The following is a 57671-nucleotide window of genomic DNA, read 5'->3' as shown; positions in this document are numbered from 1 at the left end:
GCCTGTTACTTGATCCGGCGCGGCGCTTTTTACCTCTGCCGGTGTTAAAACGGCAGATAGACATGATGGCAGCGGCCAAACTTAATGTTTTGCACCTGCATTTAACTGATGATCAGGGCTGGCGGTTTGAATCAAAACATTTCCCCAAACTACAACAAATTGGCGGCGCTGATGGCTTTTATACTCAGGCTGAACTGAAACAACTGGTGCGTTACGCGGCAGATCGCGGTATCCGGGTGGTGCCCGAAATTGACTTACCCGGCCATACCACTGCACTTGGTGCAGCCTACCCTGAGTTTATGAGCCAACCCGGCCCGGCAAGGCCAGAGCAGCACTGGGGGGTGCATCCGGCGGTGCTGGACCCGACAAACGAACAGCTTTATCCGTTTTTGCACCAGTTACTGGCTGAAGTTGCCGGCGTATTTCCCGATCCTTATTTGCATATTGGCGGCGATGAAGTACTAAGTGATCACTGGCTGGCTACGCCACATATTGTGGCCTTTATGCAACAACAGCAACTTGATGATGCACCTGCTCTGCAGGCCTATTTCAACCGCCGTTTGCAACAGATTTTACAGCAACTGGGCCGTAATATGATTGGCTGGGACGAAGTACTCGACAGCAATTTACCCAACTCAGTGCTGGTGCAATCCTGGCGTGGCACCGAATCTTTGTATCAGGCAGCCGCTGCCGGACATAAGGCAATCCTGTCAACCGGCTATTATCTTGACCAACCCCAGTTTGCCGGATATCACTACCGCAACGATCCGCTGTTGCAGGCAACAGCAACAGATTTGGCACGGCTACAGCAGTGGTCGGCCTGGCAGTTTAGCTTCGAGCGGCTGCGTGGCAATGCGATATCAGGCAGATTACTGCTGCTTAACTTTCAGGATGGCGCGGTAAAAGCAGCAATAGAATTTAGCGGGCGCAAAGCGGTAATGCTCAATGATATTGTCCTTAATGCAAATACCATCTCTTTTAATGTTGACAGCTGGATGGGGCCACTTCACGCGCAGTTTCAGCTGGGAACAACGCTTTCCGGACAGCTGACGGTTGGTAATGCCCCCTATCAGGTGAACGGCCAGGCACTGGCATTGCAGCAAAGTGCGGCAACCGCTTTGCCCTTTAACCTGCAACCGCCCTATATTAACGATACGATGCGCGCAAACATTCTGGGCGGCGAAATTACCTTATGGGGAGAGCTGGTTACAGCAGATAATATTGACATACGGCTCTGGCCAAACAGTTTTGCTGTTGCCGAACGCTTATGGTCAGACGCCACAGTACAAGATGAAAAAGCGCTGTACCGGCGTATGCAGCATATCGCACAGCAACTTAGCAGCGATGGCTACCTACTGCATACTGCACAACAAGATGCCGGTTTTACGGCTATTGCAGGTAAGTTTGCCGGTACGCTGACACTACTGAGTGAAGTGCTGGAACCAGCCCACTATTATCACCGGCTGCACCAGAAATCTGTTGCAAAACTCTATCATCAGCAGGCTCCGCTGGATCAATTAGCAGACTTTTTGCCAGCCGAAAACCCGCAGCTACGGCAGTTTTCTCAAATATCTGAGCATTGGTTAGTACACCGGCAGGCTGCAGATAACGACTGGCTGGTACAAAAATTACAACAATGGCAGGACGCAGCCGATACCCTTATAAAAGCAGCCGGGCAGCCTGCGCATCAGCGGCTAAAACCCTATATACCTGAGCTGCAGCAAGTCAGCGCGCTGTGTCAGTCGGGGCAATTGTTACTTAACAGTATCAGCTCAAAAACGCCGTTAGAGAATGCTGTGCGCCAGCAAATAGCCCGGCAACTGCAACAGGCTACTGCTATTTCACAGGAAATGATTATTGCCCTGCACCGCCCATTGCAGCAGTTGTTTGACTATGCACCGCATAGCCACGTTTGGGTAGCTGCTGACACCTTTAGTGCAGCGGTTGAAGGCCCGGCTGTAGACAGCACCGGTAACCTTTATGCAGTTAACTTTGGCCAAAGCTCTGCAACTGATGACGGTGCGAGTCCCGGAGGAAACATTGGCAGAGTAACGCCCGACGGACACGCCAGTTTATATTTAACTTTGCCACACGGCAGCACCGGCAACGGTATAGTATTTGGCCCGGCTGGTAGCTTATATAGCGGCGCCATGTTTATTGCTGATTACACCGGCCATAATATTCTGCGTTATGCACAGGATAAGCTTGAGGTATATGCGCATAATAAGGCCATGCACCAACCTAATGATCTGTCCATTATGCAAAGCGGCGTTATTTTTGCCAGCGATCCCGACTGGGCCAATAACACCGGGCAGCTGTGGCGTATAGACACTGATGGTTCCAGCTACTTACTCGACGGCAACATGGGCACAACCAACGGTATTGCTGTAAGCCCCGATCAGCAATTTTTATATGTTAATGAAAGTATCCAGCGCAGAGTGTGGCGTTTTCGCATTAATGCCGACAATTCGCTGGGCGATAAGCAACTGTTTGCCCAATTCAGTGATTTTGGCCTTGACGGCATGCGTTTTGACAGTAAAGGCAATTTATATATCGCCCGCTACGGTAAAGGCACAGTAGTGAAGCTGAATGGCGAAGGCCGTATCCGGCAGGAATACCGGCTGAACCATGCACTGCCGACTAATGTCAGCCTGAACCAGGATGACAGCACACTCTATGTCACGATACAACAGTGCGGCTGTATTGAGCGAATACAGCTATAAGCTTAGTCAAACGGCTGCTCGGTAATGGGCCAGAGTGGCCGGCTAAGCTTACGGTAGCCATTACGCTTAGGATCGCTGGGGTATGGTGCCCCGGCATCAACATACAAGATTTGTGCAGCCAGTGGCGCAAACCCCTGATAAAAGTGATTGGTTGATTTTATCAGCAATAGCCTGTACTGCCGGGGCACAACACCCAGGGCTTGGAATAAACTCGGATCAAACGACTGGCAACGGTTACTGTTTAAAATAACCTCAATACCGTCAAAGGCTATCAAGGCGCAATCGCCCATAGGCACACTGCTGTCAGCAAACTGCTGCTGAGCATTTGCCTTCAGCCGCACAACCTTAACCTCTTTGTCTATTGGAGCACCTGCTGTGGCACAACTTTTCCCACCAAAACGCAGTGTTATTATTGCCCCCTCTCCTGCGGCAAAGCACAGCTTCACCGCCATTGGATCCCAAATAGTACCCACCGCAACGCCGGTTAAGCCGCGGGCGATAATCTGCTGCAAGATCAGGGTACCGTCTCCGGCTACACCACCGCCCGGGTTATCCCAGACATCTGCCAGCACTGTAGTGCCTGTGTTGCATTGCCGGGCCAAATCCAGTGCTGCATTGATACTATGAAACTCTGGCAAGGTTTTACCACGCAATGAAAACAACTCCAGGCCAAGCTGGCGTGCCAGTTGCTGACCAAGCTGTGGCTGGTTATCAGTTATTACCAATAACCGTGAGCCCATATCAGGCACATCACCGGCCATAAAACCGTGGATCACTGATACAGACAACACGCCTGGCTGCTGCTCTGTCTGCCGTACCTTAGCGATAAAAGACCTCATCGGCTCATGGCTGGTAGGCAACACATCTATCATCCGGCAGTCAAAGCTGCTCATGCTGGGTGTTATTTGTCGCTGTACTGCGGCTACGGCAAGTTTTACCAGCTCACGCGCACATTGCATAAAATCAAGATGCGGAAACTCTTTGAATGCAATCAGTAAATTAGCGGCCTGCAAGCGCGCAGCCGTTAAATGACTGTGCGGATCCAGCGTAGCGCCGATAATTACGTCTGGCCCGGTAATAGCACGGACATGCTGCAGTAAATCGCCTTCACAGTCGTCATATCCCTGTGCCACCATTGCACCGTGTAAACCCAGCAACACTGCCTGCACCGGCATAGCCTCGCGCAGCTGTAGCAGTATTTCATCCCGCAGCAGCTCATATGACTGACGGTTGAGTAAACCGCCGGGCTCTGCCCAGGCACAACTGCCTTCTATTACTTCAGTACCGGCATGTGCCTGAGCATATTCACGGCAAGCGATTAACGGTGCACTGCACAGTGTAGGTGTGGCCGGATGCTGACCTGGTGCAGCGTAAAAACTCTGATAAAAGCTGTGCACATCGGTATACATGGGTGAGAAAGTATTGGTTTCAGTGGCCAGAGACGCCGTAAAAATACGCATAGTTCCTCGATAATTTATCGCCGCTCAGGCAGTGAGCCCTGCGGAAATGTTTCAGTTACAGCTTGATATTCTTCACGTTGCGCACTGATCAGTTTCAGTGCTTCTGTCCGGTTGATACGGCATGGTGGTGTCAGCAGGCTTACCGCTATTGCTGCCAGCATGGCACAGGCAACCGCCGGTAAACAGGGGTTACCCCAGTAAGCCAGCCACAGTGGCTGGCTGATCAACAGCAACGACGTGGTAACAGCTGCCAGCATAGCGGCTAAAGCCCCCTGCCAGTTAAGCCGCGGCCAGAACCGGCCCAGTATTGCTATCACAAACATGCCGGACATCAGCGTTGCAATCATATTGCTGATATAGCGGATCAGATCATCGGACAACAAAGCCAGTAGCAAAGCCACACCAGACACCAGCAGCACTGACAGGCGGGCATATAAAATGGCTTTATCCGGCGGCGGCATAGCGCCGCTGATTGCCTGATAAAAATCACGGATCAATACCGACACCGCCGCAATAGCATCAGAGCTGGCCGACGACAGCGTGGCTGACAGCCCGGCGAGCAACACCAGCATCGCCAGTGCGGCGGGTAATACCAGCACAGCTACAGTAGTAAAAGCAAACTGGTGGTTTTCAAGTTGTGGTGCCAGTGAAAAAGCAGCAATACCAATTACTGCCGGCAGGGCGGCAAACAGCAGATACAGTACACCGGAAAAAATAAAAGATCGCCGCACGGTGCCAATACTGCGGGCAGCATAAATACGCTGACGAAACGAAGGTGTTGCCAGCACCCCCACAATAACAACTGCTGAGAGTGAAATTGCCGGCAGCAGCGGCAGTTGCTGCATCATGCCCTGTTGCCTCGCCGTGGCAACAGCCGTACCCAGCGCCATAACACCACCTGCAGATTGCACAGCGGCATAGCTCATTAGCAAAAAGCCGGCAAATAAAATCAGTGCCATCAGGCTGTCAGTCCAGACTACCGCACGATAACCGCCGATCATCACATACAGGGTAAATGCCACGGCAATTAACAGCTTGCTGTAAAAAAGCTCCAAACCGGTAGCCCAGGACAAATACAGCGCGCCACCGATAATATGTGCGCCCATCCAGCCCAGTGACGCCAGAAAAATCATCACCGCACTGCAATGCTTAACCCAAAGGTTAGCCCCGGCGTAATAACTCAGCTCTTCGCTCATCGTCATAAAACGCATACGCCTGAGTGGCGCAAATAACCAGGCAGTTAATAAAATACCAATGGCTCCGCCGATACCGTACAACATACCGCCCCAACCATGCTGATAGGCATATCCTACCGCCCCCATACTGGTGCCTGTACCAATCATGGTGGCGACAGTAGTACCAAATGTCAGGCCGCCAGACACATTACGCCCGGCCAGCAAAAAGTCTTCACTGCTATGCTGTTTGCGTGATACCAGATAACTGATTGCTATCATCAGCAGCAGATACAGGCCAAACCCCAGCAAAAACAGGCTGCTGTTCATCTCAGGCTCTGTCGGCGCGATAGCATGTCAGATCCACTTCTACTTTGCAGTCAACCACCAAATCAGCCACTGCACAGATCCGTGCCGGTGGTGCCTCGCTGAACACCCGGCGAAATACCTGATTAAAACTGCTAAAATAGCGTGCATCGGTAAGGTACACCTTTACATGCACCACATCAGCCAGGCTGTAGCCCGCCTGTTGCATAATATCCAGGCAGTTTTGCAGGGCCAGCTCAGATTGCTCCACAATGCCACCTTCTACCACCTCGCCGTTACGCATTGGTGTCTGGCCAGATACATACAGCCAGCCTGCGGCTTCCACCGCTTTGGCAAAGGGTAATTTTTGCCCGCCAGTGCCGGTGCTTTCATCCACACCATAACGTTTTATAGTCATGACTGATTAATCTCCCAAAGGCTGACGATCATCACCGCCGCGATGGCTGTCGAGTGACAGTTTTACCCGGCGCAATTTGTCACGCGATTTACGTTTATTCAGCTTGGCTACTTCGGTTGCCAGCACATCGATAATGGCCAGCATGGCATAACGTGACGCTGAAGGTTTGTAGATAAAGTCGGTTTCCGGTGCCTGTAAACCCAGCACAATGTCGGCATTGGCGGCAAGTTGTGAACCCGGCTTGGTAATAGCAATGACTTTGGCGCCATACTGGCGGGCAATAGCCGCAGAATCGATAATTTCACCGGTGTTACCGGTTAACGAAATGGCCACCACAACGTCTTGCGGTTCAACGGCCGCAGCTACCATTCGTGTTAGTAAGCCATCCTGGTAACTGCATACCGGCATGCCAAAGCGAAACAAGCGGTATTGCAGCTCCTGCGAGCCAATAGATGAGCCGCCACCCATACCAATACAAAAGATCATCCGTGCATTTTGTAAATAGCTGACTGCCAACTTTATATCGGCTTCTACCAATAACTTGCGGCTTAAATCCAGCGTATTTTTAATCGCTTCATACACGCCCTGAATACCATCCAGATCGGGCGTTTCCTCCACAAAACGCTGCCCTACCGCTAAAGATTGCGCCAGCTTAACTTTAAGTTGACGCACATCTTTACAATCAACCGTGCGGGCAAAACGGGTAACTGTAGCCTGGCTAACACCAGCACTTTCAGATAGCCTGGCAATGCTCATTTCACTGGCTGCTTTCACATTATCCAGTATTACCTGAGCCACCCGCTGCTCAGATTCACTCATTTCAACAAAGCGCTCTGAGATACGCGACAGCACATCTATTTCATAACTCATCGTTTTATCCATTTGCTTATGGTGTTACTCAGTAACCTTTGCTAAAGTAACATTTAACCCACCCAGAAAGGTACTTTGTACCAAAGCAACATAAAAGTAAATATCAATATGGCTTTATTACAGTAATTTACCAACATTAAAGCGATATAAACATTAACAAGCCAAGAGCCTGATGTTATGAAGTACCAAAATATAAAGCAAAAATCTGCAAGTCCGCTGGCTAACAAACAGCAGTTAAACTTGCTGCAACAGGATATCTGCCTGCCTGCAGTTATTCTGAAACACAGTGCACTACAACATAACCTGCACTGGATGCAGAACTTTGCTGATGTCAGTGGTGTTTTACTGGCACCACACGGCAAAACCAGCATGACGCCCTGGCTGTTTCAACAGCAACTTGCTGCCGGTGCCTGGGGTATTACCGTAGCCACGCCCTATCAGGCGCAGGTAGCTGTACAGGCTGGTGCCAAACGGCTGATCCTGGCGAATCAACTGGTAGGTAAAGCGAATATGGCAGTGATTGCCACACTGCTTGCCAACGGTAATGAGATTTATGTCTGCATCGACAATATTGATAACGCCAGTGCTTTATCAGCCTTTTTCAGCGCAGAAGACTTATGTTTGCCGGTGCTGATAGAGCTGGGCGTACCTGGCGGACGTTGTGGTTGCCGCACTAACCAGCAGGCTGTTGAGCTGGCACAACAGCTGGCAACCTTACCCGGGCTTAGCCTTGCAGGTGTAGAGTTTTATGAAGGCGTAATTAAAAGTGCAGATACCGCACGCAGTGTGCGCCAGTTTGTACAACAGGCCGCTGCACTGGCCAAAGCGCTGTTCAGACAACAATTGCTGCAATACCCCACAGCGCTGATCAGCGGCGCTGGCTCGGCCTGGTATGACATAGTGGCGGCAGAACTAAAAAAAGCCACTTTACCCGACAGTATGCAGATAGTGCTGCGTCCTGGCTGCTATATCAGCCATGATCTTGGTATTTACCAGCAGGCACAACAGCAGGTTTTAGCCCGCAGTAATACTGCCTGCCGTTTAGGCGAAGACTTACAAAACGCCCTTGAGCTGGCAGCTTATGTGCAATCACTGCCGGAACCCGGGCTGGCGGTGCTGGGGTTTGGTAAACGCGATGCCGCCTTTGATGCCGGCCTGCCCCGGGCCATTGCTATCTACCGTAATGGCAAATTACTAAGCGATAAGCTTAGCCAGTGTGAAACCAGCAAAGTGATGGATCAGCATGCTTTCTGGCGTTACGACAATAGTATTGAGCCACAGATTGGTGACATGGTATTACTGGGGACTTCACACCCCTGCCTGACGTTTGATAAATGGCGCAGCCTGTGGCTGGCTGACGACAATTACAACCTGCTGCAAAGCCTGGAAACGTGTTTTTGATCTATAGACCTGTTGTTAATTAAGCAACATACCAGCGCTAAATACCGGCCCGGCCAGTTGTGCCGGGTTAAGCACACATAACTGCCTGGCCTGATCTTCACCAACCAGCTGACAACAATGTTGATAGGCCAGTTGTAGTTTAGGCGGGCGGCGTTTAACAGAGTGCGCATCGCTGGCAATAACATGGTAAAGCCCCTGCTTTAACCATTGCTGCGCTAAGGTTTTAACATCCAATCCCATATCACCGTCAAGTGCTGCTGCGGTCAGTTGGAACAAACAACCGGCTTTAATAAACGGCTTAATTTTATCCGGCACGGCCAAAAAATCGCGGTTTCGCTCCGGGTGTGCCAGCATTACGGTAATATCATGCCGCGCCAGCCATGCCAGCAGTTTATCGCTACCCGCCGGAATATGACTGTGCGGCAACTCCAGCAATAACACCTTATTACCCTGATAACGGCCAATAAAGGGCATTTGTTGCTGCTCTATCAATGGCAATATTTCTGCGCCGATACGCACCTCAGCAGCTGCAGCCAGTGTTATGGCAATACCTGCATCACTTACTGCCTGTTGCAGCGCTGTTATGGCTTCAGTTATTGAAGCAGCACTGTTGTTATAACGCCCGGCATGCAGGTGGGGTGTTGCCAGCATATGGCTGATACCCTGCTGCTGTGCCAGTTGCAGTAAAGCCAGCGCTTCGGCCAGATCTCTGGCGCCGTCATCAACGCCGGGCAATATATGGTTATGCAGATCAAACATCATCGTACCGCCTGCCGGTAACCGGTTTACACACCATAATTGGCATAATAAGGCTCGGCTTTGTTCATTTTCATCTGGTTAAGTACCACGCCATACACCCTGGCATGAGCCTGATGCAATTGCCCCAGAGTGTGTTGCACCAATGGAATGCGGGTGTGATCTGCTTTAACTACCAGCACTACGGCATCAGCGTGCGGTGCAACCAGCAGCGGATCACTAACCGCCTGTACCGGCGCCGTATCAATAATAATTTTGTCATAGCGCCCTTTTAGCTCAGCCAGTAAGCTTTGCAAACCATTACCTGCCAGCAGCTCCATCGGGTTTAACGGTATAGCGCCGGCAGGCATCACATCAACCCCTTCCTGCACGTCTTTAACAATACACTCGTCCAGAGTTGCGGTGCGGGACAATATGTTGGCTAACCCACTTTGGTACAGTGGCAAATTAAACCGTAAGCCCACCGAGGGTTTACGCAAATCGGCATCAATTAACAGCACCCGCTCCAGCGCCGCAAAAGCAAACGCCAGGTTGATACTCACTGTAGTTTTACCTTCCTGCGGCTGTGATGAGGTAATTTCGATAACCTGCAGTGGTTTATCCAGCGCCATCAATGATAAAGCTGTGCGGATATTACGCACCGATTCGCTGTAACGGCGCTGTTTCGGATCAAAATACGCCAGGCTGCGCTGTTGCTCATTTTTCTTTTTCTGGCCTTTAGGTAAATAACCCAGTGCGCATTGGGCCAGTGCCTGCTCTATATCAGCAGTATTTTTAACGGTGTCGTTAAGCATATCCTGCAGCAAGGCAATGATGGCACCAAGCAACAAGGTCGACATAAACGTCAGCATAACAATCAGTTTTTTATTCGGCTTAACCGGCTCTGACGGTAATACAGCACGGTCAGTAAAACGGGCTATCGGCGCATCAAAATCGCCGGTTACTTCGGTTTCTTTCTGCCGGGCAAAAAAGCTGTCAAATAGTAACTGATTGGTTTCTACTTCGCGCTGTAAACGGCGGTAATCTGATTCAACCGAGCCCAGACTGGAAAACGCTGTTTTAGTGCGGCTAAATTGCTGCTCCAGCGAGGCCAAGCGTCTTTCCGCACTTTGCGCTTCTTTTTCGATCCCCTCTATCAGGCGACTTATTTGCTGACGCAGGCTGTTGTTTACCGTTAGCAGTTCAGCTTGCACGGCAATCATTTTCGGGTGCTTAGGCCCGTAGACCTTGTTAAGCTCAGAATACTTACGCTCTACCGCCATAACCTCACGTTTAACATTTTGCACCGACGGATGTGAGGTAATTTCAGGTAAGCTTTCCAGCCCCGTTATATCGTGTTGGTCAAACTGACGCACCAGCGCTAAAAAACCTTCTGCTTTGGCTTTTTTCGAGCGAGCATCTGTCAGCTCTTCATTGAGCCGTTCCAGCTCACGGGCATCCAGCGCGGTTACGCCTTCTACATCAACCAGATTATGTTGTGCACGAAACGCTTCAAGCCGGGCTTCTGACTGTTCTAAACGCTCACGCAGCTCGCCAATGCGGCCACCCAGCCAACTACTGGCTTTTTGCGTGATACCTAATCTGGCATCAAGCTGGCTGGAAATATAAGCCTCACCAATAGCGTTGGCTACAGCCTGTGCCAGGCGGGGATCTGACGACTGATAACTCAGATTTACCAGTTGGGTTTTACGTACCGGGTTTACCTGAATGCCGCTGCTAAATTTGTCCAGCCTGCGCTTATGCGTTAAAGCGCTGCTTAGCTCAGTATCAACCGATGCCGGTGTCGGCGGGCTCAACAGTGATTTAACGTACGCTTTAGCTTTGCTGCTAAATGAAGGTTTGCCCTGCAGGGCCGGGTGCCCTGCCAGTGACAGCTCATCAAACACCCGCTCAGCAATAGAGCGTGATTTTAAAATTTCAAACTGCGTCAGGTAATATTCCTGCTGTGCGGAATTAAAGCCATACACTTCGTCAATTTTAATCGCTCTGGCTTGCTGCGCCTCAATCAGCAAGGTAGCAGTAGAGCGGTATACGGGTGTCATATTTTGCGCAATACTGGCAGCTAAAATGGCGCTACTAAAGGCCAGTATTAATATACGCCATTTAAAGCGGCCAATTACGCCAAACAGCTTGCTGACATCAACCAGTTGCTCGCCGGATGCCAGCGGTTTTTCATTTGAATATACAGCCATAATCAGAAAAATCTCTGTTCGATAGTAATAGTATCACCGGCCAGAATGCGGCTGCTGAGGCTGCCGCTTTCATTCTGGTTTTTGTCGCCTTCGCGCGAAATGCGGATTTTTTCCCGGGATGCGCGCTCTGTCATGCCACCGGCCAGCGCAATAGCCTGGTTTACCGTCATGCCCGGCTGATACGGGTAAGCTCCAGGCTGTTTTACTTCACCATGAATATAAAACGGCCGGTACTCCACCATGCCAACAAATACGTTAGGTTCAACCAGATAGTCGCCTTTAAGGCCCTGATAAATTAACGCTTCAACCTGTTTGATGCTTTTTCCGCTTAGTTGCAGCTTACCCAGAAACGGATAGTTTATTGTGCCACTGTCTGTCAGCCGGGTTTGCAGCTCCAGATCATCCTGCCCGTACACTTTAATCACGATAAGATCACCGGGACCCAGCACATACTGCTCTTGTGCACTTAACGGCCAGCCAATAAGCAAACAGAATAATACGGCGGCTATAACACGATTTGACATCTTGATCCTCATAACGCGAGCTGCACAGCAACAAAGACTTCGTTTTTATCAAATTCAATGTTTGCCTGCGAAGAATTGTTGCGATGTAGCCGGACACCGGCATTTAACAACAGTTGCGGTAACAGCGAGTATTTGCCACTTAGCTGGTAACTGGTCAGCCGGTCACGCCGGTCAAAGCCGGTATAGTCGTCATTTACTCTTTTCACACCAAGGCTGCTGCTGAACAACGGTTGCCATTGGTGATTCCAGAACAGGCTATAATGGGTTTCTTTAACAAAATCACCTTGTGTATCAGGCTCTTTTGATTGACGGCCGGTACTGAGATTAAAACGTGAATAACTCAGCGGTGCCCACTGTACTGCCGTCTCCCAGGCCAGGCCGGAGAAATCCTGCCGCTGCGGATTGTCAAACTGGCGGTTCTGGTAACCAAACCGCAACTCTGCTGAAGTGAGTTCGCTGGGTTGCCAGCGTGCGCCCAGGCGGTAATTCATGGTATCGCTATCCCGGCTGCCACTGATATCGGTATTGTCATAACGGGTGTGCAAGCGGCTGATTTCAGTGATCAGGCGGGTGTTAGCGCCGGTGTTGTAATACAGCTCGGTGCCCAGTTTGATACTATGGTAGGTGCGAAACTGTGTCAGGGCTTCGTAGTTGCGATAATCTTTATCGTAGTATGCCGAGAGTAAACGCAACCGGGTTCGGCTGCTTTTGGCACCATATTCATAGGCGCCTTGTACACTGAACAAGCGCAAGTCGGCAGGTTCAGTAAGGTTATTCCCCTGGCCTTCAGTAATACCGGTACCTCTGGCCTCGTGTGCGGCAGCGTAGCGGCCTTTAATATCAAACCGGTGCCGGTGCGACAACTCCACTAACGCTGCGGTGCTAAAGTCCCAATCCAGATAGCTGTCATCACTGCTGCTAAGATAACTGCCGGATGCCAGCTCCAGTGCCGCCTGATACTCGTTAGGGCCAGATAATAGCTGCGCAGTAAGCTTAGGCGTTAACAATGATATCCAGCTACTGCGCTCAGCTTCGGCAGCATTGGCAATGTTGTCATCGTGGCGCAGCTCAAAACGCAGCTCCGGAATAAAATCAATACCAGACTCAGTTCTGATGGCATTGCGTACCAGTTCCTGTGCAGATAAATCTATACTGCCAAACAACAACACCGCCAGCACCGACCGACACAAGATCACATTACAATACATCTATCTTCCTGCTAGTACGCATTTTTATCAACAAAGCCTTTAAACACCGTTTTAAATACGATCCGCACATCAAAAAACAGCGACCAGTTGCGGATATAATCCAGATCGTACTTTACCCGCATCTCCATTTTTTCCAGGGTATCGGTTTCACCGCGCCAGCCGTTGATCTGCGCCCAACCGGTAATGCCGGGGCGTACCTTGTGCCGCAGCATGTAATAAGCGACCTGCTTGCGATACTCTTCGTTATGCGCCACAGCATGAGGCCTGGGCCCGACAACCGACATTTCACCCAGCAGTACGTTGAAAAACTGTGGCAGCTCATCCAGCGACGTACGGCGCAAAAAGGCGCCTACCGCAGTAACACGGCTATCATTACGTTTGGCCTGGGTTACTGCGCCGCCATTTTCCATCACTTTCATCGAGCGGAATTTGTATACACCAATTCTTTTACCGTCCAGGCCGTAACGATCCTGACGAAACAACACCGGCCCTTTGGACGTAAGCTTGATGGCTACGGCAATCATCAGCAGCAACGGCGAAATAAGCAGCAACACAGTGCTGCTGAACAATATATCGAAACTGCGTTTGTAAAAGCTCTGAAAACCAAACATTGGTGATTCAAACACACTAATAGTGTCAATACTGCCCACATTACCAATACGGGCATGCATCAGATTTTTAAACAGGAAATCCGGTACTAGTAAGACATCTGCGGTGGTGTCACCTAAGCGGCTGATAATGTCTGCAATGCGTTTTTCCGCCATCATTGGTAAACAGATATAAATTTTTACCAGTTTACCGGTACGGGCCAGTTGTACAGCATCTTCCACATTGCCCAGCAACGACTCTGTTGGCAGACCGTCCAGACGTTCCGGCACACGATCATCAAAAAAGCCGATACAGTTAAAACCCAGCTCAAAGTGTTGCGTAATTTCGTTATGCAGAGCGACACCAGACGGCGTTAAACCAATAATCGCCACCTGCTGCAAACCCAAACCACGCTTGCGACGCCAGGTTTTTATCGCCCGGGCAGATACCCGCCACAACAATAGCACCATTAGTCCGCCCAGATACCAGCTCACCAATGCCAGACGCGAAAAACTCTCGGCTTCTTTTAACAAGAACAAACCGGCGACAATTAATAAGAATGACACCGTATGAATAGTGGCAACGTGCATTAGCATCTGGGAAAACCGGCCTGCCCGCCACGAGCGGTATAGCTGTACTGATTCGGCCAGATAGGAATATATTGCCAGCGAAACGCTAAGCAATATCAGATAATCTTTATCAAGTGGCACACCATACAGATGCATACTGGCGAGAAATACGCCGCACAAAATCATCAGATCAATAAAACGGTATACCACTGATGAGCCCGGTTGCTCATAACGTAAGATTGAATTAGTCATCTCTGGTGCTCCGCATTCGCTGTTGTACAAAGCTAAAGTAACCAAGGCGGTACAGCTGGCCATTTACTTTGCTATTGTTACTAAACTACTGCGTCTGTGTTGCCTGTTACAAACGAACATTTATAACCCGTTGAGTTAGAAAAATTCACCCGTAATTAATAGTTTATTAATAGATTGGTTCACTTTTGATTCAGCTAAAGCGTGCTACTACGTTAGCTTTTATCAACTGCTTTAGAACTCAGATCACAAAACAGCAGCACTGTCATGATCAGCGCAGCGCTAAGCATAATGGTTTTGCCTGATATGCCGGTACCCGAGCTCCAGGCAATAAAAGCATATAGCCAGGGAAACAGCAGTAACGGTGACAACCGCTGATATAACTGCTGCAGGCAGCAATACAAGGCATAGATTAATAACGCCGACAGCAGCGCACCGTAGGTAAGCAATAACGCAATCCAGCCAATTTCGATACCATAGCGCGAGCCAAACAACAGCACTTTACCCGATAAACTGCGATCAATATCGCCCAGTAGCAGGTTCAGCCAGGACGTATCCAGCATCAGTTCAATAGCAATCAACCGGGTAGATGCACTGCCCTGATCATCTTCCAGCCGGCTAAGCACAGGTTCAAGCAAGCCAATGCTGTATGCCAAATAAAACAGCAGCGGCAATAACAGCAATGACGACAACAAATACAACAGAGCCCGCTGTGTCAGCTGGCGCCGCTGCATACTCTGCAAAGCTTTAAGTGCCAGCAAAAGCACAATAACTATTACCGCTGCCAGAATAGAACCGCGCCCGCCAAATAGCGGCAAAGCCGTTAATAACAGCAAGGCCGCTGCACTTTCAGTTAAGTTCACTCTGGCATACAGCGCTCTGGCAACATAACACACCAGATAAAAGCCACTTAACATAGTGCTGATTAACGGATGACCAAACAAACCGGCGGAGCGGATTTGCCCCCACTCTGAGGTGTCAATCACTTCACCGCTGGCAGCGTCAGTTAACACCAAAGGCGCAATTAAACCGCCGCTGGCATATTCATACATGCCTACCAGTGCATTGGCTGACAACAACAGCAATAGCAGCGATTTCAGTTGCAGCAGCCGGCCCGGGTTAAGCGCCTTTAGCAGTGAGAGAAATAACGCTGCACTGACATAACTTACAATGGCCGACGATAATGGCCGCCCCAGCGCAACATCATGCAGCAATAAACACAATGCCGCGCCCAAAAGCAGAAAGTGGCTGCGCACAGTAAACAAATAATACAGTTGCGCTACCCCGCCCTGGTACAGCGTCCAACTGGCCAGCGATAACAACAGCAGATAGAACGACGGGTGAATTTTGTGCAGTGGATTACCACCCGGCGAATCATAAAAAATACCGGCCTGATATAACACATTGCCCGATAAACTAAACAGCGCCGCAATTGCAAGCAACAGCAGCATAAAACTCAGTGCCGGCATTTGCCTTTGCATAATCAACCGGCCCCAGCCTTGCGCTGGCGGATAAACCCGGCCACGTCAGTGCGAAACAACAACAACATCACGGTAATATAAGATAATGCCCCCACGCCAATTTTCAGCAGCAGTGCCGTTAGCGGTTGCGCCGCATCCACTTTTTGCACCAGCAGATACATCACGCCTACCGCCAGCAGCATTTTTACAATACTCAGGTAAGGCAACGTTACGCGTTTAGTAAGCAGCAGCCACAAGCCAATAACTGCTATACCCACTGCCAATGCCATTGCACTGGCCACAGCGCCGCCTTTAATACCAATAGTGCTAACCAAAAAGTAACTTAGCACTACAGCCATCATCGCCATCACCGCATCGTAGCCCATAATGGCACCGGTACGTTTACGGATAAAAAAGTAATGATTTAAATAACCGTTTTTTAGCGCCTCAATACCTCCGGCCAGTAATGCCCATGGCATAACCAATAAGGCGGCATCAACAAACCGCTGTTCAACCAACAGCGGAATAAGCACCGGCATTACTGCATACAAGCCCACTAAGCCGGGTAATAACACCAACAGCAACAACAACAGGTTTTGCTGGAGCTGCGCCACGGCTGCCGGCTCACCTTTTTCATGCACCAATTTAAATAATAACGGTAACGCTGCCGGCGTTACCATCATGGTGATCAAAGAGGCAATACGCAGGCCAAGCCCTACGCCAACAGCATACAAACCGGCTTGTTCCAGGCTCAGGCTGCTGGCAATAAAATAGCGCGGGTACTGCAGAATAAGCCAGGCAAACAGCGCCGAGCCTATCATCGGCAAACCATAATGCAGTGCCTGCAGTACAGTAGCGCGGCTAACTGACCAATGCCGCCAGCTTGCGCTGTTACGCCGGTATGCCAGCATGCTGGCCAGCATTTCGCCCAGCACGTAACCCAGCAGCGGATAAAGAGGATCTGCGCCAAATTGCTGCAACAAAGCTACACCGATAAAAAGCCCGACAAAAGGCCCGACACTGGTAAGAATGGAATAGCGCACTATTTGCTGCTCCAGCGAAGCAATAGCAGCGTTAAAATTATTGCTGGCTCTGAACATGGCATAAAGCGCCACTAATATACAGGTTGTCAGGCTGGCGGCCTGGTCAATAAACAGCAACAGATTGATAAGCGCCGCAATTACCATCAGCACAGACGACGCAGCGATAACACTGCGCGAACTTTGCCAGAATGCCGACAGATTATTTTGCTGCTTGAAGGTGCCGTACTCACGCATGGCGTAGTGCATCCACCAATTGACAAACATCGCCATCGCCAGTTCCTGAAACGCTGTGATTAACGTGATATAGCCAATGAGTTTTTCATCACCAAAGTAAGTCCACAAAATAATAGACAGAAATTGCGATAGCGGCGCCAGCACCTGCGACGGCAAATATTTAAGCGTATTGGACAACAACATTATCTGGCAGCCTTAACACCGGCGGTACCGGGTTCAAAACAGTAGCGTAATAACACCACGCGGCGGATCAACCAGCCCGCAGCAATCGACAGCACTATGCTGCCCAGTAAAATAACCAGTTGCAGCAATACACCGCCCTGGCCCGCTAGGCGCTGCAGCACCTGCTGCAAAAACACGTGAAAAATCAGAATGTACAGGCTGTAACGGCCGCACAGCATAAAGGCATCGCTTAGCAGCGGCAGCTTACTGAGTAACAAAGAACCTTGCAGCAACATAAAACAACCGGCCACCACAATAAACGGCAGCCAGAGCGGCGGCGTGTATAAACGCAGGTTAAAGTCGACCGCAGCGCTGAATGCAAATACCAGTACGGCAAATAAAACTGTCAGCACTAACAGCAGTAACGGGTTAAAGCGGGCCTGGGTAAACTGCTGCCTTAGCAGATAGCCCAGCGTAAAGTAGCCCAGCGACAGCGGCAAAAAATCTATGCCCCACGGCAGGCCACTGCGTAACAACAAGGATGGCGATTGCGAAAACAACGGCTGCAAATAGCCCAGTACTACACCAAACAGCATTAACCACAACAAAATCAGACTAAACTGTAAAGTGCGCTTTAATACAATAAAGCCGCCGGGGCGTAACAATAGTGCCGCCGAAGTGTAGAGTAAAAACAAATGCGGTAAAAACCACAGTGGTGTCCAGGCAATGGTTTGGCCGTTGCCGTACAGTACACCGGCCATATAGCCGGCAAAATTACCACCCGACAGCCACTGCTTAATACCTATGGCGGTTAAAACAAAAAAGTACGGCGTTAAAAGCGCAATACTTTTTTGTTTGCTGTAATGCAATACATCATGTTGCGGGCTGAAAAACAGCCCGGCCAGCAAAAAGAAAAACGGCATTCTGACCACACCCAACGCATCTGCTGCGGCATGCATATCAGCCAGAGCACTATGGCCAAATGCTACCAGTACGATGCTAAGGCCGCGTGCCAGCGCGATATGAGGATAATGCGGCTTTGCCAAAGGTTTAGCGGGCATTTCAGCCATGGCGTGGTATAGCTAAAGTTGTAGCCAGCGCCTGATACGCCGGTTTGGCACGCATATCGCGGTCAAAAGGTAATACTCTTACCAGCCGCTCCTGCCTGCCCTGATAAAACGAGTATTTATCGCTTAATTGCCAGGTTTGTACCATTTCTATCACAGGATTTTGCAATACTTCCTGCAAAAAATCCCGGTAGGTAGCGGCAACCTGCTGATCCCGTTGTGCTTCGTCATCAACAAAGCTCTGATCATTAACATCAAGCTCAGTAATGTAAACCGGCAATTGGCGCTGCTGCAGCTGTTCAACTAACTGCAAAAATGCGTCCATATCCAGGTTGCCCGGTGCCAGATGGCACTGCAGGCCAATAGCATCAATCGGCGTGCCCTGATCAAGCAGCTTATCCAGTAACGGCAAAAAGGCTGAGCGCAGACCACGGCCCCAATGATCGGCGCGGTCAAGCCAGGCTTCATTTAATACCCGTTTTGCCGCAGGATCAGTACGCGCAGTCACATCAAAAGCCCGCTTTATGTAATCCGGCCCCATAGCGCGTAACCAGGGTCCTGCACGCAAACCGGATTCGCGGTTATGCCCTGGCCACATTGGCTCGTTTACCACGTCCCAGGAATGAAATTGCCCGGCATAACGGCCAACTACCTCTTCAATATGCCGATCGAGCCAGTATGCAACCCTGCTGTCGGATGCCTGATTCAGCCAATCCGGGTTCCATTCATTCCAGATAAGCGTATGCCCCCGCACCGGTATACCAGCCTCACGGGCAAAGGCCATTAACTGATCGGTTTTGCTGTAGCTGATCTCACTTTCGCGCCATCTTAAGGTGCCAAACTTAAACTGATAATCGGTCGTCAGAATACCGCAATGGTGTTTAAGCAAGCTGCCGTATTGTGGATCGTTAATTGATGCCATATCAAAAGCGCTGCCAAATAAGCGCCCGGCGGCACGGGCAATCTGGTTGAGCGAAGTGACCTCTGTACCTGGCGGTAATGCTGCGGCAGAGCTGTTGCCTGGCAGTGTTGTTGCAGGCTTTGCCAGGCAGGCTGGCATTGCTGCCACCACACCAAGCCCAAGCAGGCTCTGTACAAACTGTCTGCGCGATAACATAACAATATTCCTGTAACGGTTTATTTAGCGGATTTGTGCTTAACTTTGGGTAACCAGCCCATCTGAGCGGCTTTGTAACTGAGCATGTTTATCAAACAGCACTCTCATCTGATTACTGGCTTTATAAGGCGCCACCTTTTGACTAACCTGCTCAGGCTGTATCTGGCCGTTACGCATGCTTTGCCAGGTAGCCAGCATTTGCTGCGCCAGTTGTTGCGCCAGTTCAACTGAATCGTTGTTTTGCTCCAGCAGCACACCATTAATATTGTTATCTATTACCAGTGATAACTGCGGCAGGTTAACCGAGCAAACCGGGCGCCCTGCGCACAAGGCCTCAAGCACATATACCGGCATACCTTCAAATACCGAGGTAACAATGCCCATATGCCAGCCCTGCCAAAGCTGTGCTACCTGCGCTGAAGTTTTAAAGCCATGGCAAACTGTCAGCGACTCTATTGCGGCAAACTCGGCAAAGCTTTGTGGCTTGGCAGCACCAACATAGTGAAATTCAACCTGGTTATTGGTTTGCTTTGCCAGCTCGGCGATAACGTTAAACATCATGCCTGGGCGTTTAAAAGTATCGAGCCGACCAACAAAGGCGATTTTTAACGGCCCTTGCAGGTTCTGGTAAGCGGTGGGTTTAAACAACTGATCATCCACACTTACTGTCATAAAATCGGTTTTTGTTGCAACTTCCGGGTAATCACGGCGGATACGGTCCGTTTGCTGCTGATTAACTGAATACACATGGCGGGCACTGCGCACGGCATGTTTTTCATTAAACTTGTGCAAAAACCAGTAACGGCTGAGTAAAGAGTCCATCGGCTGGTCCGGATTGGCATCACCGTGCGTAGTTAACACATAGTCAAAGCCATATAAACGGCACAGCCAGGCAAACTCGTAACGCTGAATATCAAAACTGCTTGGCATCTCTTTTGCCAGAGCCTTAATACGTGAGCTAAAGCGGATAAAATTAACGAAAAATCTTAGTGTTGTAGATTGAAACAGTGATTTGGCCGCCGCATTTACTTCCACCTGATGACAATGCAGTATTGGCATAAACAGAAAACGGCCACCAAACATTTCAACTTCTGTCAGCTCACCCAGTTTGCGTTTACCGCTGTCGTCTACCCCGATCAGGATCAACCGCATACCGGCCGGGCAATATTTCAGCAATTGTCGTACATGGGTTTCAATGCCCCCTACTTTACTGCCAAAAGGGTCTATCGGGTGCACAGAAAAAAAAGTGGTTTTGTAAGTCATAATTGCACCTTAAATTAGTTTAACTGGCTTTGCGTAGCCAGACTGTCACAACCGAGCTGCTCAAATACCTGTTCGGTCTGGCGGGCAGCTTCAGACCAGTTAAAACGCCGCTGATTCTGCAGGGCTTTAGCTGACAGTGCACTGAATAACGCATCATCATGTAACAATGCATACATATGTTCAGCCAGAGCAGCTGCATCTTCGGGATCGAAAAACAGCGCACCATCTCCGGCCACTTCACGCAGCACCGGAATATCTGCGGCAATCACAGGTGTGCCGTGAGCCTGGGCTTCAACAACCGGTAAACCAAAGCCTTCATAACGTGACGGAAATGCCAAAAACCGCGCCCGGCTGTATAGCTCACTAAGCTGGCCATCGCTTAAATAACCCAGTGAAACAGGCGCCATGCCATGCGGTATGGCAGCAACAAAGCGGGCAAAGTTACCCTGAGTGTCTGCCCCCACATGTTTAACCTCAATACTGCGCCCACTGTGGCGCAACAGCCCCAGCGCCCTTACCAGAGTATCAGCACCTTTATTAGGCGAAACATTGGCAACAAAAAGGCCAAAGCTTTGGCGTTTTTGTACATCACTGTCGATATTTTCCGGTATTGTCAGACAAGGCCCTTCACCAATAACGACCGTTTTACCGGCAAATTGCGGATAATAACGCGCCACATCATTACGGGTATTTTGTGATACACAGATAATTTTGCTGGCGCTGCGACACGTCAGCGGATAAAACAACTGCCACCATAAGCGATGGTGCCGCTTGTAAGAGGCCGGTGATACATTAAAATACAGATCATGCGTTACGGTAACTCTGGGCCAACTGCCGATAAAACCACCTAAAGGGTTGCAGTTAAATTCGGCGTCAGCCTGATGCTGTTTCATCTGCTGCGGCACTAACCAAAGCTGGCGTAACAGGTTACGTGGCGTAGACTCAATGTAGGGTACCGATACCACCGTTAACCCCGGATTACGCAGCGCTACCGGTAAACATTCCTCTGACCAGGAGGTAAGCAGCACATACTGATGCTGCTCAGATTTCAGCAACTCGGCCAGCAACGAAAATAAATACTTACTGATGCCGGAAATACGGTTTGCCGGCTCCAGCAAGTGATTTACCAGGATTTTCATGACGCCACCAGCAAGGCACTGATTTGCTCTGTGTAATAGCTCATCAATGCTACATCAGCACGGCTTTCCACGTTTAACCGTACTACCGGTTCAGTATTAGAGCTGCGCAGATTAAAACGCCATTCGGCAAACTCGAGGCTGATGCCGTCAGTGCGATCTACTACCAAAGCATCAGCCATGTAGTGTTGCAATACCCGTTCAATAGCGGCTTTAGGATCATTAAGCGTAAAGTTAATTTCGCCTGACGACGGAAATGCCGCAATACGCTCGTTTACGAGCTCTGATAAAGGCTGTGCTTTAAGGCAAATCAGCTCTGCTACCAGTAACCAGGGGATCATACCGCTGTCGCAGTAGGCAAAATCACGGAAATAATGGTGTGCACTCATTTCGCCACCATACACAGCATCTTCCAGACGCATCCGCTCTTTAATAAAAGCATGGCCGGTTTTTGACTGGATAGGTTTACCACCAGCCTGAATGGCCAGATCAATAGTATTCCAGGTTAACCGTGGGTCGTGGATCACACTGGCACCGGCGTGTTTTTGTAAAAAAGCCTCGGCCAGTAAACCAACAATATAGTAGCCTTCGATAAACTGGCCACGCTCGTCAAACAGGAAGCAGCGGTCAAAATCACCGTCCCAGGCAATACCAAAGTCGGCTTTGTGCTCCAGCACCGCCGCACGGGTATCAGCCCGGTTTTCTACCAGCAGCGGGTTAGGAATACCGTTCGGGAAAGTCGCATCAGGCTGATGATGAACCTTAATAAAACTCACCGGCACCTTTAGCCTGGTAAAGGCTTGCTCCAGTGCATCGATAACATGGCCAGCCGCACCATTACCGGAGTTGGCCACGATACGCAGTGGTTTAATATTGGCTAAATCGATATAACCAAGCAAATGTTCAATGTAGGCATCAAGTACCGATTGTTTCGTATAAGTGCCCTTTTGCGCCACTTGCTGAAATTCGCCCTGCTCTGCCAATTGCTGGATAGCAAACAAACCACTGTCGCCACTAATTGGCCGCGCACCGCTTTGCACCAGCTTCATACCGTTATAATCAATCGGGTTATGGCTGGCGGTAACTTCAATGCCGCCGTCCACCCCTAGATGAAAAGTGGCAAAATACACTTCTTCAGTACCGGTCATACCGATATCGATCACATCACAGCCAGCGTCCATAAGACCTTCAGCCAGTGCCAGCTTCAAGTCTTCTGACGTAGCACGCACATCTGCGCCCAATACCACCTGGCGCGGTTTAAGGTAGTCGCCAAAAGCGCGGCCGATGCGATAAGCCACATCGTTATTCAGTTGTTCACCCAACTTGCCGCGAATATCATACGCTTTAAAACAGGTTATTTTTTGCATTGCCTTAAGCCCTCCCATAGCGATCAGCAAAGCGGACAATATCATCTTCTCCAAGATAAGAGCCAGACTGCACTTCAATCAGTTCCAATGGCACTTTGCCGGGGTTTTCCAGCGCATGCACTGCCGTGATCGGGATATAAACTGACTGGTTCTCAGTAACAAATTGCTCTTTATCGTCAATAGTAACTCTGGCCGTGCCCGATACCACTATCCAGTGCTCAGCACGGTGATGATGCATTTGCACCGACAGCTTGGCGCCGGGTTTTACCGTAATACGTTTCACCTGGAAACGCTCGCCATTATCAACAGAATCATACTTACCCCAGGGCCGGTATACTTCGCGGTGAAATACTGCCTCACTACGGCCAGCTTCAGCCAGTTGGTTAACAATCTGTTTTACCTGCTGCGCTTTATCTTTGTGCGCTACCAACACTGCATCTTTGGTGCTGATCACGATTAAATCTTCAACACCTATTACCGCCACCAGTTTGTCGTCACTGTGGATATAAGTGCCTCGGCTATCCAGTGCCAGCACATCACCACTTAGCACATTGTCCTGAGCATCTTTTTCAGACACCTGCCACAGGGCAGCAAAGCCACCGACATCATTCCAGCCAGCATCCAGCGGCAGCACTACGGCATGTTCTGTGCGCTCCATCACGGCATAATCAATCGAATCTGCCGGGCAAGCCGCAAAAGCAGCTTTATCAATACGCACAAACTCTAAATCGGGTGTTTGCTCGGCCATTGCCGCTTCACAGGCGGCGTAGATATCCGGGCGGAACTGTTGTAATTGCTGTAAATACACATCGGCGCGGAACATAAACATACCGCTGTTCCAGTAATATTCGCCGCTTTGCAGGTATTGTTCAGCTGTTGGCAGATCAGGTTTTTCAACAAAACGTTGTACTGCAAAGGCATTAGCCACCTGCGCGCCACGTTTGATATAACCATAGCCGGTTTCTGCACTGGCCGGCACTATGCCAAAGGTAACCAATTTACCGTCTTGAGCCAGCGGCAAGGCTTGCTCTGTTGCCTGCTGAAAGGCTTTGGTATCGGTAATGACATGATCTGCAGCCAGTACCAGCAGCACCGTATCGGCATTATTTTGCTGACGGGCACGCATCGCAGCCAGCGCAATGGCCGGCGCCGTGTTGCGGCCAACCGGTTCCAGCATAATATCGGCTTTTTTCAGCCCGAGCTGGCGCACCTGCTCAGCAGCGATAAAACGGTGATCTTCATTACAGATAAACAGCGGCGCGCCGTGCTCAAGCCCCTTTAGGCGCAATACTGTTTGCTGCAACATGGTGTGATCACCGGTAAGTGGCAGAAACTGCTTGGGGAAATTACCACGGGACAACGGCCACAAACGGGTTCCGGAGCCTCCGGCCATAATTACAGGTGTAAACATAATAACTCCTTTAACAAAATGCGTTACCAACCAATAACCCGCCTGCTGTATGAACCCAGTGCTTTTTTCATGCTCCAGGCTAGCAGTAAGGTGGCAGAAAATACTGCCAGGGTAAGAATGTGCCAGTACAAAAAACCAGAAAATGTATTATTTAACAATCTCTTAAAAACAGCTATCACAATTGGGTGTAAAAAGAAAATGGCAAAGCTGGCTGATGCAACCAAATCGACTAACCGATGGCGCTGTTGCCAGTGCCGCTCAAACAGCAACAAAATAGCCACCGCCTGCATGATTTTTTCAATGACTTTTAAATCGATACCGGCATAAGTAAAAAAGTACTTATGTGCATTGTGAGCAATACCCAGATAAGCGCTCTGATACACAGATAACAGTATTGATGCCAGCAGCAAACACCAGGGCAACCATAAATAGCGTTCACGCAGCAAATTAAAATGGCGGTTAAACACCATACCAAACATAAACACCGGCAAAAAATAGACAAAACTCTGCAGCGGGTTAAGATTATCCTCAGCCCGGTGCACAAACATTGCCAACAGCAATAACGCCGTAACCATAATCAGTTGCACCCTGCTGCTCAGGTAATAAAACCTTACCAACAATGGCGAAACCGCAAATACCAGTAAAATAAACGGAATATACCAATAACCGGTAAATACGCGGCCGGTTAGCAAATACTTAAAAAACGGCAGCAGGTACTGATAATAAAAACCGTCTCTGTCATCCACAAAGTACCCCGGATACTGTACCAGTACAGCAAAACAGATCACCGGCACTGATATCCATAAATAAGGTGAGGCGATATTTCGCCATTTTCTGGCAATGAAATCGACATACCTGAATGTACTTACATTAAGGTGAGCAAACAAAAAACCACTGATAAAGGCAAAAAAGAAGGTGCCACCGGGTATCATATACAGATACACATTGTGCCAGGTTTGCTCCGGATACCAGTTTGAGATCCAGAAGCAATGACCAAACACAATCAGAAAAATCGACAACGCCCGAAAGTTATTAATACCGTGATAAAACACTGCCACTCCTACTCTCTGAAAAGCACACTGGCTGCTTGTTTATCTGCAGCGGCTAAGGCATTCCAGCGCTGAATATTTTGCCGGGCAAGCTCACTTTGTTGCTGTATCTGCGCCGTATCGCTGCAAAAAGTAATAATTTGCGCGGCAGCTTGCTCAGCATCGCTGACATCGACCAGCAAACCCGACTCCCCCAGCACTTCAGCAAACACCGGTATTTTTGCAGCGACTACAGCTATACCGCTGTACTGCAGCTCCAGCAACGGCAAGCCCAGCCCTTCATCATGCGAGGTAGACAGGTAAAATGTCGCGCTGTCGAGCAATGTTTTAATCTCGTCAGCTGACAAATAGCCGCGGCAAAATACGCCGTCGGTATTTTGCAGCAAACTGGCATCCGGGCCCCAGCCTAGCCGGCCAACAATATGCAACTCAATGCCGTTGCCAAGGCGCTGTTTAAGCGCATTAAAAATTGCGACCGCAGCAGAGTAGTTTTTACGCGGCTCAACTGTGCCCAGCATGACAATTTTAAGCTTGCTCAAATCAACACTGTTATAACGCTCACTGTTATGCGGCAGCGCAAAAACATTACGCACCTGTGGCCGTAACATAATGATACGCGCATCACTCTGGCAGAATTGCTGCAAGTCCTGTTTGGTTTTCAGTGAATTGACAAAAAAACTGTTCAGCCGCTTTACTGCAAAAGCAAATGATGGCCGCATATAGTAACGGGCCCGCTGGTTAAGCTCCTGCTCACGGGTTAGCAAAAACACGTCGTGAATATAAGGCACCAGGCGCTTTTTTAATAACAGTGTGGCCAGAATAGATGGCGGAAAACCGGGTGTAATAATCAAACTTTTCGGGTATTTAAACGCCGCATATAAAATACCGAACCATTGCTGGAATAACATGCCGCCAATACTGCTGGCTTTTAACCGCACAACCTGACAACCGCCCAAAGCTTCATCAGAAAACAATTCTTCGGTAATACGCTCAATACCCGTGGTTTTACGCCCCAGATGAGAGCAGTCAATAATCGCGTCTGGCAGCGACATTTCAGGTACAGACATCAGCGGCTCTCCTTTGCAATATGGCGGTATTCTGTTAAAGCAATGCGCACAAAAGCCCATGAATCAATTAAATAACGCCGGGCTAAGCGGCGTGGATCTGATAATAACCGCCACAACCATTCCAGGCTGATACGTTGCACCCACTGTGGAGCCCGCTTTGCCGTACCGGCAAAAAAATCCAGCCCGGCACCAAAACCAAAACCGTACATACCTGACAGCTGTTCCCGGTAACGCTGCATCCACAACTCAGACTTAGGCGCACCTACGCCAAAAAACAGGTGCGTAGTACCCATAGCCGTTATTTTTTGCAGCATCTCGTTGCTGTAAACAGTGTCTTTTTCAAAACCAAATTCCGGCACCAACACGCGTTGCTCGGGTGTACTGTAACCTTGCTGTGCCAGCCAACGCTGTAAATAGTCGGCAGTAACTTCATTTGCACAGACAAAAAATGGTGCGTGCTGGCCCGGTGTTAGCGCCGCTAAAATTGCAGGAAACAGATCAGCACCGGTAATACGCCCCGGCGTAGCAATACCAAGGGATTTAAGCAAGCGCACAACCGGAAAGCCATCTGCCGTTACCAGCCAGGCGTTTGTGCAGGCGTGTTTAAATTCCTGCTGGCGGCGCATGGTTACCATATGATCAACATTAGTTGTCACCACCAGACGCAGTGGTTCCTGTGGTGGCGTTACCTGCCTGAGGCTTTGCACAATCTCGTTTTGCGCCAGCAGGCAAAAACGCAGCCCGGCTACCGGCTGGCTTTTTTTGATCTGAACGGAGTGTTGCGTCATGGTAGCCACCCTTACACCGTTTTTAACAGTTGCAGGTGTTTTTTATCTTTGTTCAGATCAGCAAAGATACGTTCAATAGTGGCGCGCAAAGGCTTGGCGTATAAATCATGCTGCAGTGCATATTCAAGATTAGCCTGAATTAAACCCAGCTTGGTGCCGCAATCATGGCTTTTGCCAACGATATGATAAGCTTCAATTGTTTCACGCAGGCATAGCTGGTAAATGGCGTCAGTCAGCTGAATTTCATCGCCGGCACCAGGTGTAATATGCGCCAGTAAATCCCAGATATGCTCTGACAATACATAACGGCCGGTAATAGCAAAGTTGCTTGGTGCTTCATCAACTGCCGGCTTTTCTACCATATCGCTGATCACTGCACTGGTACCGGCACGTAAACTGGCGTCTTGCAGATCTACCACACCATATTGATCGACCATATTGCGCGGCACCGGTTCTACCATAATCTGGCTGGCTCCGGTTTCGCTGTAGCGCGCCATCATTGCTGCCAGATTATCTGCTTTCAGATCACTCTGATGCTGGTCAATCAGTACATCCGGCAACAAAATAGCAAAAGGGTTATGCCCCACTACCGGATACGCGCACATGATGGCGTTGCCCAACCCCAACGCAACCGGCTGACGCACAGAAATCAGCGTAACGTTTTTTGGTACTATGCTGCGCACTTCGTCCAGCAGCTGCCGTTTTACCCGCTTCTCCAGTGTGGCTTCAAGCTCAAAGCTGGTATCAAAATGGTTTTCAATGCTGTTTTTTGAAGAATGGGTTACCAGCACTATTTCTGTCATGCCTGCAGCGACCGCTTCCTGCACCACATGCTGGATTAAAGGTTTATCCAGCACCGGTAGCATTTCTTTCGGAATAGCCTTGGTTGCAGGCAGCATCCGCGTTCCTAACCCGGCCACAGGGATCACCGCTTTGGTGATTTTTGCACGACGAAGATCAGTGGGTGGTGTGACAGTTTTCATAGCCTGAGCATCCTGTTTCTGACAGTAACAATTTACTGATTAATGCTTAACAGGGTTAAGCGTTTCAGGGCAGACTACAGGCTAGCGAAGTTAGAAGTCAATTTTGTACAGGTGAAGTTTTTGTGATTAACGCGTTATGAAATTTCATCCGTAATATTCAGCAAGCGTTCAAGATAGTGTTGATCTATACCATAAAACTGTTTTATTTCAGCAACTTGCTTAAGTATATTTTCTCTGTTGTATTTTTGTTTGTTTTTTGTTGCTAAAATCATCTTATTTTTACTGGTGTGTTCCAGCGATACGAACTCAAACACCTTGGTAGTATAGCCGGATGCCTCAAGTAATAAGGCACGCAGGCTGTCGGTTACCATTTCGGCTTCCTGGCCTAAATGGATACCATGTATTAACATTGGCGCCAGTACTGTCGGCATTTTCATTTGTGGCCGGATTTGTTTATGACAGCATGGTGAGCACATAATGATATCTGCGCCAGTAGCAATACCCATATGAATGGCGTAATCCGTAGCAATATCGCAGGCATGCAACGCTATCATCACGTTAATACCCCGGGCTTTAAAATGCTTCACGTCGCCCTGCTCAAACGCTATGCCTTTAAGGTTCAGCTTCGCTGCAGTGCTATTGCACAAATCAACCAGATTCTGCCTGAGCTCAACCCCGGTAACTTTAGCGTCCAGCCCCAGGGTACCGGTAAGATAATCGTGCATAGCAAAGGTTAAATAGGCTTTACCTGAGCCAAAATCAGCCACATGCAGCTGCTTTTGTGTACTCAGACCAGTGTCTTGTACAGCACCGGAGAAAATCTCAATAAACTTATTAATTTGCTTCCACTTACGCGACATTGCCGGTATCAGTTGCTGACGGGCATCGGTAACGCCCAATTCCTGCAAAAATGGTCTGTCTAATGTCAGGTAACGATGCTTTTCGCGGTTATGGCCAGCTTGCTGCACAGTTACCGGCTGAGTTAAACGCTTGTTCTGATACAGCACTTTGCCCTTTTTACTGATGCTAAGCTGCGCTTCGGCCTCAGCGGTAAATAAATTAGCTGCATAAAACTGCACACCCAACAACGCCTTAATTTCGTTTATTGCCTGTTCAGCCGTAAAGTTATGCGTTACGTCGTTGGTTTGATATTTGTAGGTAAAACTCAGCTGCCATTGGTGTTTCAGCTCTACCGGTCTTATCTGTAGTTGTTTTAACGGCTCTGCCCCCTGGTATTTACTCAGCACCAGCTTATGCAGCTGTTTTGCCGCAATAGCGCTGCTAAGCTGAGCTAAAAAAGGCTCAAGTTCGGCTGAAGTTTTTTCAATAACAGACATACGGGGTTCCGCTACAACAAAAATTGCCGCTAGTGTAGTCGGATCCGCACGGAAGAGAAAGAACGCCGGTAAAAATCAGGCGCTATAGCGATAAGGTAATGCCACATCCAGGGCACTGACACGGTTGCGCAGCACTCGTACCACCTGTAAACGTGGCAATGCTTTACCGGCCAGTGTATTTATTTCACCCAGCAATAAACAGGTTACACAATCAGGTTCAGCAGCCAGCACCAACGCATATTGGTTAGTTAACCCGCGTAGTATGACCACATCATGCTGAGCGGCATTACACTGACTGCCTGGCTGAAAATACCAGCTTTTATGCGCCAGTTGTTGCAAAAATGGCGCACACAGTGCAGTAAGGCATAACTCCAGCCGTACAGCAGCCGGCATATCCAGTTGCTGCAGACTCTCGTCTATAGCCCAGAACGTTTCAGCTTCAGCCATAGACAACGCCTGCTGCTGCGGCTGTTGTATCAACTGGCTTGCAGTAAAAGGCGAGCAGAACTGTGCCTCATCGCTGATATCCAGCAATAAGCGGTCTTTAGTTGAACAGTAAGTCCAAAACCAGCGTTCTGACGGCCTGAGCATAGGTTTCCCTGTGATGTATTAAGTAGACTGTTTATCAAACAGTTATAGAAATACACTAAGCTGATCAAGATGTTAAAGACTGTTTTGTTCTAACATTGCAAGATCAGCTACTGATCCTTATAAGCTGGTTACGATCTCTTTTAGCAGTTGCGGGCCTTTGTAAATAAAGCCGGTGTAAACCTGCAGTAAATTAGCTCCGGCATTCAGTTTGTCCTGCGCTGACCGGGCATCGCTAATACCCCCCACACCAATAATTGGCATAGCGCTACCTACAGCGGCGCGCAGCTGGCGCAGCACTTCAGTGCTTTTATCCCGTACCGGTAACCCGCTCAAACCACCAGCCTCATCGGCGTAACGCTGGCCTTGTACCAGGCTTCTGTCCAGTGTGGTATTGGTAGCAATAACACCGTCCATTTTGCTTCTAAGCAGCGTTTCAGCCACCTGATTCACCGCAACCAGATCCATATCCGGTGCAATTTTTACGAACACCGGTACATATTTGTCATGCTGCGCCTGCAAATCCAGTTGTTCGTTCTTCACACTTTGCAGCAAATCATACAGTGCATCACCAAACTGCAGATCGCGTAAACCCGGCGTGTTAGGTGATGAAATATTCACAGTAATATAGCTGGCATGGGCATACACTTTACGCATACAGTGCACATAGTCATCTTTGCCCTGCTCGTTTGGTGTATCTTTGTTTTTGCCGATATTAATGCCCAGCACGCCCTTATAACTGGCTTTTTTTACATTCTCAACCAGATAATCGACGCCTTTGTTATTAAAGCCCATGCGGTTAATAATGGCCTGAGACTGTGGCAGACGGAATATACGCGGTTTGTCATTTCCCGATTGTGGTTTTGGCGTAACGGTACCCACTTCAATAAAACCAAAGCCCATCTGGCCAAATGCATCAATACATTCAGCGTTTTTATCCAACCCGGCGGCTAAACCCAACGGATTGTCAAAATGTATACCGGCCACGGTAACCGGCTTTAACGGCAAGGCTTGCCGCCATAAAGCTGCAGCAGGCGTATGAGCCAGGCGTTTTAAGCTGCCAAGGGCAAAATTGTGTGACCATTCGGCGTCACAGGCGAACATCAATTTCTGTGCTATTGGATAAAACATAAACGGCCTTATAAAAACAAAAAAATACCCCGGACAAGCCGGGGTATTGTAGCCAGTAAGGTTGTTATTTTACAGGGTCACAGTGGTGACTTAACAACATTAATTCACGTAATGCTACTGAGAACTTAGCAAACTCGTGGGTTTTGGTGGTTTTAAACTCAGCCAGCATCAGACGCCAGCGCTCCAGCAGCGCTTCATGCTCAGTCAGCCAACTGTTAATGACTTCATCTGCGGCACAAGCTTTACCACAGCTGCGCACCACTACGGCAGATAATGCACGTTGCTGCCAGTCAAGCTCTTCACGGTAAGAAGCACGCGCTAATGCCTGCCAGTGGTTCGCCACCGGCTGGTTGGTTATTTGCTCCAGGAACCAGTGCAGATCCAGCTTATCGCCCAGCTTAAAGTATATTTCTGCCGCCATAGCCAGTGGCACTTTTTCAGCATCCACCACCTGGGCAATATCCATTACCGAGAATACCGTGCTAAGTTGTGCCAGATACTGCGCGATATCTTCCGGTACGCCCTGCTCTGTCAGCACAGCTTGTTTTTGCTGCAACTGTTCAACTTCAGTTTGTGCCAGATAATTACCCAGCTCTTTATTCAACTGCTGATAAGCAGGTTTGAAGAAATCCAGCGTCTGCTGAATATCCAACGCTTTATTCCGGTGCCGCAGGAACCAGCGGGTAGCGCGGCGCATAGTGCGGCGCAGCTGATGGAATAGCTTGCTTTGCAGTGAAGCGGCAATAATATTGTCCAGCTGTTCAATCTTGCGCCACATGGCAGATACATCAAACAAATCACGAGCAATGGCATAGCACAGTGTTACTTCACCAACACCGGCACCGGTTTCTTCCAGCATACGCTGAGCAAAGTTCGGCCCCATTTCATTCACCATCATATTGGCCAGTTTAGTGGCAATAATTTCGGCTTTCAGTGGGTGAGTTTCCATTTCTGCAGCATATTTATCCTGCAGCATTTGCGGGAATGCAGCAAACAACTGACGCTTAAAGTAGTTATTTTCATAGATCTCAGGCAGTACCAGCCGCTCTTTTAACACCATCTTGCCGTAAGCTGTCAGAATAGACAGCTCAGGCCGGGTCAGGCCCTGGCCTTTTGCCATCCGATCAGCCAGTTCATCGTCTGAGGGTAAAAACTCCAGCTCGCGGTTTAACTTACCTTCTTTTTCCAGCGTATGAATAAAACGGGTATATTCTTTTAACTGCTCAGCACCCAGTAGCGATGACACACTGATACTCTGGGTTTGACGGTAGCAATCTTTAATAACGATAGCGGCAACATCATCTGTCATTTCAAACAGTATTTTGTTGCGCTGCTTCAGTGTCAGATCGCCGCCGGCAACCAGAGTGTTCAGTAAGATTTTAATGTTTACTTCGTTATCCGAACAGGTTACGCCACCGACGTTGTCAACGAAGTCGGTATTGATCTGGCCGCCATGCATAGCAAATTCGATGCGGCCTCGCTGGGTGCAACCTAAGTTACCGCCTTCACCGAAGATTTTTGCTTTAAGCTCTTTACCATTCACCCGCAGCGGCTCTGAGCCGCGGTCACCTACTTCTGCATGGCTCTCGCTGGTGGCTTTAACGTAAGTGCCGATACCGCCGTTCCAGATCAGATCTACCGGCATCATTAATGCCTCACGGATCAGCTCGTTCGGTGTCATACTGGCTTTAGTTGTGCCGAGCATTTCTTTCATTTGCGCTGACAGCTTTATCGCCTTGGCACTGCGCAGGAAAATACCACCGCCTTCTGAAATTAATGACTTGTCATAGTCATCCCAAGTGGACGTAGGCAGGTTAAACATACGGTTACGCTCTTCCCAGCTTTTTGCTGAATCCGGATTCGGATCAACAAAGATATGCATATGGTTAAATGCTACCTGCAAACGGATGTGTTTTGACAACAACATACCATTACCGAATACGTCACCGGCCATATCACCTATGCCGACACAGGTAAAATCTGTAGTTTGGCAGTCAATGCCAATTTCACGGAAGTGGCGTTTAACCGATTCCCAGCCACCGCGCGCGGTAATACCCATCTTCTTGTGGTCGTAACCGTTAGAGCCGCCTGAGGCAAAAGCATCGCCCAGCCAGAAGCCATATTCTTCCGAGATGCCGTTAGAAATATCTGAGAACGTAGCAGTGCCTTTATCTGCCGCTACCACCAGATATGGATCATCTTCGTCATGGCGCACCACATCTTTTGGCGGCACTATGGCGCCTTGTACGATGTTATCCGTGACATCCAGTAAACCGCGGATAAAGGTGCGGTAGCAGTCTTTGCCTTCATTGAGGAAAGCTTCACGGCCACCGGTTTCAGGCAGTTTTTTACAGACAAAACCACCTTTAGATCCGGTAGGTACAATTACCGTATTTTTTACTGTTTGTGCTTTTACCAGCCCAAGCACCTCTGTGCGGAAATCTTCACGCCGATCAGACCAGCGCAAACCACCACGGGCGACTTTACCAAAGCGCAGATGCACACCTTCAACTCTGGGCGAGTACACGAAAATCTCAAACATCGGTGTTGGCAATGGCATATCCGGGATTAAACCAGACTTAATTTTAAAAGAAATATAGGGTTTATCGTTACCCTCGGCACTCTTCTGGAAATAGTTGGTCCGCAGTATCGCCTTAATCATATCGACAAAACGGCGCACGATGCGGTCATCGTCAAGGTTAGCCACGTTTTCCAGCTGAGAAGCGATTTGCTCTTCCAGTTTGTCGGCCACCTTGCTGCTGGCTTTGGATTTAGGGTCAAATTTGTTGTTAAACAGCTGTACCAGCAAGTTAGCAAGTTCGGCATAACGGGCAAAAGTGCTTTCAACATAAGACTGGCTGAAAGTGCCACCGATTTGCCGCTTATACTTAGCCAGAGCGCGTAACAATGACGCTTCGCGGCCGGTTAAACCAGCGCCAAGGATCAGACGGTTAAAACCATCATCTTCCAGCTGACCAGCCCATACTTTGGCAAAAGAATCCTGGAATGACTGCTGTGCGGCTTCAAAATCGGCAGGTATCGCACAATTAAGCTCCATGGCGAAGTTTAAAACCCAGCTAACACTGCCATCGGCACATTTAACCGCGTATGGCGTTTCACCAATAACACGCAGGCCAAAGTTTTCCAGCATCGGCAATACATCAGATAAATGAATAGGATGGTCTTTATGGAACAGGTTCAGCCTTACCGCTTTGCTGTCGGCTTTTTCTTCCTGTGGCCGGTAAAACAGCATTTCCAGTTTGTGATCATCATTTAATGCTTCAAGCTTGCCGATATCAACCAGCGCGTCGTTTGGCAGCATTTCTTCCTTGTAGCTACGTGGGAAGGCATTAACATATTTGCCAATCAGTTCCCGGCCACGGGCTTCACCATATGCACCCAGTAAGGCGCTTTCTAATTTATCTTCCCAGGTGCGGGCCGCTTCAACTAAATTACGCTCAATTTCTTTCACTTTATACTCGACATGGCTATCGTTGATCCGCACCAGATAATGGGTACGTGCCAACACAGATTCAGAGAAATAAGTTGTAAACTCAACCGGTTCTGCGCTTCCGAGCGCACGTTGCAATATGGCCTGGGTTTCTTTACGCAACTGGGTGTTGTAACGCTCGCGCGGCACATACACCATGGCAGTAACAAAGCGCCCAAAGCTGTCTTTGCGCATAAACAGGCGTGTCATATCACGCTCTTGCATTTGCAGCACACCCATAGCCACATGCAGCAACTCATCTGCGGTTGCCTGAATAAGCTCATCACGCGGATAGGTTTCCAGAATATTCAGCAATGCCTTATATGCATGAGTACCGGTGGCAAATTCAGATTTTTGCATCACGGTAGCAAGCTTGTTTTTCAGCAGCGGAATATCTGCAGCACTGTTGTTGTACAACGACGACGAGTACAAACCAATAAAGCGATCTTCGCCAATTACCTTGCCATCTTTATCAAACTTTTTCACACCGATGTAATCAATATACGCCGGACGATGTACACGGGATTTATTATTGGTTTTGGTCAGGATAAGCAAGCCGTTACTAATAGCCTGCTTACGGCCGGTTTCCGGCAGTTCAGACAACATCAGATCGCGTGCCGCAGAGCGGCGCATTAAACCCAGTGACGTATCATCAATGCCACTGATTTTATAGTCACCCTTTACCGGGCCAATGGTGTATTCACGGTAGCCCAACAGTGTAAAGTTATCTTTGGCCAGCCAGTTTAAAAACTCGGTAACCTCTTTAATATCTTCTGCAGAGGCTTTACCGGCTTGTTTAGGCAAGGCTTTAATGACCTGTTGCAGCTTGTCCCGCGCTGGTTGCCAGTCTTGAACTGCCAGCGAAACATCTTCCATTACCGAGTGCAGTTCATCGGTTAAGCTGTCAATGGCAGCTTTGCCAGTCAGGCGGTCAATTTCAATATGAAATACCGTTTGCTGGGTGCTGGCTTTAGCTTTGCTGCCCAGTTTAAAGAAATCGGTAATTTGGCCTTTGCTGTCACGCTCAGTTTGCAATGGGTAGTGCAGCAGCAAATGCGCAGCAATCGACTGGCGGTTTAATGCCATGCGTACCGAGTCCACCAAAAATGGCATGTCTTTAACCACTATTTCTACGATAGTGTGTTTAGACTCCCAGCCATGCTTGGCAATTTCCGGATTAAATACCCGGATCATCGATGCAGGTTCAGCATGACCGTTAAAAGTCTGCCATAAACTCAGCGCTGCGCCGTATAAATCACTGTCATTACGGCCAACTAAATCTTCATTCGACATGTTGCCGTACAGAGTGTATGCGAATTTTTCAACCAGGCTCACCTGGTCTTTCACTTTTTGTTTAATCAGTTTGCTAACGTTTTGTAGTAGAACAGAGGGTTGACCGTCTATCAGTGCCATTTTTATATCCTTTTTGCAGTCACCGCTTTAGCAGCAGGATGTACCGAACATACCGGGTCGTGTCAGCTGCGCAGTGTAGTGCCAATTGTAGCGCTTTTCGAGTATTATTTGGGGCTTTTATGCTGGTTAAACCAGTGATTTTTAAAGACTCTGACAACTTATTCATTCACTTTAAATAGAAAATGGCCTTTCGGCCATTTTCGTGTTTATTCATGCAGAATTTATTTTACTTTTTACGCCATAAAAATGCCGCCAGTGCCGGCAGCACTAGTATGGCACCAAGCATATTTACGATAAACATAAAGGTCAGCAAAATACCCATATCTACCTGGAACTTCAGTGCTGAAAACACCCAGGTACTTACGCCAATGGCCAAAGTCATGCCGGTAAATAATACTGCACTGCCGCGCTCTTTCAGGGCTTCAAAGTAGGCCTGGCGCACCGGCATGCCGTCGCGTAGCATTTGTGTCATATTCGACAGAATATAAATGCCGTAATCAACACCGATGCCCACCCCCAGCGCAATCACCGGTAACGTTGATACCGTTAAGCCTATCTGCAGTTTTGTCATTAATGCGGTAGCCAGCACCGACACCACATACAAAGGTAAGATCACCGATATAGTTGCGCGCAGTGAGCGGAAACTCAGCAAACACAACAAAATAACTGCGCCGTAGACATACCACATCATAGGCTGTTGGGCTTCTGACACCGCTTCGTTAGTTGCAGCCATTACGCCGGCAGGGCCTGACGCCAACATAAAGCGCGTTTGTTCGTCACCCAGCTCTGCACCATATTTTTTAGCCGCTGATACCACCCGCTCAATAGTTTCTGCCTTATGGTCCTGTAAAAACAGAATAACCGGCATTACAGAACAATCTGCATTTAAAAGGCCAGTGCTGGTTTCCACCCTGGATGAAGCCTGAACCAGACTCTGCGTATTGCGAGGCAACACCCGCCACTTAACATTGCCTTCATTAAAGGCTGCGTTAATTGCTTTAGACACTGAAGGCAATGACACTGCCGACTGCACACCTTCAACGTTCTCCATAAGCCACTGGAAGGTGTCAATTTTTGCCATAATGTCATGTTCAGTACAGGCACTTGGAATAGTCTCAACCATTACATTTAAGTAATCGACTGAAATAGCATAACGGTCTGTGATTAAAAATGTATCCTGGTTATAGCGTGAATCTTCATGCAGTGCCGGCGCTCCGGCATGTAAATCGCCAATTTTGACTTGCTGGCTTTGCAAATAACCAAACACAAACAAGGTGGCAGTAACCAGTAGGATGACGGCCGCATATTTACGGCTGGCAAAAGCCGACAGCGTAAACCAGATCTTATCTGTTTTAGGTGTGGGTGCCGCTGCGCGTTCCTGATAACGCTTACTGAACTTAACAAAAGACATCAGCACCGGCAGCAATATCAGGTTAGTCAGAATAATCACTGCCACACCTAAGCTGGCGGTAATAGCTAATTCACGAATAACACCTATTTCAATAATCAGCAGGGTTAAAAAGCCAACTGTATCAGATAACAGTGCCACGCCGCCTGGAACCAGCAGTTTTCTGAAACTGGCCTGAGCCGCTGTTTTGGCGTTCATCCCGGCGGCAACCCGCTTGCCGGTAGAGTTAATCATCTGTACGCCATGGCTGACACCAATAGCAAATACCAGAAATGGCACCAAAATTGACATAGGATCAATGCCAAAGCCCAGTACCGATAACAAACCCATTTGCCAGATCACGGCAATCAGCGAACAGGCAATAGGTAATATAGTAAGCATTAGTGAGCGGCAGAAAAACAGCACCATCACCGAGGTTATAGCAATAGCTATGGCAAAAAATACCAGCACGCCTTTAGCGCCATCAGCCACATCGCCAACCATCTTGGCAAAACCGATAATATGCACACTGATGCTGTCGCTTTGGTATTTCCCGCGGATATTTTGCTCCAGCACTGAAGCAAAATTAATGGTGTCCAGTTTTTCGCCGGTATCGGGGTTAACTTCAAGCAACTGGGCAGAAATCATGGCACAGCTGTAATCATCAGCCACCATGCGCCCTACTACGCCGGCTTTCTCAGTATTCTCTTTTACTTTGGCCAGGCCTGCTGAATTGGCAACAAAATCGGCCGGGATCACCGGACCGCCGGCAAAACCATCTTCAACAACCTCAACAAAACGGGTACTTGGGCTGAATAACGACTTTACCTGCACCCGATCAACACCCGGAGTATAAAGCAACTCATCGTGAGCCTGACGTAGGGTAGTAAAAAAGCCGGCATTAAAGATATTGCCGCTTTCATCGCATAATGAAATCAAAATGTTATTCGCACCACCAAAGTCTTCAGCATGGCGCAAATAGGTTTGCATATATTCATGTTTTAATGGGATATTTTTTGTAAAAGCGGCGTCCAGCTTAATACTGGTAGCTTTAAACAGTAAAAATAGCGTTGCCAGCAAAAACGCGACAATCACCAGAGCACGATGACGAAACAGCGTATACTCAAACTTATTAACCAAACGATTTAAACTCATCTTATTTCAGTTCACTCAGGTTGATCGTTCTGACACCGGTTTCGGTTACCAGTACTAACAGGTTATGCCATACCAGGCCGTTGACTATGGCCTTACCATCAGCCTGGGAGTAATCCGTAAAACTTGCGGCACCATCACGACTTATCAGCAAAGTACCGGCATTGCCAACCAGATAAACTGAACCATTGTCATCGGAAAATGCACTGTTTAATGTTGCATGTTTGCTGAGCGTTATTTGTTGCCAGTGCATGCCTTGATCCTTGCTGATAAACGCATGGCCGCGCAAACCAACCGCCAGCAATGCCATTTGTGGCGTGCCTGTTATATCAAATAAAGAACCGTTGTAAAATGCACCAAGCCTTTGCCAGCTATCACCAAAATTTATGCTTTTTGCTGCAAAACCCGCCTCACCAATCATGTATAACGCATCACCGGCAGCATAAAGCCGGTTAAAATGTGGTAATAAAGCTTCTGTTTCAATTTGATAGCTTTCTGGATCTGTTTCTTTAAGTTCAGCTAAATATTCCCGCTCTTCTTCGAGCAACAATTCTTCATGAAAATGCTTATGCCAGTTGTTACCGCCATCATCAGTACGATAAAAAATACCATAGGCCCCTACAGCAATGCCTTTTTGGCTATCTGCAAAATAAATATCAAACAATGGTTTGTCAGTTTGTGGCGCATAGTGCTGTAGTTGCCAGCTTGCACCACCGTCTTCAGTTATCAGAATAGTGGCATCGTGGCCTACCGCCCAGCCCCGCTGCGGATTAACAAAGTATACGCTGTTCAAATTCGACTGCACCGGCACTTGTGCCTGGGTCCAGTTCTGGCCGTCCTGGCTAAGCAGAATATGCCCGCGTTCGCCCACAGCAACTAATTGCTGCCCATTTACCTTTACAAGATCTGTCAGCAGAGCCTTGTTTGCATTCGGCATCTGATATGCGGGCTGAGGCTCGCTCTGCTGTGCTTGCATCATAAATGGTGTAATGGCAGCTACAGCACTTGCTGCCAGTAACCAGATGAATTTATTCAACATAATCTGAGCATTTACTCTATCAAACTTTCTAAATAAAAACGGTTGGCACTAAGCCAACCGTAACCGGGTTACTACTCTACTTAACGGGTACCTTCACGACGCAGCGCAGCTGGTGTGAAATCAGCATCTGTCAGGCTAACGGAGAAATTATACATTTTATCTTCGTTATCCAGACCCAAAGCTATATAACGCCGTGAGTTAAGATCATGATAAACCTCTAACGTACTCCAGTGTGTTGGCACTTCATAGTAGTTCAGGCCATGAGCCACCGCGACACGGTATAATTCGTTACGGTTGTCATACAGATCCGCAACATGAATTTGCCAGCTGTCTTCATCAATATAAAACACCCGTTTACCATATACATGACGGGTATTGTCTTTTAATACTGCTTCAACTACCCAGACCCGGTGTTTTTCCCAGCGTACGTATTCCGGGTTAATATGACCGGGCATCAGCAAATCAGCATATTTAACCTCATTACTGTGAAGCTTGTAGTCGTTGTAAGCAATATACATTTCCTGCTTGCCTTTCAACGTCCAGTTGTAACGATCTGGCGAGCCGTTAAACATATCGAAATCATCTGTGGTACGCAGACCATCAGACGCAGTACCCGGTGCATCATAAGCAACATTGGGTGCACGACGCACACGGCGTTGGCCGGTGTTATATGTCCAGGCCTGACGTGGTGTTTTTACCTGGTCCATGGTTTCATGTACTAACAATGCCGTACCCGCCAAACGTGCAGGCGACGTTACCCCCTGCTTAAAGCGGAACAGTATATTTTCTGCGGTCAGCGCTTCGGCTGTTGCAGTAGGTTCTGAGTACTTAAACATTATCTGCTCATCAAAGCCGATAATCGTATAAGCGCCCGCAGCTGTAGGTGCCGCCTGACCGCCATTACGGCTTGCTGCTACACCGCGAAAACGCAGCAGGTGGTTCCATATTGCTTCCAGTCCATTTGCCGGGATTGGGAACGGAATACCAATTGCAGCGTTAATAATGCCGTTACCGCCTTCAATCAGCTCGGCTTTGGTGGCAATATTTTTCGTCGCATCGTAAACATACTGCGGATAAGATGCCGTACGGCGTGTTTGATAGATATTCATCTTGTATGTATCAGGATAAATTTCAAACAGCTTAATCTGGCCCGGACTTAACAGATTTTTATGCTGTTCCAGATTAGATTTGTCGATGGTGAGTATGATCTTATCATCAGCAAAGGGATTGGGATGATGCATACCAGGAGTATAACCGGCAGGCGCAGCGGTAATGCCGCCATTCCATGCAGGGATAGAACCGTCGGCATTGCCCGCTTTTTCTGCTCCAAGCGGTGTTAAATCATTGCCCAGTCTGGCGGCCTGCTCAGGCGTAATTTTTGCAGCAACGGAGCAACTTAACACCAAAGCGATGGCTGACGAAATTAGGGTGAGTTTCTTCATAATTAGTGCTCGTCCCTTAAATAGAGTACTTAATGTTAAAAGAGATAAAGTCACGGTCTTCTACGTTATTTGTTGTGCCTTGACCGCCCCAGAACATGTTGTATGACACTTCGCCTGACCACTTATTCAGATAATCAAAGCTGATGGCATACGCAAGAGACTTACGGTCTTCGACAAACAAAAATAACGGATCAGGTGTAATACCGTTAACATCATGCGAAAACACAATCCGTTGCGACAGGTTTACCCCGGCAAACACGTTGTTGTAATCGGCTTTAGCCAATAAACGATAACCCCAGGCCGATGCCGTTGGAAACGGGTTTGTTTCAGCCCCGTTTGACAAGCCTGTATGCAAACCATCTTTGTTTACCAGATTGCCATTCGCATCCCAGCCCAACAATGGTCCACCGCTACGATCAGTATTCGGGCCATTCAAACGTAAAACGCTTTGATCCGGCATATCCTGAATCCGGATACCGCCTACCTCAGCCAGCATAGACAAGTTATCAGCGCCCAGTGACGGGCCAAATAAATGCGTAAATGTCATCTGAGCCTGAATAGTGTCTCTTAAGATAAAGCCGTTAGCTTTCTGGCCAGGTTGCACCTTAACGCCAATGTCGCGACCAATTTGAGAAATACCTGCTAAATCAGGGCGTAAGCCGGCATTAGCAAGTTGCTCCGGCATACCGGCATACAGAATTTCCACATCGTCAATTTGTAAAGGTTCGTCCTGACGATAGGCTAATTCACCGGCTACTGAGGTATTACCTAAGGTTGTATTAAAACTAAAACCATAAAGCTTAATATCTTCAGGATACTCAATGAGCGCCTTTGAAAACGCTGCCAGGCTGGTAATGTTGTCTTTAGTAACACCGCCGGTTGCAGCCATAGTTGCCAGGCGACCGATATCCGCTGGAATTTGTGAAAAATCTGAGGCAATACCTGAAATAACCGGTACACGGCTATGATAGTTCATGTAATACACAGCAAATTCTGTGTCATTCAGGTTCGGCGCAAAATATTCAAACTTAATACCGTACTCGCCGCCGTCTTTAGGCTCTACTTCACCGGCACTGCCGTAAGGGCGCAAAGTTACTTTCGTTGGGTAAGCCAGATAAGCCTGCGCAGCCTGCGCCGGATCAAGTGCGCCACCGGCAACAGCAGAACCCAGCGCATTCAGATTGGCCAGCACATGAGCAAGGTCAATATCCGGGTTACCGGCAAAACCTAACTGCACGTTTTGCAAATAACCACCTTCACCGGCAAAGTCATTGGTTGAGAAATAAGTACCTGGCACCGGCAGATAGCTGTTTACCCACTGGTACTGATAAAACAACTCGGTTGACAGATTGTCAGTTAAACCAATGCTGATGGTTGCCATACCAACCGGAATATAAGCCTCTTTTAACTCAGCGCCTGGCGCACGCGCCACGCCAACATCAATAGGAGTAATATTGATACCATGCTGGATCAGGGTACTTTCACCCCAGCTTAATACCTGTTGCCCCACTTTAACGGTAACCGGGTTCATACCGTTGTTAAAACTGAAATTACCGTAAACATAGGCATCCAGCAGGCGAATATCACGACAGGTTAAATCCCTGGCATCTTTGTCAGCACAAGGATCAACTTTCTGACCCGATACCGGGTTGGTATAAGCTCCGTCTTTATCCATCAGCGCGAAGTCGTAAAAATACATAAAGCGGGTAAACAAACCGATATTGTCTTTGGTAACAGACAGCTCATGTAAACCTTTAAACAGACTGCTGAACATATCACCTTTGTCATAGTTCAGGTTACCGGCGTCACCATTACTTGAATAAGCTCCCGGTTCCTGCCAGATTTGCGATGGTAAATAGATATTATTCGTTGCTGCGTTGTATCCGTCCCAATCGAAACGGGGGTGATTCACTTTACTGATTGTATCCCAATTTCTGTCTTCAGCACGCCAGCTGCCGCCGTAAGAGAAAGTGGAATCGAAAGTAATATTTACATCACCCAAACTCCAGGATGCTGCATGCACCGGTGCCATTGACAAGGCAAACAGCGCTGATGCAACACCTAAGGCTAAGGGATTCTTAGCAAAGGTTATTGACCTTTTATTCATCTGATTATCTCCCCCTGTCCCGCAGGTTTTTATAAGTGTCTTTTTAGTTATATTATCAAGCCAACTGATCAGAGCTCAGCTTACTTCATTAAAATAATTACATCATTTCAAGCTGCAAGCAAGGCTTGCCAATACGTAAATCTGTTGATTTTTATTCAGTTTTTCTCAAAAACGGCGATGTTTTAAGCTTTTTTACCATGCTCTGGTTTAACCTTTTCAGCACCGCGCGTAATAAGCAGCTATAAGCTAATGAAATTAAAGGTCAAACCAGCAGTAACTGCAAGCTATTGTTTTAATTCACCGTTTAAAGTACATACTCTAATTAATTTTTTCCAATGCTACAAAACTATCGTTATCTGCCAGCGTTAAACGAAAACGCCCGCGCAAACCGTTAATATCAACATAACGCTGAAAATGCCTAAACTGTAGCTGGATCCGCTCACCGTTGTCTGCGGTAACTATCACGTATTTAATATCTCCGCGATAATAACCATAGCACTGTTCAGCACTGAGGCTGGCATTAAAAAAATATCTGCGCATCAATTCAGACTTCGGCTAACCTTTTCATATACATCATTGCTGATATTGCTTTGCCCTGCGATCTGCAGCAGTGCGGCACGCATCTGCTGCTGACGATCAGAGTCAAACCGCCGCCAGCTTAATAAAGGAGTGACCAGCCTTGCTGCCACCTGAGGGTTAAGCGGATCAAGCCGCAATACAGTGTCAGCAAGTAGTTGATATCCTTTGCCATCAGCACGGTGAAATTGCTGTGGATTACGCAAACTGAAGGCCGAAAACAACGCCCGTACCCTATTGGGGTTTTTCCAGCTAAATAACGGATGCGTCAGCATGGTGTCTATCGCTTCAAACACTTGCTCACCGGGTTGCGATGCCACCAGCGAAAAACACTTATCCATTACTAAGGCATCATGTTGCCAGCGCCTGGCAAAGTCAGTAATCAATGGGCTAAATACGGCAGCTTCTGATTGCTGGGCAGCTGTTAAAGCCGCCATTGTATCAGTCATATTGTCTGAGTTTGTATAGTGCGCATGCAACAGTGATTGGTAGTTATTAAGTTGTGCCAGATAATTCAGACACACTGCACGCAATCTGCGCACACCAACATCATGGTCCTGATATTGATAAGGCCCGGTGTTTAGTGCGTTATAACAATTGCTGAACGATGTGGCCAGTTGTTCTGCCAGCAGCTGTTTAAACTGACGGAGGCAGCTTAGCAGGCTATCTACCGGGATCAGCTGGTATTGCTCTGCCAGCGTATCAAAATCCGGTAACGTCAGTAATTCTGCTGTCATCGCCTTATCGGAGCCGGGCTGCTCCAGCCAATGTTGCAGTAGTTTAAATAGCGCTGGCGGTAATACAGCACCGCTAGCACCTGATGCGACTTGCTGCGCTATCTTGCGGCTCCAGAATTGTTGCATTGCATCCCAGCGTGCAACGCCGTCAGTAGCCTGACTGGCTATAAATAATAAGTCATCATCAGTGTATTGCGCTGTTAACTTCACCGGGGCGGAAAAATGCTCCAGCCACACCACAACCGGAGCTTCTGTAATGTCCTCGAACAGATACTGTTGTTCACTGTCGTTCAGTAACAATAAATGCCGCTGTGACGCTTTACCGTTATACAGCAATTCAATTTGCACCGGTATCAGCAATGGTTGTTTGTCTGTCTGCTCAGTTGTAGGGGGTGTTTGCTGTGCAAGCGACAGTATTAACTGTGAACGTGTTGCATCATAACGCTGAGTTGCCGTTAACAGTGGTGTACCAGACTGGCTGTACCATAAGTGAAACTGCGATAGATCCTGTGCCGCAACATCCTGCATGGCCTGCAAGAAATCGTCACAGGTTGCAGCCTGACCATCGTGACGCTGCAGGTACAGCGCCAACCCCTTGGCAAAGGTATCGCGCCCCAGCAGGGTTTGCAGCATGCGGATCACTTCGGCGCCTTTATCATACACTGTAACAGTATAGAAGTTATTCATCTCCAGCACTTGCTCTGGCCTTATCGGATGTGCCATCGGGCTGGCGTCCTCTGCAAACTGAGCTGTACGTATCAGCTTAACTGCATCTATGCGGCATAACGTGGCAGAGCCCATATCGGCACTGAATTCCTGATCGCGAAAAACAGTTAAACCTTCTTTCAGGCTAAGCTGAAACCAGTCACGGCAGGTAACACGGTTGCCGGTCCAGTTATGAAAATATTCATGGCCAATAATTGACTCTATATTAAAATAATCACGGTCAGTTGCACTGGCAGCGTCAGCTAACACATACTTGCTGTTAAAAATATTCAGGCCTTTGTTTTCCATGGCACCCATGTTAAAAAAGTCTACGGCCACCACCATGTAAATATCCAGATCATATTCCAGGCCGTAACGTTGCTCGTCCCATTGCATAGCGCGTTTTAACGACTCAAGAGCAAAACTGCCTTTGGTTAGCGCTCCTTTATCGACAAACAACTGCAGGTTTACTTTACGGCCAGATTGGGTAATAAAGTCATCGGTCAGAACATCAAAATCTCCGGCAACCAAAGCAAACAAATAACAGGGCTTTGGAAAAGGATCATGCCACTGCACTACCCTTAAACCTTGATCGTCAATATGTTCAGATATCTTATTACCATTAGATAATAAATACGGATACCGTTTGGCATCGGCTTTAATGGTGACTTTATATTCTGCCAGTACATCTGGCCGGTCCGGAAAATAACTGATACGCCGAAAACCCTCTGCCTCGCATTGTGTACAGTAAGTGTCACCAGCCATATACAAGCCTTCAAGCGCGGTATTATGCCTGGGAGCAATATCACAAATAACGGTCAGTTCGCATTGCTGCGCAACGGTAAATATAGTCAGGCCTTCTGCATCAAGCAGGTAATCAGCCGCCCCCAGCAACCGCCCGTCAATTGCTACACTGATCAGTGTCAGCTGCTGTCCGTCCAGTTTTAACGCCACATCAGCCCGGTTGCGCTTAACTTGCAATACCGAAGTAACCCGGGTGGCCTCTGCATCCAATTCAAAACACAAATCGACATGACTGATGCTAAAAGCAGGCGCTGTGTAATCTGCAAGGCGCTTTGCCGTGCGCGGTAAACTATTCTGAGACATAAGCAGGCTTCCGGTAAAATAAATAACGATATAGCTAAGTATAATGACGAAAAAGCCTGAACAACTCAGGCTTTTTTTTCCAGCTACACTTTAGCAGTTTGAGGCCTGACTGAATCAGGAGGGGTCAGGCGCAGTATTTTGATGCCGCAATAGGCATAGATAATAGCTAACAGCGGGTTGATAAGATTAAAGAAGGCATAAAATGCATAATCAAGCGGGCTAACCTGAAGCACACTGTGCATATAAGCACCACAGGTATTCCAAGGTATCAATGGGCTGGTAATGGTGCCGCCATCTTCCAGGGTGCGGGACAAATTAACCGGCGCCAGTTCCCGGCGCTCATACTCCTCTTTAAACATCCGCCCGGGCATAACAATCGACATATATTGATCGGCCGTTAGTATATTAGTGACAAAGCAGGTAGCAATAGTGCTGGTAATTAACGAACCTGTGCTGCGGGCAAAAAATAAAATTGACGTAACAAACTTACGCAGCAAGCCTATTTTTTCAATGGTGGCGCCAAACATCATGGCACTAAAAACCAACCAGACGGTGTTAAGCATACTGGACATGCCGCCCCCGCTGAGTAGATCATTCAGGCTGTCGTTGCCGGTATCGATACTAAAACCAGCATGCAGGGTATGCCAAACCAACTTGGTAATGCCTAAAGCTGCAGGTATATCCTGCTCAACCAGACGGCTTAATAGCTCTGACTGAAAAAACACTGCCCACAATGCACCCAGTAAAGCACCGATAAAGACTGTTGGAAACGCCGGAACCTTCTTTATTGCCATCGCCAACAAAACAAATAACGGCACCAGTGATGCAAGGCTTATAGCAAAGTTTTGTTGTAGCACATCACTGATTTGATCGATACGTGCGATATCAGAGCTAACATCAGAGTTAAACCCAATAATAGTAAACAGCAGTAGGGCCAGTACAAAACTGGGAATGGTAGTCCACAGCATATGCCTGATATGGTCGAACAAATCGGCACCGGCAACAGCAGGTGCCAGATTGGTTGTTTCACTCAGCGGCGATAGTTTGTCACCAAAATATGCGCCTGATACTATAGCTCCGGCAGTGATCGCCGGTGACAGCCCAAGGCCGCCGGCAACGCCAATTAAAGCAACACCTATTGTGGCTGCGGTAGTCCAGGAACTGCCTATACTCATTGCTACAATGCCACATAACAAACAGCTCGCAGCATAAAACCAGCTTGGGCTTAAAATTTGTAAACCGTAATAGATCAGCGTTGGCACAGTACCGGACAACATCCAGGTGCCAATTAATGCCCCCACTGATAACAGGATCAGTACTGCCCCTAAAGACAGTGAAATCCCCTTCACCATGGCTTTTTCCATCACTGACCAGCGATAACCATTTTTAAGACCTATAACAACCGCTACGGCCGTTGCCATAAATAAGGCTATCTGATTGGGCCCGTAAGATGAGTTATCAGCAAACAGATATACTGAAGCTGACAGCAATACTATCAGCACGACCAGAGGAATGGCTGCATCGAGAAAGCTGGGTTGTTTTTCCGTCATGTATTTTACTCCGATTGGTAAAAGGCGCCTGCGGCGCCTGACACCTTTATTATTGTTATACTTATACTCGCTACTGCTTACAAAGACCGATAGAACATGACGGCTATAATCAGTGGACAGACAAACTTAACGTACCATGGCCATATCCGCCAGAACCAGCTGTACTCGGCCTGTAAATCACCTTTTTTCAGTTCCTGCAGAATAGCATTACGCTTCCAGACCCAACCGGCAAATATGCACAGCATTAAGCCAAGCAAAGGTTGGCTGTAGCGGGTTGTTAATGTAATAACAAAACCAAACAAGCTATCGAAATTAAAAATAATAGTAAGGCTGGCAGCAAAAATGACGGCAGCAACTAACCAAACGGCCTTTTGTCTGGCGACATTGCGGTGCTCCACCATATATGACACCGGAACTTCCAGCATTGAGATAGACGAGGTAAGAGCAGCAATAGACATAAGCAGAAAAAAAGCTAATGCTACCAGCAAGCCAACCACACCCATGGTACTAAATAATGACGGTAGCACTGTAAAAATAAGCGTATCTTCAGCTAATAACTGTCCGTTTTCACCGAAAATTTGTACACCGTTGTGTAACGCCACATACATAGCAGGAATAATCAGCAAACCAGCTAACACGGCCACACCAATATCAACTAAAGATACCGCAGCGCCTAGTCTGGGCAGGTTTTCTGTATGACTGACATAAGAGCCATAAATAAGCATAGTGCCAACGCCAAGTGACATGGAGAAAAACGCCTGCCCCATCGCACTAATCAGTAAATCAGGGTTTAGTGCTTCTGCAAAATCAGGCAGAAGATAAACTTTCAGCCCTTCCATGGCACCTTGCTGAGTCATAACATAGCCAAACAGCAGCAGCATAATAACAAACAAGGTTGGCATCAGCCTGACTGACCAACGTTCAATGCCGTTAACCACGCCACCACTAACAATACCAACCGTGAGTAACATAAACAGTGCGCAAAAAATGATATTGCGGCTTAATGAAAACGAAATCAGCCAATCAGCAATATGCGCCATACCGGCAATACTGGCCACTGCTTCCAGCGCATGAGCCAGCATCCAGCCGCCTACGATGCCATAAAACGCCAATATCAGCGAAACAGTAACCAGGCCCCAAACACCAACAAAACGGCCGCTACGACCATTTGATATTTGTCCAAGCGCATCAACCACATTCGACTTTGTTGCACGGCCAATTAATAACTCAGCCATTAACACCGGATAGGCCAGCAAAAAAGCCAAAATCAGATACATCAGAACAAAAGCAGCACCACCATTACTGGCAACCTGAGACGGAAACCCCCATATATTACCCAGCCCGACAGCAGAACCTGATGCCGCCAGAACAAAGCCGATCCTCGATGAAAACTCACCGCGTGCATTCATAGTTAAACCTTTATAATTATTATATTTTTCAAATTAACAAAAGGCGGTAATTAATACCGCCTTGTAGGGTGTGTGTATAGCTTAATTTATTTTTTTGCCAGCCGGGTAACGGCCTTCAGATCAGCTGTAATGCTGGCAGCCTCTTCCAAAAAGGCGTCTATTTTTTCTACCTGCTCCGGTACATCATCCAATGATGTAACTTCGGGCAGGCCCAGACGTTTTAGCCGCTCATTAGTGCGTACCAACTGTTTTGCTTTATTTTTATCGCGTTCAGCAACACGGTTTGCCTCACGCAAAGATACCGTTTTATCGTTTATCTGCTGCTTGTAATCAGCAATGTCCTGCATCAGGTATTGAAACTCAACTTCTTTGCTAATGCGGGCCTGATGTTTTTCCTGCAATGTAGGCACCAACTGGGAAAGATCATTTAATGTGCTGTAGTTTGCCGCGTTGATGGAATCCCACGGTAAAGCATATTCTTCTTTACTCTCACCCCATTCTGCCGGATCTATAGCCGTAGGGAACTGTATATCAGGGATCACACCTTTGTGCTGTGTACTGCCACCGTTAATACGGTAGAACTTGGCAATGGTGTATTGCACACTACCGAGCGGGCTTTCAAACATATCGTAAATACGGCCCAGGCCACGATGTTGCTGCACGGTGCCTTTACCGAAGGTCTGCTCACCAACAATTAAAGCCCGGCCGTAGTCCTGCATAGCGGCAGCAAAAATCTCTGACGCTGAAGCGCTGTAACGATCAACCATTACCGTTAACGGGCCATCGTAGTAGCTGACACCGTCGTTGTCCTGCGATACGGAAACTTTACCGTCACCTTCGCGTATTTGTACTACCGGCCCCCGGTCAATAAACAACCCGGTCAGTAAGGTGGCTTCCTGCAGAGAACCACCACCATTACCGCGTAAATCAACAATGATACCGTCAACTTTTTCTGCTTTTAAATCAGCCAGCAGCTTTTTGACATCGTCGGCAAGATTATTATAGAAACCTGGAATGCTAATCACGCCGATTTTCTGGTCCAGTTCAGACAATACCGGCTTAAACACTTCGGCTTTTGCCGCCCGATCTTCCAAACGAATTTTATCACGCACTATAGTAATAACCTGAGCCTGGCTGGTGCCGATATCATTTGCACCAACAACCTGCAGCCGTACAGTACTACCTTTCGGGCCTTTAATAAGGTCTACTACGTCATCCAGCCGCCAGCCAATAACATCAACAAACTCGGTTTTATCCTGTGCAACACCAATAATTTTGTCTTTCGGCTTTAACTTTTGCGTTAAATCAGCCGGCCCACCCGGCACCAGGCTTTGTATTACGGTGTAGTCTTCGTCTGCACGCAGCACAGCACCTATACCTTCAAGCGACAAATTCATTTCTTGCTGGAAACGATCGGCATTTCGGGGTGATAAATAAGAAGTATGCGCTTCAATGCTACGGGCAAAAGAATTCATTACCACCTGAAATACATCTTCGCTTTCCGTTTGGGCCAGGCGCTTTTGCGTGTTGCGGTAACGCTTGGCCAGAATGCTATTAATCTCTTCAGTTTCTTTGCCTGCAAGTTTCAGGTTCAGCGCATCAAACTTCACTCTTTGCCGCCAAATTTCATTCAGCTCTGCGGTATCAACGGGCCAGGCGGCGTTTTCCCGATCATAGGAGTACTGATCTTCAACGGTAAAATCAAAACCTTTATCAAGCAGTTGCAGAGCATAATCAAAACGCTCTGAGCGCCGCTTAAGTGTCAGGTTGAACATATCAAACGCAAAACTCAGATTGCCTTTGTTGATACCATCATCGAACTGATCACGGTATTTCTCAAAGCCTTCAACATCAGCTTTAGTTAATACATTACGATAATAGTCGAGGTTTTTAAGATAGGTATCAAACATTCTGGAAGACAGTGCATCATCCAATTGCACATTAGTGTAATGCCCGCGGGTAAACAATGCGGCGATGCGCTTACTGGCAGTGGCGTGCTGTGCATCCTGCGCCATAGTTGGCAGTACCAAAGGCTCTTTTGCAGCCTCAGGAGCGGCATTAAGACCAAAGACGACAAGAAGTGCTATTGCTAGTGCTGAATGTTTTTTCATAAGCTACTCTGTGTTGTTCAGGCTATAAACAAACTGTCCTGACGTGTTTTCACAACCATACCAGAACCCAGTTGCACAGTCACATCGTCTTTATGCACTTCCAGTACCGTTGCAGGTATTGGATTTTGCCCAAGTTTAATCAGCACTTTACTACCAACTATAACCTGGCCTGTCACAACTGGCTGCAATGCAGCTGCTGGTACAGGAGCTTTTTCTGGCTGTGATTGAGAAACAGGTTTCTGATTAACCTTAGTGCTTTTAGAGGGAAGAATTGCTTTTTTGTTCGGTGTTTTTTTGTAAGCAGGTTTGTCTGGCGTTGCTGGCTGCGGATTTTTTGCCTTTGCTTCGGCCAGTTTGGCTCTGCGTTTTTCAGCAGCTTTAGCCTTACTTTCATCTAATAATTTACTGGCATGCTCAGCCTGAGAAGCATCAATCGGCTCGCCGGCAACACCATCTAAATCTATCCGGGCTACCCCTTCTTTGGTTGCTTCCAAATACCGCCAACTAGAGGTATAAATTCTCAGTGCCTGGCGTAACTGTGTTTTACTGACGGTAATATCATTTTGTAAACGCTCGGCCAGGTCCTGAAAAATACCAATTTTCAGTGGCTTGGCCTCACCGGTCAGGCTAAAACATGCCGGGAACTGTGCTGCCAGATAGGCCAGTACATCTTTAACTGTTGCCGCTTTTACATTTTGTTCAGTTGGGGTGGTCATTAACGCTTCACTCTTCTTCATCTGCGGCATCCGCATCCGGCTTGCCTTCTTCCAGCTGTTGGCGAACATAAGCCAACGCCCAATCTATTAGTTCATCTTCGTCAGCTTCCAGCAGCACTGTACCGCCGCGCAATTCATCCCAGATAGCGGGCAATAAGTGCTCAACCTGAGCGCTGCTGATATCTTCCGGTAAACTTTGCCATACAGCATGATAAACAGCATTTATCTTATCAGTTACCAGTTCTTCTTCACCTTCCCAGTCGCCGATATCTGCCTGATCAAACAAATAGTTGTGAATAGAAATTGTATCTTTCATAATGCTGCGGCCAAATGCTGTTCAAACAACTCAATCAGCTGCTCAAGGCCAGCCTGATCATCTGCATCAAAGCGCGCCAGGCTGGGGCTGTCGATATCCAGCACGGCAATGATTTCACCATTGTGGCGCAGTGGCAGCACAATTTCTGAATTACTGGCAGCATCACAGGCAATGTGGCCTGGGAATTCGTGCACATCTTTTACCAGTTGCACTTGCCCGGTAGCAACAGCTGTACCGCAAACGCCCTTTCCTACAGCAATACGCACACAGGCAACCTGCCCCTGAAAAGGCCCTAACACCAATTCACCTGCACGCATAATATAAAAGCCAGCCCAATTTAAATCCGGTAGCTGGTTAAATAACAATGCACTGAGGTTAGCCATATTGGCAATCAGATCGGTTTCGCCGTCGATCAACGCCTGCGCTTGCTGGTTTAGCAAGCGGTACAACGCGGTTTTATCGGTAGACATGAATATAGGTTTCTGACTAATGCTCAAAACCCGTACATTACTCGTTTTGCCTGAGAATTTAAACCACTTCAGGGCAAAGATTTCCGCTGCCAGCCTGTTTTAATGCTGAACCAAGCCTGTTTGGCTGAGATTTGTACAGTTCACCAACCGTCAGCCGACTATTTTATGTGGATTTGACGGGTAGTAACACACAGGTTGTTGCGCCTGATGGCTGAAAAAACGGGTATCTTTATAGGGCAACTTCATAAAACCACCAACCCCCTCACCACTAATTAGTGAAACCTTAGCCAGAATATTTTGTAATAAGCGGTTAAATTCGTGCTCTGCTGCAGGGTCCAGTAAACGATAATAGCTATGGATTTTCATATATAAGGCGCTAACCTCAAATATAATACAGCCGGTATGCCGGATTAAATTAAGCTGGGCGATGTCGTCCATAATGGCATCAGGTAACACTAACTGCTCGTCAGGATCTCTGCCATCTTCAAAATAAGAATGTTGCTTGCTGGCATCTTCAGTACTTAATACGGGGGCCAACTGGTAAGGGATATGAGCATCGCTGGCAGCAATAAATGGCTCAGCACTGCTGCTGCGGCTGATATGAATGGTATTGCGGGCATTAAACAGACAGGCTTTAAAAATACCCACTTTGGCAATAGCACGTGCTAAAGTCACCACATTATTTACTGATAAAGCAAAAGATTCTGCCAGGCTGGTGTCGTATAAATTCAGGCTGGAATCAATATAAATACCGCTGGCCTGCCAGTGAATAGCCAGGCCGCCAACAACAGGAAAACGCGCCAGCCTGCTTACTGCTGCAACAAAGGCTTTTTCTGTTTCTCCCATACCGGCCAGATAATTTTTGTAGTAGCGCTCCAGTTGCACATCATCAACATACGCGATACCTTCCTCTTCACTGTGTTCACGCAAAAACGACTTACGTGACGAATATACTACCGTATCCAACTCACGCACCTGCGGACTTACCCAAACCGGTAGCTGGGCTACGTCCTCAAACAACGGCAGTTCTGGTAATACCAAATGCTTTAAACGTGGCATATGCTGCAGAAAATAATCACCGGCCTGAGCCCGCAACTGAGCGTCATCAGACAACATACTGTCAAGCATGGTGGCAAACTCAACCGGTAAGCCGAGGCTGCGTGCAGGTATTGCTTTGCTGCCGAAACGGCAAGACTGGCCAGATGCCAGTGCATACAAGGTGCTGGCGACACCCTGCTCGTCAAATCTGGGACTGGACAAAGCGCCGGTACGTTGTTCTGGGCCAATAAAATACACATCGCCCATGCGGGCATTAGAGGTTTGTAAATCTGCCGACATCAGTTGCATCACATTATTCGACAAATACTGGCCATTAGCATCTAATTGAGCGAACACCGACGAGCCCCAGTCAATTAAACTAACCAGACCACTTTGTTCATCAAATACCAGATTAGAGGGTTTAATGTCACCATGTACTATCGGTTGTAGTTCACCTTCTTTGCTATGGCTGCGTAGCGCCTGTAATACATCTGCCAGTTGGCAGGCTATATCAATTAACAACCGTGCGCTTAACCTGCCATGCTTTAAGCTGTAATGCTCTAAATCTATACCTTTGCCGCGCTGCATCATCAGGATACCCTGCTTTTTCACCACCTGATAGGTGATATAACGCGGTACGTTCGGGTGCAGTACCTGCGACAACATATAAGCTTCGTCAGACAGCCGTTCCTGAATATGTTGCGGCAGATTAATACGGGAAAATTTAAACACACAGGCCTGACTGCTGGCATCCAGCCCGGCAAACGCAAAACCGTAGGCACCTTTTCCAATTAACTCAATGTCGCAGTAGCCAAGTTTTTCCAGCTCAGAAATGCACAATGCCACCCAATCTTTCAGCTTTTTAGCGTCATTGGTATTTAACAGATAAACCGACTGCTCTTCGGGAATATAGAAATTACGCAGTTGGTTTTTATACTGTACTTGTGTCATCAGCAGCCTTATCACGTAAAAAACCCACTACAATGAGTGGGTTTTAGCAGAAAGCCCGGTTAAAACCAAGCCTGACTTAACTTATTAGCGCATTGCTACCAGCATAGCTGACGGCTGCTCCAGATATTGCTTCCACAGGTTGGTAAAGCGCGCTATGGTGCCACCGTCTATTATGCGGTGATCGCCTGACCAACTTATTTGCATCAGTTGACGTGCTTCCACTTCACCTTTGGCATTAAAGCGAGGCAAAGTTTGCACTTTACCCAACGCCACTATCGCCAGTTCCGGCTTGTTAATAATGGGTGTAGCTACCGTGCCGCCGATAGCACCGATATTGGAGATACTGATAGTACCGCCTTTTAAATCGGCCGGGCTGACACGACCTTCACGGGCCTGCTCTGTTAAACGGGTTAAGTCATTAGCAATATCGATAATAGATTTACGCTGACAGCCTTTGATATTAGGCACCAGCAACCCAACTTTTGAATCTACTGCTATGCCGATATTATGATCGTCAAAATAGGTTAGCTCAGTACAGTCTTTGTTAACCTGTGCATTCATCACAGGGAACTGATTAATCGCCAGCGACAACGCTTTAATGAAGAACGGCATCATAGTCAGCTTAACGCCCTGTTTGGCGTACTGATCTTTTAAGCTGCCACGAAGCACTATCAGCTCAGTTAAATCAATCTCTTCACAGTAGGTAAAGTGCGGAATGGTTGAAACTGACTCCACCATCTGGCGCGCCATCGCAGCTTTAATACCTTTAATTGGCTCGGTGCGGCTACCTCCACTGCTTGTTGCTGTGCTGATCGCATTTGTTGCCAGATTTGCTGGTGCATTCTGTGTTGGAACAGCTTGTACTTTACCGTCAGCAAAAGCACGCACATCGTCTTTATATACGCGGCCTTTGTCACCACTGCCGGGCACCTTGCTGATATCAATACTCAGCTCACGGGCTAAACGGCGTACCGCCGGGCTGGCCAGTACTTTACCATTACCGGCACTGTCTGTTTTTTGTTGTATTACACAGCTTGTCTTTGCCGGTGTAACCATTGCAGTGGCACTAACAGCTGCCGCTTGCGGCTCTGATGCCATGCCAGCATGTTGCATAGCAAACAGCGGCGCATGCACTTTAGCGATTTCGCCCTTGGCGTAATACAACTTAGTCACTTTACCTGAATACTTAGCCGGAATTTGCACCAACGCTTTGTCAGTCATGACATCGCATACCGGCTGATCTTCAACGATGTCATCGCCTTCGCTAACTAGCCAGTCGACAATTTCACACTCAACAATGCCTTCGCCAATATCAGGCAAAATAAAATCTTCGCTACCAGCAGAAGCTACAGGCGCAGTAACAGGCTCCGGCTGTGCAGCATCCGCCGGGCTATCTGTGCCTGTCAGCTGCATTTCAAACAGCGGCGCATGCACTTTGGCAATATCGCCTTTGGCGTAATACAACTTTGACACCACGCCGTTATGCACGGCCGGAATTTGCACCAGGGCTTTGTCGGTCATCACATCGCATACCGGCTGGTCTTCAGTGATGGTGTCCCCCTCGGCAACCAGCCAGTCAACAATTTCACACTCAACTATACCTTCACCGATATCCGGCAGAATAAAATCTTTTTTCATTGCTGCCTCCGTTAAAAGTTAACTGAGCGTTTTATCGCTTCGTAGGTTTTTAAATGATCCGCCACGTACTCTTTTTCCAGCGCCAGCGGGTACGGTGTGTCCATACCGCAAACCCGCTCAATCGGGCTTTCCAGGTGCAAAAAGCACATTTTCTGAATAGTTGCGGCTATTTCTCCGGCAAAGCCACCGGTTAACGGCGCTTCATGGTTGATCAGTAAACGCCCCGTTTTCTTAACCGACGCCGCTACGGTATCGGCATCCCACGGCAATATGCTGCGCAGGTCTATCACTTCACAGGAAATGCCGTCTTTTTCAGCCATTTCGACGGCTTTTTGCACAATCTCCATCTGTGCGCCCCAGGCCAACACGGTAATATCTTTCCCCTGCTGTGTTACTTCAGCTTTGCCAAGCTCAATTTCATAGTACTCTTCCGGCACTTCGCCGGTGGAGGCGCGATACAGCTTTTTTGGTTCAAAGAAAATAACCGGATCCGGGCAGGTTATAGAGGCTAACAACAAGCCTTTAGCCTGATAAGGGTCGCGTGGGATCACAACTTTTAAACCAGGTGTATGGGCAAAATAAGCTTCCGGCGACTGGCTGTGATAATGGCCGCCGGCAATACCACCGCCGTACGGGCTTCTGAACACTATACCACCGACATTAAATTCATTACCTGAG

The 57671-nt window shown here is 48.1% G+C and carries 42 protein-coding genes (2 of these 42 cut by a window edge); 2 read left to right on the top strand and 40 right to left on the bottom strand.

The window, feature by feature from the left end:
* Nucleotides 1-2723: the 3' portion of a family 20 glycosylhydrolase gene (locus J3B89_RS10935; RefSeq protein ID WP_215397606.1), read on the top strand. Its footprint begins 460 nt before the window's first position; only the last 2723 of its 3183 coding nucleotides appear in the window; its start codon lies off the left edge, out of view; it ends in the stop codon at nt 2721-2723.
* Nucleotides 2724-2725: 2 nt separating this feature from the next.
* Here J3B89_RS10935 and J3B89_RS10930 read toward each other — a convergent pair whose 3' ends face one another.
* The 4 genes from J3B89_RS10930 to J3B89_RS10915 are packed head-to-tail and all read right to left on the bottom strand — an operon-like array spanning nt 2726 to nt 6949.
* Entirely contained in the window at nt 2726-4183 is a 1458-nt protein-coding gene (locus J3B89_RS10930; protein WP_215397605.1) for a M81 family metallopeptidase, read from the bottom strand.
* A 14-nt stretch (nt 4184-4197) separates the two neighbouring features.
* Entirely contained in the window at nt 4198-5685 is a 1488-nt protein-coding gene (locus J3B89_RS10925; protein WP_215397604.1) for a sodium:solute symporter family protein, read from the bottom strand.
* A 1-nt stretch (nt 5686) separates the two neighbouring features.
* Nucleotides 5687-6079 carry a RidA family protein gene (locus J3B89_RS10920; RefSeq protein WP_215397603.1) on the bottom strand — a complete coding sequence of 131 codons (393 nt, stop codon included), beginning with the start codon at nt 6077-6079 and terminating at the stop codon, nt 5687-5689.
* Between the two features lie 6 nt (nt 6080-6085).
* On the bottom strand, nt 6086-6949 hold the full coding sequence (locus J3B89_RS10915) for a MurR/RpiR family transcriptional regulator (protein WP_068232005.1): 864 nt from the start codon (nt 6947-6949) through the stop codon (nt 6086-6088).
* A 177-nt stretch (nt 6950-7126) separates the two neighbouring features.
* Between J3B89_RS10915 and J3B89_RS10910 the strand changes: the two genes are divergently transcribed.
* Nucleotides 7127-8350 carry an amino acid deaminase gene (locus tag J3B89_RS10910; protein WP_215397602.1) on the top strand — a complete coding sequence of 408 codons (1224 nt, stop codon included), beginning with the start codon at nt 7127-7129 and terminating at the stop codon, nt 8348-8350.
* Between the two features lie 15 nt (nt 8351-8365).
* Here the strand turns inward: J3B89_RS10910 and J3B89_RS10905 are convergent, their stop codons facing one another.
* The 36 genes from J3B89_RS10905 to J3B89_RS10730 all read right to left on the bottom strand — a co-directional run.
* On the bottom strand, nt 8366-9112 hold the full coding sequence (locus tag J3B89_RS10905; RefSeq protein WP_215397601.1) for a tyrosine-protein phosphatase: 747 nt from the start codon (nt 9110-9112) through the stop codon (nt 8366-8368).
* Between the two features lie 23 nt (nt 9113-9135).
* A complete protein-coding gene (locus tag J3B89_RS10900; RefSeq protein WP_215397600.1) occupies nt 9136-11298 on the bottom strand; it encodes a GumC family protein in 2163 nt (720 codons plus the stop codon).
* A gap of 2 nt (nt 11299-11300) precedes the next feature.
* Entirely contained in the window at nt 11301-11822 is a 522-nt protein-coding gene (locus tag J3B89_RS10895) for a polysaccharide biosynthesis/export family protein (RefSeq protein ID WP_215397599.1), read from the bottom strand.
* Nucleotides 11823-11830: 8 nt separating this feature from the next.
* On the bottom strand, nt 11831-13030 hold the full coding sequence (locus J3B89_RS10890) for an outer membrane beta-barrel protein (protein WP_215397598.1): 1200 nt from the start codon (nt 13028-13030) through the stop codon (nt 11831-11833).
* An 11-nt stretch (nt 13031-13041) separates the two neighbouring features.
* Nucleotides 13042-14439 (bottom strand): undecaprenyl-phosphate glucose phosphotransferase, encoded by a 1398-nt coding sequence (locus tag J3B89_RS10885; RefSeq protein ID WP_251372352.1) that lies wholly within the window; start codon nt 14437-14439, stop codon nt 13042-13044.
* A gap of 212 nt (nt 14440-14651) precedes the next feature.
* Complete coding sequence (locus J3B89_RS10880; protein ID WP_215397597.1) at nt 14652-15917, bottom strand: VpsF family polysaccharide biosynthesis protein; 1266 nt, start codon at nt 15915-15917, stop codon at nt 14652-14654.
* Nucleotides 15918-15919: 2 nt separating this feature from the next.
* Nucleotides 15920-17356 carry a lipopolysaccharide biosynthesis protein gene (locus tag J3B89_RS10875; protein WP_215397596.1) on the bottom strand — a complete coding sequence of 479 codons (1437 nt, stop codon included), beginning with the start codon at nt 17354-17356 and terminating at the stop codon, nt 15920-15922.
* Entirely contained in the window at nt 17356-18405 is a 1050-nt protein-coding gene (locus J3B89_RS10870; RefSeq protein ID WP_215397595.1) for an acyltransferase family protein, read from the bottom strand. Before J3B89_RS10870 ends, J3B89_RS10875 begins: the two co-directional genes overlap by 1 nt.
* Nucleotides 18398-19519, bottom strand: coding sequence for an endo-1,4-beta-xylanase (locus J3B89_RS10865; protein ID WP_215397594.1), 1122 nt, complete (start codon nt 19517-19519; stop codon nt 18398-18400). Before J3B89_RS10865 ends, J3B89_RS10870 begins: the two co-directional genes overlap by 8 nt.
* 39 nt (nt 19520-19558) lie before the next feature.
* A complete protein-coding gene (locus tag J3B89_RS10860) occupies nt 19559-20782 on the bottom strand; it encodes a glycosyltransferase (protein ID WP_215397593.1) in 1224 nt (407 codons plus the stop codon).
* Between the two features lie 14 nt (nt 20783-20796).
* Entirely contained in the window at nt 20797-21921 is a 1125-nt protein-coding gene (locus J3B89_RS10855) for a glycosyltransferase family 4 protein (protein WP_215397592.1), read from the bottom strand.
* A complete protein-coding gene (gene cpsG / locus J3B89_RS10850) occupies nt 21918-23285 on the bottom strand; it encodes a phosphomannomutase CpsG (protein ID WP_215397591.1) in 1368 nt (455 codons plus the stop codon). The genes J3B89_RS10855 and cpsG overlap by 4 nt, the downstream gene beginning before the upstream one ends.
* A gap of 4 nt (nt 23286-23289) precedes the next feature.
* Nucleotides 23290-24696: a mannose-1-phosphate guanylyltransferase/mannose-6-phosphate isomerase gene (locus tag J3B89_RS10845; protein WP_215397590.1), complete on the bottom strand. Its 1407-nt coding sequence runs from the start codon at nt 24694-24696 to the stop codon at nt 23290-23292.
* A 23-nt stretch (nt 24697-24719) separates the two neighbouring features.
* Entirely contained in the window at nt 24720-25754 is a 1035-nt protein-coding gene (locus J3B89_RS10840) for an acyltransferase family protein (RefSeq protein WP_215397589.1), read from the bottom strand.
* A 2-nt stretch (nt 25755-25756) separates the two neighbouring features.
* The gene (locus J3B89_RS10835) at nt 25757-26812 is read right to left on the bottom strand and encodes a glycosyltransferase (protein WP_215397588.1); all 1056 of its coding nucleotides are present in this window, start codon (nt 26810-26812) and stop codon (nt 25757-25759) included.
* Nucleotides 26812-27600 carry a WecB/TagA/CpsF family glycosyltransferase gene (locus tag J3B89_RS10830; RefSeq protein WP_215397587.1) on the bottom strand — a complete coding sequence of 263 codons (789 nt, stop codon included), beginning with the start codon at nt 27598-27600 and terminating at the stop codon, nt 26812-26814. Before J3B89_RS10830 ends, J3B89_RS10835 begins: the two co-directional genes overlap by 1 nt.
* Nucleotides 27601-27611: 11 nt before the next feature.
* Nucleotides 27612-28583, bottom strand: a complete 972-nt coding sequence (gene galU, locus J3B89_RS10825) for a UTP--glucose-1-phosphate uridylyltransferase GalU (RefSeq protein ID WP_215397586.1) — start codon at nt 28581-28583, stop codon at nt 27612-27614.
* 134 nt (nt 28584-28717) lie between these two features.
* Nucleotides 28718-29920, bottom strand: coding sequence for a class I SAM-dependent methyltransferase (locus J3B89_RS10820; protein WP_215397585.1), 1203 nt, complete (start codon nt 29918-29920; stop codon nt 28718-28720).
* Between the two features lie 75 nt (nt 29921-29995).
* Complete coding sequence (locus J3B89_RS10815; protein WP_215397584.1) at nt 29996-30511, bottom strand: cell division protein ZapC domain-containing protein; 516 nt, start codon at nt 30509-30511, stop codon at nt 29996-29998.
* A gap of 117 nt (nt 30512-30628) precedes the next feature.
* The gene (pyrD, locus tag J3B89_RS10810) at nt 30629-31639 is read right to left on the bottom strand and encodes a quinone-dependent dihydroorotate dehydrogenase (protein ID WP_215397583.1); all 1011 of its coding nucleotides are present in this window, start codon (nt 31637-31639) and stop codon (nt 30629-30631) included.
* Nucleotides 31640-31703: 64 nt separating this feature from the next.
* The gene (locus J3B89_RS10805; RefSeq protein WP_215397582.1) at nt 31704-36542 is read right to left on the bottom strand and encodes an NAD-glutamate dehydrogenase; all 4839 of its coding nucleotides are present in this window, start codon (nt 36540-36542) and stop codon (nt 31704-31706) included.
* Between the two features lie 226 nt (nt 36543-36768).
* On the bottom strand, nt 36769-39084 hold the full coding sequence (locus J3B89_RS10800; protein ID WP_215397581.1) for an efflux RND transporter permease subunit: 2316 nt from the start codon (nt 39082-39084) through the stop codon (nt 36769-36771).
* A 1-nt stretch (nt 39085) separates the two neighbouring features.
* Nucleotides 39086-40120 (bottom strand): WD40/YVTN/BNR-like repeat-containing protein, encoded by a 1035-nt coding sequence (locus J3B89_RS10795; protein WP_215397580.1) that lies wholly within the window; start codon nt 40118-40120, stop codon nt 39086-39088.
* Between the two features lie 80 nt (nt 40121-40200).
* A complete protein-coding gene (locus J3B89_RS10790; RefSeq protein WP_215397579.1) occupies nt 40201-41562 on the bottom strand; it encodes a DUF1329 domain-containing protein in 1362 nt (453 codons plus the stop codon).
* Nucleotides 41563-41578: 16 nt separating this feature from the next.
* Entirely contained in the window at nt 41579-43669 is a 2091-nt protein-coding gene (locus tag J3B89_RS10785) for a DUF1302 domain-containing protein (RefSeq protein ID WP_215397578.1), read from the bottom strand.
* Nucleotides 43670-43987: 318 nt separating this feature from the next.
* Nucleotides 43988-44209, bottom strand: a complete 222-nt coding sequence (locus J3B89_RS10780; RefSeq protein WP_215397577.1) for a DUF2835 family protein — start codon at nt 44207-44209, stop codon at nt 43988-43990.
* On the bottom strand, nt 44209-46794 hold the full coding sequence (gene pepN / locus J3B89_RS10775; protein WP_215397576.1) for an aminopeptidase N: 2586 nt from the start codon (nt 46792-46794) through the stop codon (nt 44209-44211). Before pepN ends, J3B89_RS10780 begins: the two co-directional genes overlap by 1 nt.
* 83 nt (nt 46795-46877) lie before the next feature.
* Nucleotides 46878-48344, bottom strand: a complete 1467-nt coding sequence (nhaC, locus tag J3B89_RS10770) for a Na+/H+ antiporter NhaC (RefSeq protein ID WP_215397575.1) — start codon at nt 48342-48344, stop codon at nt 46878-46880.
* 77 nt (nt 48345-48421) lie between these two features.
* Complete coding sequence (locus J3B89_RS10765) at nt 48422-49753, bottom strand: sodium-dependent transporter (RefSeq protein ID WP_215397574.1); 1332 nt, start codon at nt 49751-49753, stop codon at nt 48422-48424.
* Nucleotides 49754-49839: 86 nt separating this feature from the next.
* The gene (prc, locus tag J3B89_RS10760; protein WP_215397573.1) at nt 49840-51864 is read right to left on the bottom strand and encodes a carboxy terminal-processing peptidase; all 2025 of its coding nucleotides are present in this window, start codon (nt 51862-51864) and stop codon (nt 49840-49842) included.
* A 17-nt stretch (nt 51865-51881) separates the two neighbouring features.
* A complete protein-coding gene (gene proQ, locus J3B89_RS10755; RefSeq protein ID WP_251372350.1) occupies nt 51882-52601 on the bottom strand; it encodes an RNA chaperone ProQ in 720 nt (239 codons plus the stop codon).
* Entirely contained in the window at nt 52588-52896 is a 309-nt protein-coding gene (locus tag J3B89_RS10750) for a hypothetical protein (RefSeq protein WP_215397572.1), read from the bottom strand. Before J3B89_RS10750 ends, proQ begins: the two co-directional genes overlap by 14 nt.
* Nucleotides 52893-53366, bottom strand: coding sequence for a GAF domain-containing protein (locus tag J3B89_RS10745; RefSeq protein ID WP_215397571.1), 474 nt, complete (start codon nt 53364-53366; stop codon nt 52893-52895). The genes J3B89_RS10750 and J3B89_RS10745 overlap by 4 nt, the downstream gene beginning before the upstream one ends.
* Before the next feature lie 150 nt (nt 53367-53516).
* Nucleotides 53517-55355, bottom strand: a complete 1839-nt coding sequence (locus J3B89_RS10740; protein ID WP_215397570.1) for a protein kinase domain-containing protein — start codon at nt 55353-55355, stop codon at nt 53517-53519.
* 84 nt (nt 55356-55439) lie between these two features.
* On the bottom strand, nt 55440-56993 hold the full coding sequence (locus J3B89_RS10735) for a dihydrolipoyllysine-residue acetyltransferase (protein WP_215397569.1): 1554 nt from the start codon (nt 56991-56993) through the stop codon (nt 55440-55442).
* Between the two features lie 11 nt (nt 56994-57004).
* Nucleotides 57005-57671, bottom strand: the 3' portion of a protein-coding gene (locus J3B89_RS10730) for an alpha-ketoacid dehydrogenase subunit beta (RefSeq protein WP_215397568.1). Its footprint extends 311 nt past the window's final position; 667 of the gene's 978 nt are visible here — the last part of the coding sequence; its start codon lies off the right edge, out of view; it ends in the stop codon at nt 57005-57007.

This window comes from Rheinheimera oceanensis (assembly GCF_018831085.1).
Taxonomy (GTDB): domain Bacteria; phylum Pseudomonadota; class Gammaproteobacteria; order Enterobacterales; family Alteromonadaceae; genus Alishewanella; species Alishewanella oceanensis.
Note: the sequence above shows the minus strand (reverse complement) of the source record. Positions and strands in the feature narration are given on the sequence as shown.

What these genes read in the sequence shown, in the direction of transcription:
- J3B89_RS10930 (WP_215397605.1), bottom strand. Translation starts at nt 4,183, where the DNA reads ATGCGTATTTTTACGGCGTCTCTGGCCACTGAAACCAATACTTTCTCA.
- J3B89_RS10925 (WP_215397604.1), bottom strand. Translation starts at nt 5,685, where the DNA reads ATGAACAGCAGCCTGTTTTTGCTGGGGTTTGGCCTGTATCTGCTGCTG.
- J3B89_RS10920 (WP_215397603.1), bottom strand. Translation starts at nt 6,079, where the DNA reads ATGACTATAAAACGTTATGGTGTGGATGAAAGCACCGGCACTGGCGGG.
- J3B89_RS10915 (WP_068232005.1), bottom strand. Translation starts at nt 6,949, where the DNA reads ATGAGTTATGAAATAGATGTGCTGTCGCGTATCTCAGAGCGCTTTGTT.
- J3B89_RS10910 (WP_215397602.1), top strand. Translation starts at nt 7,127, where the DNA reads ATGAAGTACCAAAATATAAAGCAAAAATCTGCAAGTCCGCTGGCTAAC.
- J3B89_RS10905 (WP_215397601.1), bottom strand. Translation starts at nt 9,112, where the DNA reads ATGATGTTTGATCTGCATAACCATATATTGCCCGGCGTTGATGACGGC.
- J3B89_RS10900 (WP_215397600.1), bottom strand. Translation starts at nt 11,298, where the DNA reads ATGGCTGTATATTCAAATGAAAAACCGCTGGCATCCGGCGAGCAACTG.
- J3B89_RS10895 (WP_215397599.1), bottom strand. Translation starts at nt 11,822, where the DNA reads ATGTCAAATCGTGTTATAGCCGCCGTATTATTCTGTTTGCTTATTGGC.
- J3B89_RS10890 (WP_215397598.1), bottom strand. Translation starts at nt 13,030, where the DNA reads ATGTATTGTAATGTGATCTTGTGTCGGTCGGTGCTGGCGGTGTTGTTG.
- J3B89_RS10885 (WP_251372352.1), bottom strand. Translation starts at nt 14,439, where the DNA reads ATGACTAATTCAATCTTACGTTATGAGCAACCGGGCTCATCAGTGGTA.
- J3B89_RS10880 (WP_215397597.1), bottom strand. Translation starts at nt 15,917, where the DNA reads ATGCAAAGGCAAATGCCGGCACTGAGTTTTATGCTGCTGTTGCTTGCA.
- J3B89_RS10875 (WP_215397596.1), bottom strand. Translation starts at nt 17,356, where the DNA reads ATGTTGTTGTCCAATACGCTTAAATATTTGCCGTCGCAGGTGCTGGCG.
- J3B89_RS10870 (WP_215397595.1), bottom strand. Translation starts at nt 18,405, where the DNA reads ATGGCTGAAATGCCCGCTAAACCTTTGGCAAAGCCGCATTATCCTCAT.
- J3B89_RS10865 (WP_215397594.1), bottom strand. Translation starts at nt 19,519, where the DNA reads ATGTTATCGCGCAGACAGTTTGTACAGAGCCTGCTTGGGCTTGGTGTG.
- J3B89_RS10860 (WP_215397593.1), bottom strand. Translation starts at nt 20,782, where the DNA reads ATGACTTACAAAACCACTTTTTTTTCTGTGCACCCGATAGACCCTTTT.
- J3B89_RS10855 (WP_215397592.1), bottom strand. Translation starts at nt 21,921, where the DNA reads ATGAAAATCCTGGTAAATCACTTGCTGGAGCCGGCAAACCGTATTTCC.
- cpsG (WP_215397591.1), bottom strand. Translation starts at nt 23,285, where the DNA reads ATGCAAAAAATAACCTGTTTTAAAGCGTATGATATTCGCGGCAAGTTG.
- J3B89_RS10845 (WP_215397590.1), bottom strand. Translation starts at nt 24,696, where the DNA reads ATGTTTACACCTGTAATTATGGCCGGAGGCTCCGGAACCCGTTTGTGG.
- J3B89_RS10835 (WP_215397588.1), bottom strand. Translation starts at nt 26,812, where the DNA reads ATGTCTGTACCTGAAATGTCGCTGCCAGACGCGATTATTGACTGCTCT.
- J3B89_RS10830 (WP_215397587.1), bottom strand. Translation starts at nt 27,600, where the DNA reads ATGACGCAACACTCCGTTCAGATCAAAAAAAGCCAGCCGGTAGCCGGG.
- galU (WP_215397586.1), bottom strand. Translation starts at nt 28,583, where the DNA reads ATGAAAACTGTCACACCACCCACTGATCTTCGTCGTGCAAAAATCACC.
- J3B89_RS10820 (WP_215397585.1), bottom strand. Translation starts at nt 29,920, where the DNA reads ATGTCTGTTATTGAAAAAACTTCAGCCGAACTTGAGCCTTTTTTAGCT.
- J3B89_RS10815 (WP_215397584.1), bottom strand. Translation starts at nt 30,511, where the DNA reads ATGCTCAGGCCGTCAGAACGCTGGTTTTGGACTTACTGTTCAACTAAA.
- pyrD (WP_215397583.1), bottom strand. Translation starts at nt 31,639, where the DNA reads ATGTTTTATCCAATAGCACAGAAATTGATGTTCGCCTGTGACGCCGAA.
- J3B89_RS10805 (WP_215397582.1), bottom strand. Translation starts at nt 36,542, where the DNA reads ATGGCACTGATAGACGGTCAACCCTCTGTTCTACTACAAAACGTTAGC.
- J3B89_RS10800 (WP_215397581.1), bottom strand. Translation starts at nt 39,084, where the DNA reads ATGAGTTTAAATCGTTTGGTTAATAAGTTTGAGTATACGCTGTTTCGT.
- J3B89_RS10795 (WP_215397580.1), bottom strand. Translation starts at nt 40,120, where the DNA reads ATGTTGAATAAATTCATCTGGTTACTGGCAGCAAGTGCTGTAGCTGCC.
- J3B89_RS10790 (WP_215397579.1), bottom strand. Translation starts at nt 41,562, where the DNA reads ATGAAGAAACTCACCCTAATTTCGTCAGCCATCGCTTTGGTGTTAAGT.
- J3B89_RS10785 (WP_215397578.1), bottom strand. Translation starts at nt 43,669, where the DNA reads ATGAATAAAAGGTCAATAACCTTTGCTAAGAATCCCTTAGCCTTAGGT.
- J3B89_RS10780 (WP_215397577.1), bottom strand. Translation starts at nt 44,209, where the DNA reads ATGCGCAGATATTTTTTTAATGCCAGCCTCAGTGCTGAACAGTGCTAT.
- pepN (WP_215397576.1), bottom strand. Translation starts at nt 46,794, where the DNA reads ATGTCTCAGAATAGTTTACCGCGCACGGCAAAGCGCCTTGCAGATTAC.
- nhaC (WP_215397575.1), bottom strand. Translation starts at nt 48,344, where the DNA reads ATGACGGAAAAACAACCCAGCTTTCTCGATGCAGCCATTCCTCTGGTC.
- J3B89_RS10765 (WP_215397574.1), bottom strand. Translation starts at nt 49,753, where the DNA reads ATGAATGCACGCGGTGAGTTTTCATCGAGGATCGGCTTTGTTCTGGCG.
- prc (WP_215397573.1), bottom strand. Translation starts at nt 51,864, where the DNA reads ATGAAAAAACATTCAGCACTAGCAATAGCACTTCTTGTCGTCTTTGGT.
- proQ (WP_251372350.1), bottom strand. Translation starts at nt 52,601, where the DNA reads ATGAAGAAGAGTGAAGCGTTAATGACCACCCCAACTGAACAAAATGTA.
- J3B89_RS10750 (WP_215397572.1), bottom strand. Translation starts at nt 52,896, where the DNA reads ATGAAAGATACAATTTCTATTCACAACTATTTGTTTGATCAGGCAGAT.
- J3B89_RS10745 (WP_215397571.1), bottom strand. Translation starts at nt 53,366, where the DNA reads ATGTCTACCGATAAAACCGCGTTGTACCGCTTGCTAAACCAGCAAGCG.
- J3B89_RS10740 (WP_215397570.1), bottom strand. Translation starts at nt 55,355, where the DNA reads ATGACACAAGTACAGTATAAAAACCAACTGCGTAATTTCTATATTCCC.
- J3B89_RS10735 (WP_215397569.1), bottom strand. Translation starts at nt 56,993, where the DNA reads ATGAAAAAAGATTTTATTCTGCCGGATATCGGTGAAGGTATAGTTGAG.